The 56,475-nt window shown below is 65.1% G+C and carries 54 protein-coding genes (2 of these 54 only partly in view); 24 read left to right on the top strand and 30 right to left on the bottom strand.

Features of this window, described 5'->3' with window-relative positions; genetic code table 11:
- Positions 1-259, bottom strand: the beginning of a protein-coding gene (locus QGV54_RS05095; protein WP_281017924.1) for a DMT family transporter. 656 nt of this gene lie to the left of the window's left edge; 259 of the gene's 915 nt are visible here — the first part of the coding sequence; its start codon is at positions 257-259; its stop codon lies off the left edge, out of view.
- Between the two features lie 187 nt (positions 260-446).
- Here QGV54_RS05095 and QGV54_RS05090 point away from each other — a divergent pair, with 187 nt between their 5' ends.
- The 4 genes from QGV54_RS05090 to QGV54_RS05075 all read left to right on the top strand — a co-directional run bounded on the left by QGV54_RS05090 (position 447) and on the right by QGV54_RS05075 (position 5,714).
- Entirely contained in the window at positions 447-1,475 is a 1,029-nt protein-coding gene (locus QGV54_RS05090; RefSeq protein ID WP_281017925.1) for an extracellular solute-binding protein, read from the top strand.
- Positions 1,476-1,499: 24 nt separating this feature from the next.
- Positions 1,500-3,182 carry an iron ABC transporter permease gene (locus QGV54_RS05085; protein WP_281017926.1) on the top strand — a complete coding sequence of 561 codons (1,683 nt, stop codon included), beginning with the start codon at positions 1,500-1,502 and terminating at the stop codon, positions 3,180-3,182.
- An 81-nt stretch (positions 3,183-3,263) separates the two neighbouring features.
- Entirely contained in the window at positions 3,264-4,511 is a 1,248-nt protein-coding gene (locus QGV54_RS05080; protein ID WP_281019845.1) for an ATP-binding protein, read from the top strand.
- A gap of 63 nt (positions 4,512-4,574) precedes the next feature.
- Complete coding sequence (locus tag QGV54_RS05075) at positions 4,575-5,714, top strand: acyl-CoA dehydrogenase family protein (RefSeq protein WP_281017927.1); 1,140 nt, start codon at positions 4,575-4,577, stop codon at positions 5,712-5,714.
- A gap of 6 nt (positions 5,715-5,720) precedes the next feature.
- Here the strand turns inward: QGV54_RS05075 and QGV54_RS05070 are convergent, their stop codons facing one another.
- On the bottom strand, positions 5,721-6,632 hold the full coding sequence (locus tag QGV54_RS05070; RefSeq protein WP_281017928.1) for a LysR family transcriptional regulator: 912 nt from the start codon (positions 6,630-6,632) through the stop codon (positions 5,721-5,723).
- Positions 6,633-6,731: 99 nt separating this feature from the next.
- Here QGV54_RS05070 and QGV54_RS05065 point away from each other — a divergent pair, with 99 nt between their 5' ends.
- A complete protein-coding gene (locus QGV54_RS05065; protein WP_281017929.1) occupies positions 6,732-6,902 on the top strand; it encodes a hypothetical protein in 171 nt (56 codons plus the stop codon).
- Between the two features lie 7 nt (positions 6,903-6,909).
- Here the strand turns inward: QGV54_RS05065 and QGV54_RS05060 are convergent, their stop codons facing one another.
- From QGV54_RS05060 to QGV54_RS05050, 3 genes are all read right to left on the bottom strand, one after another.
- Positions 6,910-8,145 (bottom strand): acyl-CoA dehydrogenase family protein, encoded by a 1,236-nt coding sequence (locus QGV54_RS05060; protein WP_281017930.1) that lies wholly within the window; start codon positions 8,143-8,145, stop codon positions 6,910-6,912.
- Between the two features lie 63 nt (positions 8,146-8,208).
- A complete protein-coding gene (locus tag QGV54_RS05055; protein WP_281017931.1) occupies positions 8,209-8,604 on the bottom strand; it encodes an MliC family protein in 396 nt (131 codons plus the stop codon).
- 11 nt (positions 8,605-8,615) lie between these two features.
- Entirely contained in the window at positions 8,616-9,167 is a 552-nt protein-coding gene (locus QGV54_RS05050) for a DUF924 family protein (RefSeq protein ID WP_281017932.1), read from the bottom strand.
- A 78-nt stretch (positions 9,168-9,245) separates the two neighbouring features.
- Here QGV54_RS05050 and QGV54_RS05045 point away from each other — a divergent pair, with 78 nt between their 5' ends.
- The 3 genes from QGV54_RS05045 to QGV54_RS05035 are packed head-to-tail and all read left to right on the top strand — an operon-like array spanning position 9,246 to position 12,234.
- Positions 9,246-10,262 carry an LLM class flavin-dependent oxidoreductase gene (locus tag QGV54_RS05045; RefSeq protein ID WP_281017933.1) on the top strand — a complete coding sequence of 339 codons (1,017 nt, stop codon included), beginning with the start codon at positions 9,246-9,248 and terminating at the stop codon, positions 10,260-10,262.
- The gene (locus QGV54_RS05040) at positions 10,259-11,557 is read left to right on the top strand and encodes an MFS transporter (RefSeq protein WP_281017934.1); all 1,299 of its coding nucleotides are present in this window, start codon (positions 10,259-10,261) and stop codon (positions 11,555-11,557) included. Before QGV54_RS05045 ends, QGV54_RS05040 begins: the two co-directional genes overlap by 4 nt.
- Positions 11,554-12,234 carry a gamma-glutamylcyclotransferase gene (locus QGV54_RS05035; RefSeq protein WP_281017935.1) on the top strand — a complete coding sequence of 227 codons (681 nt, stop codon included), beginning with the start codon at positions 11,554-11,556 and terminating at the stop codon, positions 12,232-12,234. The genes QGV54_RS05040 and QGV54_RS05035 overlap by 4 nt, the downstream gene beginning before the upstream one ends.
- On the opposite strand, the gene QGV54_RS05030 is transcribed toward QGV54_RS05035, so the two are convergent.
- The 4 genes from QGV54_RS05030 to QGV54_RS05015 form a co-directional block, all read right to left on the bottom strand.
- Complete coding sequence (locus QGV54_RS05030; protein ID WP_281017936.1) at positions 12,219-13,835, bottom strand: tetratricopeptide repeat protein; 1,617 nt, start codon at positions 13,833-13,835, stop codon at positions 12,219-12,221. The genes QGV54_RS05035 and QGV54_RS05030 overlap by 16 nt on opposite strands.
- A 76-nt stretch (positions 13,836-13,911) precedes the next feature.
- Positions 13,912-15,129 (bottom strand): CoA transferase, encoded by a 1,218-nt coding sequence (locus QGV54_RS05025; RefSeq protein WP_281017937.1) that lies wholly within the window; start codon positions 15,127-15,129, stop codon positions 13,912-13,914.
- Positions 15,130-15,331: 202 nt separating this feature from the next.
- Positions 15,332-15,865: a peroxiredoxin gene (locus QGV54_RS05020; protein ID WP_281017938.1), complete on the bottom strand. Its 534-nt coding sequence runs from the start codon at positions 15,863-15,865 to the stop codon at positions 15,332-15,334.
- A gap of 168 nt (positions 15,866-16,033) precedes the next feature.
- Entirely contained in the window at positions 16,034-17,251 is a 1,218-nt protein-coding gene (locus tag QGV54_RS05015; protein ID WP_281017939.1) for an MFS transporter, read from the bottom strand.
- A gap of 14 nt (positions 17,252-17,265) precedes the next feature.
- On the opposite strand from QGV54_RS05015, the gene QGV54_RS05010 reads away from it, so the two are divergent.
- Positions 17,266-17,622, top strand: coding sequence for a type II toxin-antitoxin system ParD family antitoxin (locus QGV54_RS05010; RefSeq protein ID WP_281020074.1), 357 nt, complete (start codon positions 17,266-17,268; stop codon positions 17,620-17,622).
- Between the two features lie 302 nt (positions 17,623-17,924).
- Here QGV54_RS05010 and aspS read toward each other — a convergent pair whose 3' ends face one another.
- Complete coding sequence (aspS, locus tag QGV54_RS05005; RefSeq protein ID WP_281017941.1) at positions 17,925-19,718, bottom strand: aspartate--tRNA ligase; 1,794 nt, start codon at positions 19,716-19,718, stop codon at positions 17,925-17,927.
- A gap of 150 nt (positions 19,719-19,868) precedes the next feature.
- On the opposite strand from aspS, the gene rnd reads away from it, so the two are divergent.
- Positions 19,869-21,032, top strand: coding sequence for a ribonuclease D (gene rnd / locus QGV54_RS05000; RefSeq protein ID WP_281017942.1), 1,164 nt, complete (start codon positions 19,869-19,871; stop codon positions 21,030-21,032).
- Positions 21,029-21,784, top strand: coding sequence for a sulfite exporter TauE/SafE family protein (locus QGV54_RS04995; protein WP_281017943.1), 756 nt, complete (start codon positions 21,029-21,031; stop codon positions 21,782-21,784). Before rnd ends, QGV54_RS04995 begins: the two co-directional genes overlap by 4 nt.
- A gap of 12 nt (positions 21,785-21,796) precedes the next feature.
- Here the strand turns inward: QGV54_RS04995 and QGV54_RS04990 are convergent, their stop codons facing one another.
- The gene (locus tag QGV54_RS04990) at positions 21,797-23,290 is read right to left on the bottom strand and encodes a Ppx/GppA phosphatase family protein (protein ID WP_281017944.1); all 1,494 of its coding nucleotides are present in this window, start codon (positions 23,288-23,290) and stop codon (positions 21,797-21,799) included.
- 2 nt (positions 23,291-23,292) lie between these two features.
- Complete coding sequence (locus QGV54_RS04985) at positions 23,293-25,467, bottom strand: RNA degradosome polyphosphate kinase (RefSeq protein WP_281017945.1); 2,175 nt, start codon at positions 25,465-25,467, stop codon at positions 23,293-23,295.
- A 100-nt stretch (positions 25,468-25,567) separates the two neighbouring features.
- Here QGV54_RS04985 and QGV54_RS04980 point away from each other — a divergent pair, with 100 nt between their 5' ends.
- Positions 25,568-26,089: a histidine phosphatase family protein gene (locus tag QGV54_RS04980; RefSeq protein ID WP_281017946.1), complete on the top strand. Its 522-nt coding sequence runs from the start codon at positions 25,568-25,570 to the stop codon at positions 26,087-26,089.
- Between the two features lie 113 nt (positions 26,090-26,202).
- On the opposite strand, the gene QGV54_RS04975 is transcribed toward QGV54_RS04980, so the two are convergent.
- The 5 genes from QGV54_RS04975 to QGV54_RS04955 all read right to left on the bottom strand — a co-directional run bounded on the left by QGV54_RS04975 (position 26,203) and on the right by QGV54_RS04955 (position 30,557).
- Positions 26,203-26,973, bottom strand: a complete 771-nt coding sequence (locus tag QGV54_RS04975) for a hypothetical protein (RefSeq protein WP_281017947.1) — start codon at positions 26,971-26,973, stop codon at positions 26,203-26,205.
- Positions 26,970-27,659 carry a hypothetical protein gene (locus QGV54_RS04970; protein ID WP_281017948.1) on the bottom strand — a complete coding sequence of 230 codons (690 nt, stop codon included), beginning with the start codon at positions 27,657-27,659 and terminating at the stop codon, positions 26,970-26,972. Before QGV54_RS04970 ends, QGV54_RS04975 begins: the two co-directional genes overlap by 4 nt.
- On the bottom strand, positions 27,656-28,396 hold the full coding sequence (locus tag QGV54_RS04965; RefSeq protein WP_281017950.1) for a hypothetical protein: 741 nt from the start codon (positions 28,394-28,396) through the stop codon (positions 27,656-27,658). The genes QGV54_RS04970 and QGV54_RS04965 overlap by 4 nt, the downstream gene beginning before the upstream one ends.
- A gap of 76 nt (positions 28,397-28,472) precedes the next feature.
- Positions 28,473-29,258, bottom strand: a complete 786-nt coding sequence (locus QGV54_RS04960) for a glucose 1-dehydrogenase (RefSeq protein ID WP_348637648.1) — start codon at positions 29,256-29,258, stop codon at positions 28,473-28,475.
- 21 nt (positions 29,259-29,279) lie between these two features.
- A complete protein-coding gene (locus QGV54_RS04955) occupies positions 29,280-30,557 on the bottom strand; it encodes an MFS transporter (protein WP_281017952.1) in 1,278 nt (425 codons plus the stop codon).
- Positions 30,558-30,694: 137 nt separating this feature from the next.
- On the opposite strand from QGV54_RS04955, the gene QGV54_RS04950 reads away from it, so the two are divergent.
- On the top strand, positions 30,695-31,162 hold the full coding sequence (locus QGV54_RS04950; RefSeq protein ID WP_281017953.1) for a hypothetical protein: 468 nt from the start codon (positions 30,695-30,697) through the stop codon (positions 31,160-31,162).
- Positions 31,163-31,177: 15 nt separating this feature from the next.
- Here QGV54_RS04950 and QGV54_RS04945 read toward each other — a convergent pair whose 3' ends face one another.
- Entirely contained in the window at positions 31,178-32,614 is a 1,437-nt protein-coding gene (locus QGV54_RS04945; protein ID WP_281017954.1) for a PP2C family protein-serine/threonine phosphatase, read from the bottom strand.
- The gene (locus QGV54_RS04940) at positions 32,614-34,434 is read right to left on the bottom strand and encodes an ATP-binding cassette domain-containing protein (protein WP_281017955.1); all 1,821 of its coding nucleotides are present in this window, start codon (positions 34,432-34,434) and stop codon (positions 32,614-32,616) included. Before QGV54_RS04940 ends, QGV54_RS04945 begins: the two co-directional genes overlap by 1 nt.
- A gap of 124 nt (positions 34,435-34,558) precedes the next feature.
- On the opposite strand from QGV54_RS04940, the gene QGV54_RS04935 reads away from it, so the two are divergent.
- Complete coding sequence (locus QGV54_RS04935) at positions 34,559-36,424, top strand: ABC transporter ATP-binding protein (RefSeq protein ID WP_281017956.1); 1,866 nt, start codon at positions 34,559-34,561, stop codon at positions 36,422-36,424.
- A 2-nt stretch (positions 36,425-36,426) separates the two neighbouring features.
- Here the strand turns inward: QGV54_RS04935 and QGV54_RS04930 are convergent, their stop codons facing one another.
- Entirely contained in the window at positions 36,427-36,924 is a 498-nt protein-coding gene (locus QGV54_RS04930) for an anthrone oxygenase family protein (RefSeq protein ID WP_281017957.1), read from the bottom strand.
- Positions 36,925-36,948: 24 nt separating this feature from the next.
- On the bottom strand, positions 36,949-37,578 hold the full coding sequence (locus tag QGV54_RS04925) for an NAD(P)-binding oxidoreductase (RefSeq protein WP_281017958.1): 630 nt from the start codon (positions 37,576-37,578) through the stop codon (positions 36,949-36,951).
- A gap of 80 nt (positions 37,579-37,658) precedes the next feature.
- Between QGV54_RS04925 and QGV54_RS04920 the strand changes: the two genes are divergently transcribed.
- A complete protein-coding gene (locus QGV54_RS04920) occupies positions 37,659-38,258 on the top strand; it encodes a TetR/AcrR family transcriptional regulator (protein ID WP_281017959.1) in 600 nt (199 codons plus the stop codon).
- 62 nt (positions 38,259-38,320) lie between these two features.
- On the opposite strand, the gene katG is transcribed toward QGV54_RS04920, so the two are convergent.
- Positions 38,321-40,489 (bottom strand): catalase/peroxidase HPI, encoded by a 2,169-nt coding sequence (gene katG, locus QGV54_RS04915; RefSeq protein WP_348637649.1) that lies wholly within the window; start codon positions 40,487-40,489, stop codon positions 38,321-38,323.
- 179 nt (positions 40,490-40,668) lie between these two features.
- On the opposite strand from katG, the gene QGV54_RS04910 reads away from it, so the two are divergent.
- Complete coding sequence (locus QGV54_RS04910; RefSeq protein WP_281017961.1) at positions 40,669-41,577, top strand: hydrogen peroxide-inducible genes activator; 909 nt, start codon at positions 40,669-40,671, stop codon at positions 41,575-41,577.
- Here QGV54_RS04910 and QGV54_RS04905 read toward each other — a convergent pair.
- Both QGV54_RS04905 and QGV54_RS04900 read right to left on the bottom strand, forming a co-directional pair.
- Entirely contained in the window at positions 41,557-42,708 is a 1,152-nt protein-coding gene (locus tag QGV54_RS04905) for an acyl-CoA dehydrogenase family protein (protein ID WP_281017962.1), read from the bottom strand. The two genes, QGV54_RS04910 and QGV54_RS04905, sit on opposite strands and share 21 nt — an antisense overlap.
- Positions 42,709-42,713: 5 nt before the next feature.
- Positions 42,714-43,916 (bottom strand): acyl-CoA dehydrogenase family protein, encoded by a 1,203-nt coding sequence (locus tag QGV54_RS04900; RefSeq protein WP_281017963.1) that lies wholly within the window; start codon positions 43,914-43,916, stop codon positions 42,714-42,716.
- A 159-nt stretch (positions 43,917-44,075) separates the two neighbouring features.
- Here QGV54_RS04900 and QGV54_RS04895 point away from each other — a divergent pair, with 159 nt between their 5' ends.
- Positions 44,076-44,657, top strand: coding sequence for a VTT domain-containing protein (locus tag QGV54_RS04895; RefSeq protein WP_281017964.1), 582 nt, complete (start codon positions 44,076-44,078; stop codon positions 44,655-44,657).
- Between the two features lie 30 nt (positions 44,658-44,687).
- Here the strand turns inward: QGV54_RS04895 and QGV54_RS04890 are convergent, their stop codons facing one another.
- Complete coding sequence (locus QGV54_RS04890) at positions 44,688-44,882, bottom strand: DUF1653 domain-containing protein (protein ID WP_281017965.1); 195 nt, start codon at positions 44,880-44,882, stop codon at positions 44,688-44,690.
- Positions 44,875-45,462 carry a TetR/AcrR family transcriptional regulator gene (locus QGV54_RS04885; protein WP_281017966.1) on the bottom strand — a complete coding sequence of 196 codons (588 nt, stop codon included), beginning with the start codon at positions 45,460-45,462 and terminating at the stop codon, positions 44,875-44,877. The genes QGV54_RS04890 and QGV54_RS04885 overlap by 8 nt, the downstream gene beginning before the upstream one ends.
- A gap of 128 nt (positions 45,463-45,590) precedes the next feature.
- Between QGV54_RS04885 and QGV54_RS04880 the strand changes: the two genes are divergently transcribed.
- The 4 genes from QGV54_RS04880 (at position 45,591) to QGV54_RS04865 (ending at position 51,032) form a co-directional block, all read left to right on the top strand.
- Positions 45,591-47,756: a molybdopterin cofactor-binding domain-containing protein gene (locus QGV54_RS04880; RefSeq protein ID WP_281017967.1), complete on the top strand. Its 2,166-nt coding sequence runs from the start codon at positions 45,591-45,593 to the stop codon at positions 47,754-47,756.
- A gap of 13 nt (positions 47,757-47,769) precedes the next feature.
- On the top strand, positions 47,770-48,231 hold the full coding sequence (locus QGV54_RS04875) for a (2Fe-2S)-binding protein (RefSeq protein ID WP_281017968.1): 462 nt from the start codon (positions 47,770-47,772) through the stop codon (positions 48,229-48,231).
- Between the two features lie 158 nt (positions 48,232-48,389).
- Positions 48,390-49,328, top strand: a complete 939-nt coding sequence (locus QGV54_RS04870) for a cyclase family protein (RefSeq protein ID WP_281017969.1) — start codon at positions 48,390-48,392, stop codon at positions 49,326-49,328.
- Between the two features lie 45 nt (positions 49,329-49,373).
- Positions 49,374-51,032, top strand: a complete 1,659-nt coding sequence (locus tag QGV54_RS04865) for an AMP-binding protein (RefSeq protein WP_281017970.1) — start codon at positions 49,374-49,376, stop codon at positions 51,030-51,032.
- Positions 51,033-51,076: 44 nt separating this feature from the next.
- Here the strand turns inward: QGV54_RS04865 and QGV54_RS04860 are convergent, their stop codons facing one another.
- Positions 51,077-51,694 (bottom strand): glutathione binding-like protein, encoded by a 618-nt coding sequence (locus QGV54_RS04860; protein ID WP_281017971.1) that lies wholly within the window; start codon positions 51,692-51,694, stop codon positions 51,077-51,079.
- A gap of 3 nt (positions 51,695-51,697) precedes the next feature.
- Positions 51,698-52,873 carry a PLP-dependent aspartate aminotransferase family protein gene (locus tag QGV54_RS04855; RefSeq protein WP_281017972.1) on the bottom strand — a complete coding sequence of 392 codons (1,176 nt, stop codon included), beginning with the start codon at positions 52,871-52,873 and terminating at the stop codon, positions 51,698-51,700.
- A gap of 138 nt (positions 52,874-53,011) precedes the next feature.
- On the opposite strand from QGV54_RS04855, the gene QGV54_RS04850 reads away from it, so the two are divergent.
- Together QGV54_RS04850 and QGV54_RS04845 are read left to right on the top strand one after the other, a co-directional pair.
- Positions 53,012-53,371 carry a hypothetical protein gene (locus QGV54_RS04850; protein WP_281017973.1) on the top strand — a complete coding sequence of 120 codons (360 nt, stop codon included), beginning with the start codon at positions 53,012-53,014 and terminating at the stop codon, positions 53,369-53,371.
- Positions 53,372-53,375: 4 nt separating this feature from the next.
- The gene (locus tag QGV54_RS04845) at positions 53,376-54,182 is read left to right on the top strand and encodes an alpha/beta hydrolase (RefSeq protein ID WP_281017974.1); all 807 of its coding nucleotides are present in this window, start codon (positions 53,376-53,378) and stop codon (positions 54,180-54,182) included.
- Between the two features lie 19 nt (positions 54,183-54,201).
- Here the strand turns inward: QGV54_RS04845 and QGV54_RS04840 are convergent, their stop codons facing one another.
- Complete coding sequence (locus tag QGV54_RS04840) at positions 54,202-55,035, bottom strand: phytanoyl-CoA dioxygenase family protein (RefSeq protein WP_281017975.1); 834 nt, start codon at positions 55,033-55,035, stop codon at positions 54,202-54,204.
- A 161-nt stretch (positions 55,036-55,196) separates the two neighbouring features.
- Here QGV54_RS04840 and QGV54_RS04835 point away from each other — a divergent pair, with 161 nt between their 5' ends.
- On the top strand, positions 55,197-56,345 hold the full coding sequence (locus tag QGV54_RS04835; RefSeq protein WP_281017976.1) for an acyl-CoA dehydrogenase family protein: 1,149 nt from the start codon (positions 55,197-55,199) through the stop codon (positions 56,343-56,345).
- Between the two features lie 6 nt (positions 56,346-56,351).
- On the opposite strand, the gene QGV54_RS04830 is transcribed toward QGV54_RS04835, so the two are convergent.
- A protein-coding gene (locus QGV54_RS04830) for a DUF2155 domain-containing protein (RefSeq protein ID WP_281017977.1) crosses the window boundary here: on the bottom strand, positions 56,352-56,475 show its end. 386 nt of this gene lie beyond the right edge of the window; the window shows 124 of its 510 coding nt (coding positions 387-510); its start codon lies off the right edge, out of view; the stop codon is at positions 56,352-56,354.

The raw sequence follows: 56,475 nt of genomic DNA, 5'->3' as shown, positions 1-56,475 counted from the left end.
ACAATCCGGCAACGATCAGGGGAACCCAGTGGTCACGGGGGACGCGCAGGCTGTGCCCGGCGATCCGTGTCACGATCAGCATGGTGATCGCGGCCAGCACCGAGCTGATGGCACGGAAGCTGAGAACCGACATCTCCGCCACGGCGATCTTCATGAAGGGCCAGAGCAGGCCCCAGACCAGAATCAGCAGCACGAAGATCATCAGACTGAAGGAACGCGACGCCGCGTTCTCTTCAACGGGAGGTAAGGCAGTTGTCATGCGCGGGAGCTTACGCAGTCCTGCCCCTGCGGCAATCCAAAACAGACGCATGGCCATCCGCGCGGACTGCGGGTCAGCGGCAGGGACGCGAATTGCCGTGCTGCAAATGATTATCAATGATGTTGCAGCGGTGATCCTGCGCTGTTATTGATCTTGCAACTCATTCTGAAAAAGGGACTCGCCTGCCATGTCAGTCTTTGGATCCATCACGCGCCTCGCAACCGGTGCCGCCCTGCTTTGCGGCCTGACCGCGGGTGCCGCGCAGGCTGCGGAGGAGGTCAACCTCTACTCCTACCGCCAGCCTCACCTCATGCAGCCGCTGATCGACGCCTTCACCGCCGATACCGGCATCAAGGTGAACATGGTCTACGCGAACAAGGGTCTGCTGGAGCGCCTGGTTGCCGAAGGCCGCAACACGCCGGCCGACGTGGTGATCACCGCCAACGCCGGTCGTCTGGCCGACCTCGTCGAGGCTGATGTGCTGCGTTCGGTGACCTCCCCGAAGCTGGAGGCTGCCGTTCCGGCGAACTTCCGGGATCCCCAGAACCGCTGGTTCGCGATCACCAAGCGCAGCCGCGTGCTCTATGCCAGCCGTGAGCGTGTGGCGGCGGATCGCGCGCTGACCTACGAAGGTCTGGCCGACGTGGAATGGAAGGGCAAGATCTGCGCCCGCCAGTTCACGCATCCCTACATGATCGACCTGATCTCCTCCATGATCGCGTCCCATGGTGAAGCCTGGACGGAAACGTGGCTGCAGGGTGTGAAGGCCAACCTGGCGCGCAAGCCGCAGGGCAATGACCGCGCGCAGATCAAGGCCGTTGCCCAGGGCGAGTGCGATATCGCCATCGGCAATACCTACTACTACGGCATCATGCTCTCCGACCCGGAACAGCGCCCCGCCGCCGAGGCCGTGCGTCCCGTGTTCCCGAACCAGGAAGGGCGCGGCGCACACATGAACATCACCGGTGCCGGTGTCACCAAGCACGCCAGGCACCCGGAGAACGGCGTCAAGCTGATCGAGTATCTGACCAGCCCGCACGCGCAGGAAATCTACGCCGCCCAGAACTTCGAGTTCCCGATCTTGGGCGGGGTATCGATCGCTCCGGTCATCGCCGTCTTCGGTGAATTCAAGGAAGATCCGGTCAGCCTGGCCGATGTCGCGGCCCAGCGTCGTGCCGCCGCCCAGATGGTGGACCGCGCCGGTCTTTCCAGTTGATGCGTGATCTGACATCGTGACCGCATGACACTTGCGGTTGCGCCGCCGACGGCCGTCCGTCGCGGACATGACAGAAGCTATCTCGTAATTGGCCTCGTCGCGATACTCGCGACGGGGCTTGTTGCGTTACCGGTCGGTGCGCTTGTCTGGTTCGCGCTGTCGGTGGAGCCGGGGATCTGGCCGCATCTGACCCGAACGGTCCTGGGCAACTACACCATCACCACCAGCCTGCTGGCGCTGGGCGTCGGAACGGGCGTGACCCTGATCGGTGTCGGCGCGGCCTGGCTGGTCGCGGCATACGACTTCCCGCTGCGCCGGACGCTGGAATGGGCGCTGATGATGCCGCTGGCAGCACCATCCTACATCGTCGCCTTTGTCTACACGGACCTGCTGGACTATGCCGGGCCGGTGCAGAGCACGCTGCGCGACCTGTTCGGCTGGCGCAATGCCGCCGACTACAGCTTCCCGGAGATCAGAAGCCTGCCCGGCGCCATCATCATCATCACGCTGGTGCTCTATCCGTACGTCTATCTGCTGACCCGCACCGCGTTCCTGGCCCAGTCCCGCGCTGCCGTGGAGGCCGCGCGCATGCAGGGACTGTCGGCCAGCGCGGCCTTCTGGCGCGTTGCCCTGCCCATGGCACGCCCCGCCATCGTCGTCGGTGTCGCGCTGGCGCTGATGGAGACACTGAACGAATACGGCACTGTCGACTTCTTCGCCGTGCCCGTCTTCTCGACCGGCATCTTCCACGTCTGGATCAACATGGGCAGCCTGGAGGGCGCGTCCGGCCTTGCCCTGATGCTGGTGGCGGCGGTCGCGATCCTGCTGCTGGCGGAACGCCGGGCACGGGCCGATCGCCGCTTCACCGACGCCCGCTCAACCCGCCCCGCGCAGGCCCGCGCGCAACTGCATGGTGCCCTGGCCCTGGCCGCGACCCTGCTCTGCACCCTGCCCGTCGTGCTGGGTTTCCTGCTGCCCTTCAGCCTGCTGGTAGGCTCCTCGTGGCACCGCATAGATGCCCTGTTCACCGGGGACCTGGCGTCCGCACTGCTCAACTCGCTGGAGCTTGCCGCCCTCGCCGCCCTGGTCGTGACCGTGCTTTCGCTCTGGCTGGCCTATGCCGGACGCATGAGCGGCGCGCCGCTGCTCCGCCTGGGTACGCGCCTGGCCAGCATGGGGTACGCGATCCCCGGCTCCGTGCTGGCAATAGGTATCCTTGCCCCCTTCGCCGCCTTCGACAACGCCCTGGATGCCTGGCTGTTCGAGTCATTCGGACTGTCGAGTGGCCTGCTGCTCTCCGGCACCCTGATCGCATTGCTGTTCGGCTGCACCGTGCGGTTCCTGGCTTTGGGTTTCGGCGCGACCGAGGCGGGGTTCGAGCGGGTGCCCCGCTCCCTCGACGATGCTGCCCGGCTGCTTGGATCAGGTCCTGTTGACCTGGTACGGCGCGTTCACTGGCCGCTCCTGCGCGCCAGCAGCCTGACCGCCGCCCTGCTGGTCTTCGTCGATACGCTGAAGGAGCTGCCGATGACCCTGGCACTGCGCCCCTTCAACTTCGAGACCCTGGCAACGGTGACACACCAGTATGCGGTCGATGAACGTTTCGCGGAGGCCACGCCCGGTGCCCTCGCCATCGTGCTGGCCGGTGTGGTGCCCGTGATCCTGCTGAGCCACACGATCAGGCAGGCGTCCCGGCCAAGGGCCTGATTGCTCCGGCAAGGCTTCGTTAACGCCGATCCGACAAAATGTTCCGGTTGCAATGGACCGGAGCAAACCATCGTGAATGACATGTCGGCGCACAACCCGAGTCTTGCCCGTCCTGATCTGCTGGCGGCCGTCAGTCACGAGATGCGCAACAGCCTGAACGGGCTGCTCGGCGTGACCGAACTGCTGCTGACTAGCCAGCTGGACAGGGAACAGCGCAGGCAGGTGGACACCATCCGTGCCTGCGCCGACAGCCTGCGCAACCTCTCTGTCGACATGCTCGACCTGTCACGCATGGAAGCTGGCCGATTCCGGATGGTGGAGGCACCGTTCTCGCCGGTCGAACTGCTGGAACATGTCGGTCGGGTCATGGGACCGCAGGCCGCCGACAAGTGCCTGCGCTTCGAAGCCCGCTTCGGGGAACGGTGCAACCGCACCCTGAGTGGCGACCGGACGCGCATCTGCCAGATACTGCTCAACCTGATCGGCAACGCGATCAAGTTCACCTCCGGCGGTCAGGTCAGCGTCCGGATGTCGGCACATGACCAGGGCGATCTCGTCGGCCTTCGGTTTGTCGTCGCAGACACCGGCTGCGGCATGGAACCCGCTATGATCGACGACCTGTTCCAGCCCTGGAAGCGACGCCGTCTGCACGCGGAATCCGGCGCGGGGCTGGGCCTGGCGATCTCCCGGCGGCTGGCGCGGCAGATGAACGGCGACATTACCGTCACCAGTGAGCCCGGTATCGGCTCCAGCTTCAGCCTGCAGATCGCGCTGCCCGAATGTGAGGCACAGGTCGGCGAAGCCACCTCCGACCTCCCGAAAGGTGAGGAAACGGTTGCCAGTCTGCGCGTGCTCGTCGCCGACGACCATCTGATCAACCGCGCCCTGCTGGAGGCGGTGATGCGCAAGCTGGGGCATGAGGTGATCACGGTCGACAATGGCCGATCCGCCGTGGAGCGTGCACTGTCGGGCAACGTCGATCTGGTGCTGATGGATATCCAGATGCCGGAACTGGACGGTGTTGCCGCCACACAGGAAATCCGTGCCGCTGAACCAGCCGGGTCCCGGCTGCCGATCCTGGGGGTAACCGGCCACGACTCGCCGGAGCATCGCGCGGCGTTCCGCGCCGCCGGCATGGATGGCGTCGTCATGAAGCCGTATGATGTCTCCCTGCTGGTCTCCGAGATCATCCGCGTCATGGCTGCTGCCGGGCCTGAACCGGTCAGCACCGAGCCGGCCGTGAACAATTTGGATCCCGAGAGCCCGCTGGCCGACACCCTGAAGATGATCCGGCAACTCGAAAAGTCCGCGATGACCGCTGGTCACTGACGCGAGCCCCGCGCTATAACCGATCCCTGTTCAATTGACTGAAGCCGGGGAGGGCTTGGAGCCATGGGTTTGCAGCGTCAGATCTTCAGTGAAGACCACGAGATCTTCCGTCGCACTGTTCGCAAGTTTCTCGAGGACGAAATGGCCCCGCACCACGAGAAGTGGGAAGATCAGGGCTATGTCGACCGGGAAGCCTGGACCCGAGCCGGTGAACTCGGGTTCCTCTGCATGTCGATGCCGGAGGAGTTCGGTGGTTCGAATGCTGACCGGCTCTACAGCGCGATCCTGATGGAGGAGACGCAGCGGCTGAACCTGACGGGTCTCGGCTTCGGGCTGCACAACGAGATCGTGGCCCCCTACATCAACCGCTATGGCTCGGAGGAGCAGAAGCGGAAATACCTGCCGAAGATGGCCAGCGGCGAGATGGTCGGTGCCATCGCCATGTCGGAGCCGGGCACGGGCTCGGACCTGCAGGGTATCAAGACCACGGCACTGAAGGATGGCAACGAGCTCGTCGTCAATGGCCAGAAGACCTTCATCACCAATGGCTGGAACGCCGATGTGGTCATCGTTGTCGCCAAGACCGACCCGGAAAAGGGTGCCAAGGGTACCTCGCTGGTGATGGTCGAACGCGGTGACAGCGGCTTCGAGAAGGGCCGCCGCCTGAAGAAGCTGGGCATGAAGGCGCAGGACACGTCGGAGCTGTTCTTCGACAATGTGCGCATTCCCGCCGATCGCATCCTTGGCGAGGAAGGCAAGGGCTTCGTCTATCTGATGCAGGAACTGGCGTGGGAACGCATCCAGGTGGCCATCAGTGCCGCCGCCGCCATGGAAGCCGCCGTCGAGATGACGGTGGAATACTGCAAGGAACGCAAGGCCTTCGGTCAGCCGCTGCTGGAATTCCAGAACACCCGTTTCAAGCTTGCCGAGATGAAGACCATTGCCCAGGTCGCCCGGACCTTCGTCGATGAATGCCTGTCGAAGGTGCTGGTCAACGAACTGGATGCCGAAACGGCTTCCATGGCCAAGCTCTGGACCTCCGACATGCAGAACAAGGTGATCGACGAATGCCTGCAGCTGCACGGCGGCTATGGCTACATGTGGGAATATCCCATCACCCGCATGTATGCCGACGCCCGCGTCCAGCGCATCTATGCCGGCACCAACGAGATCATGAAGGAAATCATCGCCCGCGGGCTTTGATGCCGTTCAGCCGATACCCGGCCCGTCCGAGTCAGCCTTCGCCACCTGCTTCAGCCAGGTGACGAAGGCTTTCAGCGGGGCGCGCATGGGACCGGGTTGCCAGACCATGTGATAGGCAGCGGGGTTCATCTCGTCGCCTTCCTCGTCCTCGAACAGGACGGTCAGGCGACCGTCCTGGATGTCCTCCTCCACGAAGACGCGCGCGGTGCAGGCAAGGCCCTGCCCGTCACGCAGGGCTGACATGATCATGTAGCCGGGCAGGTGCGTGATGTTCTTCTTGCGGGGCACCACCACGCCGCGGCGTTCCATCCATATCTTCAGTTCATCTGTCCCCAGCTCCTGCAGCCACGGCAGGTCCGCCGCATCTGCCGGTTCCCGGATACGCCGGTTGCCGACCAGGGAAGTCGCCGCCACCACGACGAAGGAAGACGGGATCAGCGGCTCGCTTTCCAGCCTCGGCCAGCGACCATGGCCATAGCGAATGGCCAGATCATAGTTGTCACGACGCAGATCCATCAGTTCGAAGGTCGGGTTCAGCATCAGCTCGATATCCGGGTAGGAAGCCCGGAAATCCGCGATTCTCGGCATCAGCCAACTGGTCGCGAAGATCGGTGTGACCGTGACCTTCAGGGCACGCATCGTCTCATTGTCGGTGAAGGCCGCGATGGCCTGCTGCAGCGTCCCGAAGCCCTCCGAAAGCTGCCAGGCAAGCCGCGCCCCGTCGTCGGTCAGGGCAAGTCCGCGCCCCTCCCGCACCATCAGGCTGACCCCCAGACGCTCCTCCAGCCTGCGGACCTGCTGGCTGACGGCGGCGTGGGTCACGTTCATCTCCCTGCCCGCAGCGGTGAAGTTCAGATGGCGGGCCGCTGCCTCGAAGGAGCGCAGGGTTGCCAGCGGCGGCATGTCGGACCAGTCCATCTGTAACTCCACCTTACAGTCAGAAAATTTCTCTGACTGGTTTTATGCGCGTCCGTGAACCAGATAGCGCTTCACACACGAACCCAAGGAGACAGCATCATGCTCAGCATTCTCGGCAATTCCTACATGAACGCAACCCGGCAGGCTGGCTACGTTCCGAGCCACACCGACGTCCAGCAGGCGGAACGCGCCGCCGACGCGGAGCAGCCCCGCAGCCTGGCCATGATCCGCCGCTGGCGCCGCCGCGCTTCCGACCGGACTGAGGGTTAACGGATTGTTACAGGTCAATGTCGCCTTTCAGCAGCCGCTGAATGACGGTCCGACGCAGGATCTCGTTGGTTCCGTCGGCGACATTGATCACTCTCAGCGCCTGCCAGGCGTCGGTCAGACCAACCTCGTTGGTGAAGCCCATGGCACCGAAGGTCTGCATGGCGCGGTCCACGGCCCGCACCCCGATCTCCACCGCATAGGCCTTGGTCATGGACAGTTCCTTGATCGCTGCCTGCCCCTGATCCAGCAGTCGCGTCGCATTCATGCCCATCAGATGCGCGGCATGCAGTTCCATCGCTGACGACGCCAGCGGGAACGTGACCCCCTGATATTCCGAGATCGTCTTGCCGAACGCCTCCCGCGCCTTGGCGTATTCCAGTGCCAGCTCCAGCGACCAGCGCCCCAGCCCCACCGCGCGCGCCGAATTGTATATCCGACCCAGCGACACGCCGTACAGCGCCATGGCAAAGCCCTGGTGCAGATCGCCCACCAGTTGCCAGGGTTCCACCCGCAGCCCCTCGAAGCGCAGTTCCGCCTCGTCGCCGCCGATGTGGCCGAACATCTTGACGATGCGCTGCACCTCGAAGCCCGGCGCGTCGGTCGGCACCAGAAAGGCGGAGATGCCGCCCTTCTTCTGCGCCGCCCGCTCCGCGTCCGTGACGGCGAACAGGATGCAGTAGTCGGCGATGGGGGAATTGGTGGTCCAGATCTTCCGTCCCTCGATCACCCAGCCGTCGCCGTCCGGGACCGCACGCGTCCTGATCATCGTGGCATCGGAACCCGCCCCCGGCTCGGACAGGCCGAAGCACATGCCCTTCTCCCCCGACATCAGCGGCTCCAGGATCTCGTCCCGCGCCCGGTCGGTGACCTTCTCCAGCAGGCGGCTCGGCCCGAAGGCCCAGTGGCTGATGGCATAGAGCATCAGCCAGTTCTGCGGCCCGCAATGGTGGAACAGGGCCTGCCAGCCGGCGAAATAGGCTTCGTTGCCCAACCCGCCGCCGCCCAGCGCCTCGGGCACACACATCTGGTAGTAGCCCGCCTCCGAGGCCGCCATCCGCACTTCACGGATCAGGTCGACCACCGGCGGCGACATGCGCCCGTCTTCCGTGTAGATGCGCCGCCCGTCCTCGAACAGGTCCCGGTTGGCGGCATGGCGCGGCAGGATCTCCTTGTCGGCGAAGGCGATCAGGCCGTCCACCACCTGCCGCAGTTCCTCGGGATGTTCGTCTGCAATTGCACTCATCGGTCCACCTCCCCAGATGTTGAGCGGCCATGGTGGCCCAGCGGGACGGCGGGGGGAAGCAGATCAGCGTGGCAGATGGTATGCGCGGCTCTGCGTCTCCCGGCAATCATCGGCCAGAACCTGCATCGTTGCGGTGTGATCGGCCGCGAGCATCGCCACGAATCCGACAGGCCCCTTCACATGCCAGCGCAGCCCGGCCTGTTCGTCCAGCGCCGCGAACCGCACCCCGGAGCCACTGCGTACCTGCCGCATCGCCACCTGCTGTCCCCGGAACCCCATGACCGCCAGACCCGGCTGTTGGTCATGGAACAGGTACGTCAGTTCGACGACAGTCCCGTCAGCGCAGCGATAGCCTGTCTCGCTGACCCGCCAGCCGGTGCCGGATGCATCACCGCCCGCAGTTGCGGCACCCGCCGACACCAGGAGTGCGCTGACGACAATGACCGGAAGTCGCAACATGGGACGGTCCCTCAGAATGCGCTGTTCGGCTCCTTCAGGAACGCGATCTCCTCCGCCGTGCTTTCGCGTCCCAGAACGGCATTGCGGTGCGGAAAGCGGCCGAAGCGTTCGATGATCTCGTGATGGCGGCGCACTGCGGCCATGTGCGCCTCCGGCAGGTCCAGCGGCGCGAACAGGTCCATGCAGCGTTCCTGGATCGCCAGCACCTCCGAATGCTCGAACGGAAGATAGAAGAAGAACCGGCGCATCTCTGGCTGCTGCTGATCGAAACCCGCCTCAATGGCAGTGGTCGCAATGGCAAGTGCCTTCGGGTCGTTGGCCCAGGCATCGGGGCTGTCGCGAAACAGGTTGCGGCTGAACTGGTCCAGCGTGATGACCAGCGCCAGGGCACCGTCACTGCTGCCCTGCCAGCCGTCGCAGTCGCCGCGCGCGGCCTGCCCGTTCAGCTCCCCGAAACGTTCGGCAATGACAGCATCCACGGCGCTGTCACGCTTCCAGTGCTGCTCCGGTGCCAGTTCCTCGAACCAGAAGCGGAGCACCATTGCAATTCTCGGGTCTTCCATCGGTTTCTCCCGCGCGCTATCTCGTGGAACCATGAGCAAACAGCAGACCGAACGCAACCACGCTCGCAGGGGCCTGTCGTGCGCCTGAGTGTCCTTGACCAGAGTCCCATTCGGGCAGGTGCGACACCTGCGGACGCCATCCGGGAATCCATCGCGCTGGCCCAGGCCTGTGACAGGCTGGGCTATCACCGCTACTGGCTGGCGGAGCATCATGCTTCCGGCGGGCTGGCCGGTGCCGCGCCGGAAATCCTGATCGGGCACATTGCGGGCGCAACGCAGAACCTGCGTGTCGGCTCGGGCGGCGTGATGCTCAGCCACTATTCCGCGCTGAAGGTGGCTGAGACCTTCAGGATGCTGGAGACGCTCTATCCCGGTCGCATCGACCTGGGTGTCGGGCGTGCGCCGGGCAGCGATGGCCACACCGCCCGCGCCCTGCAGGCCGGACCGGGCAAGGCCTCCATCGACTATTATCCGCGGCAGGTGCTCGACCTCATCGGTTTCATGAATGACGCGCTGGAGGATGATCACCCCTTCGCCGCCATCAAGGCGCAGCCGCTGGGCCCGACGGCACCGCAGGTCTGGATGCTTGGCTCATCGGCGGACAGTGCGACCTACGCGGCCCATTTCGGCCTGCCCTTCTCCTTCGCCCATTTCATCAACACCCAGGGCGGCGACAGGATCATGCAGGCCTATCGCCAGCATTTCAGGCCCTCCGCCTACTGCCCGAAGCCGGAAGGCACGATCGGTGTCTTCGCGCTCTGCGCCGAGACCCAGGAACAGGCAGACTATCTGATCAAGTCGCGTGACCTGTGGCTGCTGCGGCTGATGAAGGGGGAGTGGGGACCGTTCCCGACGCCCGAGGAAGCGGATGCCTATCCCTACAGCCCGCACGACTACGCCATCATCGAGGCCAATCGCGACCGCTCGGTTTCCGGGTCGCCGGACAGGGTAAAGGCGGAACTGGAACGGCTGGCCGAACTCTATGGTGTCGAGGAACTGGTCGTCGTGACCATCAGCCATGATTTCACGGCGCGGGTCCGGTCCTACGAACTGCTGGCGGAAGCGTTCGCACTGGACCAGAGAGCCGCCGCATGACCGACACCATGACAAGCACCGTCACCCGCATCCATGCGATCGGGGGCCTGAGGGCCTGGATCGTCTGGTTCCTGGCCGCGAACTGCTTCTTCTACGCCTTCTTCCAGCGGGCCGCGCCTTCGGTGATGGTCGATCCGCTGATGGCCGCCTTCGATGTCGGCGCCGCAGTCACCGGCAATCTGGCCGCGCTGTACCTCTACGTCTATGCCGTGCTGCAACTGCCGGTGGGACTGCTGCTCGACCGCTGGGGGCCGCGCATCCTGATGGCGGGCGGCATGGCGCTGGTGGGCATCGGGGTCATGGCCTTCGCGCTGTCACCGAACATCTGGGTTGCCTACGCCGGCCGCTTCCTGGTCGGCGCCGGGTCCGCCGTTGGCTTCATCTCCGCCCTGACCATCGCCTCCGCCTGGCATCCGCCCAGCCGCTTCGGCCTGTTCTCCGGTCTGACCATGGGCTACGCCATGCTCGGCGGCTTTCTGGCGCAGGGACCGCTGGGTGGGCTGATCGACCAATACGGCTGGCGCGACCCCATGCTGACCAGCGGGATCTGGGGTGCCGTGCTGGCGCTGCTGATCTGGCTGGTGGTGCGCGACCGGCCGGACGGACAACGCGTCGAGCGCACCGGCACCCAGAGCCTGGGCACGTCCCTGAAACAGGCCATGACACGCCGACAGAACTGGGTGCTCGGCTTCTATGGCCTGCTGCTCTCCGGTCCCTTCCTGTCCTATGGCCTGCTGTGGGGTGTCCCGCACATCATGCTGATGCATGGCGTGGACCGCGAAGTCGCGGGCTTCTCCACATCCCTCATGACCGTGGGCTTTGCCTTCGGCGGACCGGTGGGCGGCTTCCTGTCGGACTTCTTCCGGCGACGCAAGCTGCCGCTGATGAACGCGGCATTCTTCTCGCTGCTGCTCTGGGTGGTGATGCTCTACGGGTTCGAACCGACGCTGTTGCAGCGCCAGATCATGATCTTCCTGGTCGGCCTGTTCGGCGGGTCGATGATCGTGTGCCTGGCTGCGGCGCGGGAACTGTCGCCACCGTCCATCGGTGGCGCGGTAACAGGCTTCGTCAATGGCATGTTCGTCGGCGGCGGTGCCCTGTTGCAGCCTGCCGTCGGCATCGTGCTCGACCTCTCCTGGGACGGCACTGTCTCACCGGAGACCGGCATTCCGGTCTATTCCGTCGCCGACTATCAGGTCGCGCTGCTGGTGCTGCCGGTCTGCGCCGGACTGGGCGCCCTGCTGTCGCTGTTCATCCGTGAAAGCCACTGCGTCCCGGCGGGGGAGGATGCATGAGCCACCCGACGCTGACCCGCGAGAACATCGCAGCCGGCGCGCTGGAGGAATTCATGCAGGACGCGGAGCGCCGTGGTCTGCTGACACGCCTGTCGGACGAGGATCGGGAGGCATCGCGTGACCGGACGATCGCCCGCTTCGCACCGGAGGAGGACATCTGGGTCTTCGGTTACGGCTCCCTGATCTGGAACCCGGCGTTCCATTTCGAGGAGAAACGTATCGCCCGGATTCACGGCCTGCATCGCCGGTTCTGCCTGGAAACCCCGCTGGGGCGCGGATCACCGGAACAGCCCGGTCGGGTGCTCGGCCTCGACCGCGGTGGATCATGCGCCGGCATGGCCTTTCGCGTGGCACCGGAGAAGGCGCGCGACGAACTGGGCATCCTGTGGCGGCGGGAGATGATCTCGGACGCCTATCGTGCCACCGTGGTGCGGGCACAGACCGACCAGGGGCCGGTGCGGGCCGCGACCTTCGTGATCAACCGCAAGAGTCCGCGCTATTGCGGCGAGACCGACCTCGACAAGGTGGCCTTCAGCATCGCGCGGGCGGAGGGCTGGCTGGGTCCCTGCTCCGACTATCTGTTTCAGACACTGGAACACTTGCAGGAACTTGGCCTGCGCGACCGCTACCTGGAGAAGCTGGCGCGCAAGGTGCGCGCGTATCAGGCGGCTGCGTGACTGTCTGCCAGTCCCCGGACATGGCCTGCGACATCCTGCATGCAGCGGGTCCAGTCGAGATCCGGCAGCCGGACGAAATCCTGCATGTTGGCGAAGAACGGATTGACCGCCTGCCCAAGCGCGAACTCGTAGGGCAGACGCGAGAACACCAGTGACGGCACACCAATCGAGGCCGCAAGCTGGCGCACGGTGTTGGTTGGTGCGATGACCAGATCACAGGTCGCGATCAGTGACGCAGTACCATCGAAGTCGTCCTTCAGATCCAGTCCAGCAACCTGACTGATCCTGACACCGAACTGCTGCTCCGCCGCCGCGATCTCCTCCGCGACCTCGCCGTACTGAAGGTTGACCCATTCCACACCCGCCAGCGCGAACAGTGGCCCCCAGTGCTCCAGCGGGACATAGCCGCGGTCACGCAACCGGTTGCGGTGGATGCTCGTCCAGCTGATCCCGACCCGCAGCCTGCCATCCGCCGGTCGCGGCATGGCTCGCGGCCCGAGCAGGGCGGGGTTGGCCGGAAACGCGTCGAGGTCGCGGCGGAACAGCGTCTGCAGGCTGCCCGCCTCGATCACCGCATCGAAACGCGGTGCGTCCGAGAGCCAGTAATAGCCGCGATGGAAGCCGGGCCGGTCCGACCCCTGCCAGGGCACGAAGTTTACGTCCGGGAACGACCGCGTACAGAGGTCGAGCAGGCGCGGATCGCATTCCCACCAGAGTTCCTGCACCCGCTCTGCCGTATCCCGGATGCAGTGCAGGAAGTGCAGTTCGTCGCCCACCCCCTGCTCTGCCAGCACCAGCAGACGGCCTGTCGGCACTTCCCGACCGTCCCAGCGCCTGTGTTTCAGGTCACGTCGGATGAACCCCGGATAGCTCCTGTCCAGTCGCGCCTCATAGTCGCGCCAGCCGGTTTCCAGGTCGCCCGTACCCAGCGCGAAGAGCGCGTGATTGAATCGCAGCGCGGCATCGTCGGGGCGCAACCGCATGGCCAGTTCATATGTTTCAGCCGCATCGTCTGCCCGTCCCATGGCGAACAGGAGTTCGGCCAGATTGCCTGCCGCCGCGCCATTCTTCGGGTCCAGCCGCAGCCCCTCCCGCAGGAATGTTTCAGCGTTGGCGTGATCCTCCAGATCCGCCATCACGGCACCCAGCGCGGTCCACAGCGCACTCTGGTCCGGCGACAGCCGCAGGGCCGACTGCAACAGTTCGATCGCGTCCTCCTGCCGCCCCAGATCCCGCAGCGCATGGGCCAGACCGGTCTGGGCATCGACACTGCCCGGCGTGGCCAGCGCGGCCGCACGGAAGAAGCCGACCGCCTGCTCCGCCGCCTTCAGGTCACGGGCAAGTTGTCCCAGCGCCAGCAGCGCCCTGGGGTCGCCTGGCGGTGCGTGATCCAGCGCAGTGCCGAAAGCATCAACGGCACCCGACGCGTCCCCCAGCGCCTGCCGCGCACGGGCAAGACCGAAATGGACTTCAAAGACGCCTGGCGCTGTTCGCCGTGCCTGTTCGAAGACCTGCAGGGCCTGATCGGGACGGCCACGCGCCATCAGGCCGTTCGCCCGTTGCAGGTTCTTCGACACCACCTTCGCCGCCTGATGTTTCACGCCATCGCCACCCGGATCTGAGATGGCATCCAAGGTGCAGCAACAGGGTTAACAAAGTCTCATCCCCGGCGACGGATCACTCGGCGACCAGCGTCACCCCGTCGGCGACCAGACCATCGATGTCGGCATCGCTCAGGCCGACTTCGCGCAGGTAGTGGCGGGTATCGGCACCCTTGACGGGCGGCGGGCTCGGATTGCGGATCATGGCCTCCGGATCGGCCATGCGGAATCCAGGCCCCATCACCTCGATGGGCCGCCCGATGCCCGGCACGTCGGGGATCGTGTGCAGCAGGCCCCGTTCCTGCACATGCGGATGCGCCATGATCTCCGGCACATCGCGCAGCTTTCCGGCGGGGACGGAGGCGGCTGACAGCAATGCCTCCCACTCCAGCGCGGTTCGGGTCGCGAAGGCCTCGAACAGGATCGGCTGCACCCGGTCCGAAATCTCCGGTCGCCCATGCCAGTCCAGCACATCGGGGTCGTCGATCAGATCCTCCCGACCGATCACGCGCAGCACGGAGGCGGCCTGGATCTTTGTGTTGGCCGCCGTGACCAGCATGCCGTCCGCTGTCTCGAACATGCCGGAGAAGGGACTGCCGGAGAATGCACGGCGCCCGGTCGACTGCGGAATCCGCTGGCTGGTCAGCCATTGCTGCACCACTGGCGCCATGATGATCAGCGCCGAATCGAGCATCGATACATCCACGTACTGCCCCTGCCCGCTGGCGCGCGCCTGGAACAGCGCCGTCGAGAGGGCGAAGGCGCCGAGCAGTCCGACCACATAGTCGATGACCGGGAAGCCGACACGCACCGGATCGGTGGTGCCGTTCTGCATCGACGCCATGGCCGAGATGCCCTGCACCAGATGGTCATAGGCCGGCACGTCCCGCAGCGGTCCTGTCTGGCCGAAGCCCGTCAGGGAGCAATAGACCAGCTTCGGGTTGACGGCGCGCATGTCGTCGTAGCCAAGCCCGAGTCCGGCCATGGTGCCGGGCTGGAAGTTCTCCACCATCGCGTCCGAGGTCGCGGCAAGCTTCTTGAACAGGTCCTGACCGCGCGGGTCCTTCAGGTTCAGCACCACGGACTTCTTGTTGGCGTTCTGGGCCAGGAAGCTCTCCGACAGTCCGGCCGCCGCAAGCTCCGCGTCGGGACTGGCGTAGCGGATGAAGTCGCGCGGCTCCACCGCCTCGATCTTGATGACCTCCGCCCCGAACCACGCCATCTGGTAGCAGCAGAACGGTCCGGCCAGTACATGCGTCGGATCAATGATCCGGATGCCTTCATAGGGTTTCATCGACACGGTCCCTCCCCAGGAATTCTCAGGCCGTACACCGAAAGGCTTCAGCGCGTTCCGGCTTCTGTCTGCACTGTCAGCCTGCTCCGTTTCGCCCACTGGCCAGCAGGATAGCGCATTCCTTCGGGGATGAAACGGAAAGGCCCTCCGCTGCGGTCTGCAGCGAAGGGCCTCACCTTCAGTCGGGAATGATACGGCGGTGTCAGGCCGCCTTGGAATTGCGGGCCTTGATGGCGGCCAGCATGGTCTCGGCATCGGAGACCTCGAACGGGTCGGTCTCGCAGAGGTCGCTCTTGCCGGGTTCGACGAACTGCTCGACGATCTCACCGTCCTCGACCAGCATCGAATAGCGCCACGACCGGGCACCGAAGCCGAGGTTCCCCTTGTCCACCAGCATGCCCATCTTGTCGGTGAACTCCGCATTGCCGTCGGGCAGCAGGGTGACATTCTTCGCACCCAGGTTCTTGCCCCACTGGAACATGACGAACGCATCGTTCACGGACAGGCAGATCACCTCATCCACACCCTCGGCCTTCAGCGCCTCGAAATTGGCCTCGTAGCCCGGCAGGTGGGTCGAGCTGCAGGTCGGCGTGAAGGCACCCGGCAGCGCGAAGACAACGACACGACGGCCATTGAAGATCTCGTCACTGGTGCGGTCCTGCCAGCGGAACGGATTCGGACCACCGACGGCTTCGTCACGGACACGGGTCTTGAAGGTAACACTTGGTACGCGCATCGAAATTCTCCTGCATTCGGATCTGTGTGGGGCGACATGGCCGCCCCGGTGCCATGGAGATAATGCCTTTGGCTCGGCAATCAATGCTCTTTGGAATTATTTTAAAGAAAAATTCGTGGTGCCGAATTCCCCGGGCTTCACAGCCTGGAAACTCCGGCAGAAGCGGTGTCAGGCGGCCTTGCGGGCAAGTGGCAGGATCAGCGCCGAGAGGGCGACCCCGCCGGCGGCGGCGGCGAGCACGAAGAACAGCACGTCCAGCCCGTAATTGTCGTGCAGGGACCCGATCAGCCGCGGCACCACGGCAGCCACAAGCAGGGCCAGCACGAACTTCACCGCGAACACGCGACCACGCCAGGCGGCGCGGGTATAGCGGGTGACGATGGTGTCATGGATCGGAATCTCGCCGAAGATCAGCGCCATCATCAGCACCGAGGCCAGCACGATGGGAATGCCGGAGATCGAGGCCACCAGTGCCAGCGCCGGTATCTGGAACAGGGCGATCAGGAACAGGATGCGCCGCGCCGGGAACCGGTCCAGCAGGTGCCCGACGACAATCTGCGCGAAGGAGGCGATGGCCAGCACGATGGCGGCATAGGTCCCCACCGCACCAATGTCGCTGGTGACGTCGGCCAGACGCTCCGAGAACAGTTTCGGCAGCACGACCGCGGAAGCATGGAAGATCAGGCCACCGAAGAGAATCGTCAGGGCCAGGGACAGCGCGACGCGGATCAGCACCGTGCGGGTCAGATCATGGTCGCCGGGATCGGGAACGGTCCGCTTGGCCGCGCGGACCACCCCCCGTCCCTGCCGGCAGAATGCGATGTAGGCCAGCCCGACAAGAATGGCCACGATGCCAGGCACGATGAAGGCCGCACGCCAGCTCGAGATCGCGATCAGCCAGCCGGTCAGCAGCGGTGCCCCGGCCAGCCCCATGTTGCCCCAGACACCATTGATGCCCAGGGCGCGTCCGACCTTCTCCTGCCCCTCGACCACCATGGCGATGCCGACCGGGTGATAGATGGCGGCGAAGGTCCCGATGGCGCCCAGCCCGACCATGATCTGCCAGTTCTCGTTGGCGAAGCCGGTCGCTATGGAGGAGCCGCCGATGCCAATGAAGAACACCGCGATCATGCCTTCACGCGACCAGCGGTCGGCGAGCCAGCCTGCAGGCAGGGAGCCGACACCGAACATGACCAGCGCCGGTGTCAGCAGTTCCAGCAGTTCGCGGTAGGACATGCCGTCCTGTCCGGCCAGCGCGACGGCCACCGTGGCGAAGATCAGCATGAACATGTGGTCGAAGAAGTGACCCACGTTCAGGAACAGGAATCCCACCCGGTCACGGGTGAAATATCCGGCATTCTGCGGTGATGCGGCAAAGTCAGTCATGCGCCGGAGCATACATGAAATTGCCGCACGGCACCTGCCCGGAACGCAGGCCCGACGCGCGCGAAGTGCAGACAAGGATTGTCAATGCCTGTACAATCAAGCCCGAAGCAGAGGAGCATCCCATGCACGTTTCACTGACCGACCGGCTGAATGACTATGTGCGCGAGAAGGTGGCAAGCGGACTGTATAACAATGCCTCCGAAGTGGTGCGCGAAGCCTTGCGCCGCCAGATCGAGGCGGAGATGAGCGAGGAAGCGAGGCTTGCCCGCCTACGCGAAGCCATCGACATCGGCTGGGAACAGGCCGAACGGGGCGAATTCGCAGCCTACAGCCTTGACGACACGCTTGAACGCCTTGGCGTGAAGCGTTGAAGAATGCTCGATTCATCCTCACAGCCCAGGCTCAGGATGATCTTGATTCCATAGGTGCGTACACGCTGGAGCGCTGGGGCACGGAGCAGGTCATTTCCTACCTCTCGCGCATCGACGCAACCTTCGAGAAACTGTGCCTGTCTGAAGCCAATGATCGCGACGCGAGCGAAATCAGACCCGGCCTGCTCTCGGTCCGGTCAGGTTCTCATGTCGTGTTCTTCAACCGACGTGAGAATGGTGACGCGATAGTCCTGCGGATCCTGCATCAGCGCATGGATTTCCGCAGGCACCTCTGACCGGTCTCAGCCGTCCTTCTTGTCCGTCTTCGGCAGCACGGTGCGGATGTGCAGTTCGCGCAGCTGCTTCGGATCGGCCGGGGCCGGGGCGCCCATCAGCAGGTCCTGTGCCTGCTGGTTCATCGGGAAAGCCACGATCTCGCGCAGGTTCGGCTCGTCCAGGATCAGCATGACGATACGGTCGATGCCCGGCGCGATACCACCATGGGGCGGCGCGCCATAGCGCAGCGCGTTGAGCATGCCCGCGAACTGGGTTTCCACTTCCTCCGCCGCATAGCCCGCAACCTCGAACGCCTTCAGCATGATGTCCGGGCGATGGTTCCGGATGGCACCGGATGACAGCTCGATGCCGTTGCAGACGATGTCGTACTGATAGGCCAGGATGTCGAGCGGATCCATGCTCTCCAGCGCCTCCATCCCGCCCTGGGGCATGGAGAAGGGATTGTGGGAGAAGTCGATCTTCTTCTCGTCCTCGTTCCATTCGAAGTGCGGGAAGTCGACGATCCAGCAGAACCGGTACTGGTTGCGTGTGATCAGTTCCAGCTGGTCCGCCAGCTTCACGCGGGCCTTGCCGGCCAGGTTGGCGGCACCGGCAGCCTGGTCACAGGCGAAGAACACGGCGTCGCCTGCATTCAGGCCACACGCGGCACGGATCGACTCCACCCGCGCGGCGTCCAGATTGTTGGCGATCGGTCCCTTGGGGCCTTCCTCGCCGAAGATGATGTAGCCAAGGCCTGCCGCACCTTCACGACGGGCCCAGTCGTTCATGCCGTCGAAGAAGGAGCGCGCACGCCCACCCGCACCGGGCGCCGGAATGGCCCGCACAACCGCGCCCTTCTCGATGGAACGGGCGAAGATCCCGAAACCGCCGCCACGGAAGTCTTCCGTCACGTCATGAATGTCCATGCTCTCGGCGATGCGCAGATCGGGCTTGTCGGTGCCATAGCGCAGCATCGCCTCCCGGAACGGAATGCGCGGGAACGGCTTGTCGACCACCGGCCAGTCGGAGAATTCCTCGAACGTGCCCGCCAGCACCGGTTCGATGGCCTGGAACACATCCTCCTGCGTGACGAAGCTCATCTCCACGTCCAGCTGATAGAACTCGCCCGGGCTACGGTCAGCGCGCGCATCCTCGTCGCGGAAGCAGGGGGCGATCTGGAAATAGCGGTCGAAACCGGAGATCATCAGCAACTGCTTGAACTGCTGCGGCGCCTGCGGCAGGGCATAGAACTGCCCCGGATGCACGCGGCTGGGTACCAGGAAGTCCCGCGCGCCTTCGGGGCTGGAGGCGGTCAGGATCGGCGTCTGGAACTCCATGAAACCGGCCTCGTTCATCCGCCGGCGAATGGCCGAGATGATCTTCGAACGCATGGTGATGTTGCGGTGCATGCGCTCCCTGCGCAGGTCGAGGAAGCGGTACTTGAGGCGGATGTCTTCCGGGTACTCCTGATCGCCGAACACCGGCATCGGCAGGTCACCGGTGCTGCTCTGCACCTCGACGCTCTCGATACGGACCTCGACCTCGCCCGTGGGCAGGTCCGGGTTCACCGCCTCCGCATCGCGCGGCACGACGCGGCCCGTCACCGTGATCACGCTTTCCGCACGCGCCTGATCGACCTCCGCGAAGCCCGGCTCATCCGCCTCGACCACGCACTGCGTCAGGCCGTAATGGTCGCGCAGATCGACGAACAGCAGATTGCCATGGTCACGCTTGCGGTGAATCCAGCCCGACAGGCGGACAGGTGTGTTCACGTCGGCGCGGCGCAGGGCACCACAGGTATGGGATCGAAAGGCGTGCATCAGCGGAAAACCATCTGTTGGAACGGATCGGAGAAGGCGCGCCGGAACGAAGCCCCTATGGCCCCGCTTGTCAAGGTTGATCCGCCAGTTCATGCGCCCGCGCGCGCGTTCCTGCTGGCGAGCGCGGCTGATCTGCTATAAGCCACCGCCATGCAGATCATTACCGACACAGAATCACTTCAGCGCTATGTCGACGGGCTCTCCGGGCAGTCGTATGTCGCCATCGATACCGAGTTCCTTCGGGAAAACACCTACTATCCGAAGCTCTGCCTGGTCCAGCTGGCCGGACCGGCCGACGAGGGCGCGATCATCGATCCGCTGGCGAAGGATCTCGACCTTCAGCCGCTGCTGGCACTGCTGGCCGATGAGACCATCGTCAAGGTCTTCCATGCCGCGCGCCAGGATATCGAGATATTCGTCAACCTGACCGGCACGGTACCGACCCCGCTGTTCGACACCCAGGTTGCGGCGATGGTCATGGGCTTCGGGGAGCAGATCGCCTACGACGCGCTGGTGCGCAAGCTGGCGGGCCAGAGCATCGACAAGACCAGCCGCTTCACCGACTGGTCGCGCCGCCCGCTGAGCGAGAAGCAACTGTCCTACGCGCTGTCCGATGTCACCCATCTGCGCACCGTCTACGACCGCATGCTGGAGGATCTGGAACGTACTGGCCGCGCCTCCTGGGTCAGCGGCGAGATGGCGACACTGGCGGATCTCGCCATCTATTCGGTCGAGCCGGAAGACGCCTGGAAGCGGTTAAAGGCCCGCACCAACAAGCCCAGGTTCCTGGCAGTGCTGCGGGAACTCGCGGCCTGGCGGGAACGGGAGGCACAGCGCCGTGACCTGCCCCGCAACCGCGTTATCCGGGACGAGGCACTGCTGGAGATCGCGTCCGACCCGCCGGAGAACCGGGAGAAGCTGGCTGCGATCCGCAGCCTGAACCGCAAGATTGCCGACGGGCCATTCGGTGCCGGACTGATGGAGGCGGTGAAGACCGCGCTGGACCAGCCAAAGGACTCCTGGCCGAGGGTCGAGCGCCCGGAGCCCCCGGCACCTGCGCTGCTGCCGGTGATCGAGCTGCTGAAGGTACTGCTGAAACGCAAGTGTGCCGCCCATGGGGTCGCACAGAAACTGGTCTGTCCGGGACCGGATATCGAGAAACTGGCAGCGGATGACGCGGCGGACATTCCTGCCCTGAAAGGCTGGCGGCGGGAAGTCTTCGGCAATGATGCGCTGCGGCTGAAGGCCGGAAGTCTCGGCCTTGCCATCCGGGGGCAGGAAGTCGTGGAGATTCCGCTCGACACCACGCAATGAACGTCATCGGCGACGGCATCGTCGCCCTGATGACATTCGAGACCCTGCTGCTGGCGCTTGCCATGGCGCTGGCCGGGATGACCCGCGGCTTCAGCGGCTTTGGCGCTGCGCTGGTCTTCGTACCCCTGTCCAGTGCACTGCTGGATCCGAAGATCGCCGTCGTGGTGCTGTGGATGATCAACGCCACCTTCGGCTTCCCCCTTACCCTGCAGGGCGTCCGAAGCTGCAACTGGCGGGAGATGGTGCCCATCATCATCGGCATCGCCATCGCCACCCCCTGTGGCACCTGGATTCTGGCGCATGCCCCCATAGACCTGCTGCGCTGGATCATTGCGCTGATGGTGCTGGTTGCCGTGCTGGCCATGGCCGCCGGATGGCGGCGGACAAAGCCGGTTCCGACCACCGGGGTGGTAGGTGTCGGCCTGATGTCCGGCCTCGCCGGGGGGATAGCCGGCTTCTACGGGCCGCCGGTGATCCTGTTCTGGGTGGGTGGCGAAGGCGACGCCCGTGCCGTGAGGCACAATGTCACCGCCCTGTTCGCGGTGACGATGGTGGTCGGCGGCCTGACGTTCCTCGCCTACGGACTCATCGGCATGGAGCAACTGCTGCTGGTGCTGGTGCTCGGTCCCGCCTATGGCCTCGGCCTGATCATCGGCTCGCGCCTGTTCCCGCTTGCGTCGGAGAGCCTTTTCCGGCGCGCGGCACTTGGGCTGTGCGCGGTCTCCGCCATTGCGGCCATGCCGATCTGGTAGGTGCCTGCCCCCTCAGACGCTGACGATCCGGCTTGAACACTCGAAACTGTCTGCCAGCCGCTTCAGGCGGCTCTCCACGGTCTCACCGATCAGGTCGCGCAGCTTCTCCGGCACCGACAGGCTTATCATGTCTCCATCCCGCGCGATCGTGGCGCCCGTCAGGGCGGACGGCGCGCCACAGCCAAGTGTCTGCGCCAGTCGCATCGCAGCTCCGATCCGGCTCGCCTGCCGGATCATGTCGTTCGACAGCAGCGCCTGCATCTCCATCACCGCGTCGCCACTGGCCTTGTGGGAATAGCGCCGCAGGACGGTGGTGGCGATGAATGCCCGCTGTGTATGGTCAACGCCCAGCAGCGGTGCCCGCAGCACGCGCCTGAACGCATGGGTCGCGCGGTAGTCCGGATGCATGCGCCAGCCGATGTCGGACAGGACGCAGGCCACCCTCCGCAGACGGACCTCGACTTCCGATTCACCCTCGAACAGCGGATTGCACCAGGCGAAGATCTCATGCCCGATCGAGGCGCCGAAACGCGTCTCCTGCGCTGCCATGGCCTCCGCTGCGGCCAGCAGGGGATCAATGCGCCGGTCCGCATCCGAGAGCGTTTCGAGATAGGCGCCTTCCCTGACCCCATGTGCGGAGAAGACGAGACGCCTTGGCTGCAGGCGTTCCAGCACGGCACCCAGCACGGAACAGGCCAGCGGCAGGACCTGCAAGCGCCGCTTCGAGACCGTCTCGGTATCCGTCAGGGACGCGGGCGACTGCTGGCTGATCAGATCGACCAGGGACTGGGCGCGATCCAGCGGCATCTCGTACCCCTGCACGATATGCAGCGGATAATCGCGCCGCTGGATATCCAGCTTCGCCAGCGCGCGCCAGGTGCCCCCGACGACATAGAAGTCACGCCCCGTCATGCTGTCCAGCCACTCGACCTTGCGCAGTTCCTGTCGCACGGCCTTTCGGATCGCGCCGGATTCCGCATCGCCGTCATCGAACCGCAGGGGACCGACGGGCAAGGTCAAGCCGGCCTCTGCGCCGCCATTGCCGACGGGGGCCAGTTCGAGACTGCTGCCGCCCAGATCGCCTACGATCCCCTCGGCTTCCGGCAGGCCGAACAGGACGCCGAACGCCGCCAGGCGGGACTCCCCCTGCCCTGACAGCACCTCCAGCGAGATGCCGCATTCGGTGCGCACCCGTTCCACGAATTCCGGCCCGTCCACGGCATCGCGGACCGCGGAGGTGGCGAAGGCAACGGTGCGGTCCACACCGGTGACCCGCATCATCCAGGCAAAGCGTTTCAGGGTCGCGATGGCATTCCGCACCCCTTCCGGGCTGAGATGCCCGGTCTCCGGCAACCCCTTGCCCAGGGCGCAGAAGGCCTTTTCGTTCAGCATGTTCAGCGGTGCGCGGGCGCTGTCGCCAAAGATCACCAGCCGGACCGAGTTGGAGCCGACATCAATCACAGCAACACGTTCTGCCGTTCCGACAGCGGCAACCGAATCAGGCATTGTCAGTCGTCATCATCCAGGGTGAGAGAGATCGGACGGACTCCTTCTTCCAGCGCCTTTCCCCGACCGGAAAGACTTGGATTGGTCATGAAATACTCATGTGCGCTGAACCCGTCACCGACCACCTTGTCGCGGACATAGGTGCCATCCGGCTGCATGATCCAGCTCTGCAGGTCATCCTTCAGGTTGGCCAGCATGATCTGGTCCAGTACCTGGGCATGCACGGTATCGTTCTTCAGCGGCACCAGACTCTCGATCCGCCGGTCCAGATTGCGCGGCATCCAGTCGGCGGAGCTGATGTAGACCTGCGCGTTGCGACCGGGCAGCGGCTCCCCATTGCCGAAGACAACGATACGGCTGTGTTCCAGGAAGCGACCGATGATGCTGCGCACACGGATATTCTCCGACAGGCCGGGCACACCGGGGCGCAGACAGCAGATGCCCCGGATGATCAGTTCGATCTCTACCCCCGCCTGGCTGGCGCGGTACAGCCCGTCGATGACGTCCGGGTCCACAACCGAGTTCATCTTGGCCCAGATCGTCGCGGGGCGGCCCGCCTCCGCGTGGGCGATCTCCGCCTCGATCCCCTGCATCACGCGCTGGCGCAGGGTGTGCGGGGAATAGGCCAGTTCCTCCAGCCGCTCCGGTTTCGCATAGCCGGTCAGGTAGTTGAAGATCGCTGAGATGTCTCGGCCCAGCGCCGGTTCATCGGTGAAGTAGGACAGGTCCGTATAGACCTTCGCTGTGATCGGGTGATAGTTGCCGGTGCCGAAATGGGAATAGGTGCGCAGGCCCTCCTTCTCCTTCCGCACCACCATCGACAGCTTGGCGTGGGTCTTCAGCTCCATGAAGCCATAGACCACCTGCACACCCGCCCGCTCCATGTCGCGCGCCCAGCGGATATTGGCAGCCTCGTCAAAGCGGGCCTTCAGTTCGATCAGCGCGGTCACGGACTTGCCCGCCTCCGCCGCCGCGATCAGCGCCTCCACGATGGGAGAATTGTCCGAGGTGCGATAGAGCGTCTGCTTGATCGCCACGACGTTGGGATCTTCCGCGGCCTGGCGCAGGAACTGCACCACCACATCGAAGCTCTCGAACGGATGGTGGACAATCAGGTCCTTGCCGCGGATCGAGGCAAAGCAGTCGCCGCCATGTTCGCGGATACGCTCCGGGAACCGCGCATTGTAGGGCTTGAACAACAGCTCCGGCTTGTCATCGACGATGACGCGGCGGATATCCGCCAGGGCCAGCATGCCGTCGATGTTGATCACGTCATCAGGCCGGGCATCCGTTTCCGTCACCACGAGACGGCGCAGCCGGTCGTTCAGGTCCGCGGAGACCTGCAGGCGCACGATGTGTCCGCGACGGCGGCGGCGCAGCGCGGACTCGAACGTGCGTACCAGATCCTCGGATTCCTCCTGCAGCTCGATATCCGAGTCCCTGATGCAGCGGAACTGCCCCCGACTGACGATGCTGTACCCCGGAAACAGGCGCGCCATGTAGAGCGCGATGACCTGGCTGACCTGGATGAAGCGGAGTTCGTTGCCCGGCAGACGCACGAAGCGCGAAACATGGTGCGGGATCGGCACCACCGCATTCAGCAGTTCCTTGTCCCCGTCGCGCACCAGTTGCGCGATCATCGCGAGGCCAAGATTGGGGATGAAGGGGAACGGATGTGCCGGGTCGATCGCCAGGGGTGTCAGCACGGGCAGGATCTGTTCCAGAAAGTGGGTGTCGAGCCATCCCCTCTCCTCCGGCGTCAGTTCGTCTGCCACGACGATGGCGATGCCGGCTTCCCGAAGCTCGAGTTGCAGCGCACGCCAGCAATTCTGCTGTTCCACCACCAGCCAGTTGGCAAGTTCGTCGATCTTCTCCAGCTGCTGCGCGACCGTCAGTCCGTCGGGGGTCACCGTCTTCACATCGGCCTGGGTCATGCCCCACAGCGCCGCGACGCGTACCATGAAGAACTCGTCCAGATTGGAGGCGGAGATCGACAGGAACCGCACACGTTCCAGCAGCGGATAGCGCGGATTCTGACATTCGCGCATCACCCGGGAATTGAACTGCAGCCAGGACAGTTCCCGGTTGATGAAGCGGTCAGGCGAGTCCATGCCGATGGCAGAAGTTTCCGGCACTCCCTGTTCCGGTTCGATCAGTTCAGCATTGGCCGCGTTCATCATGGCTTCCTTCAGTTACGTGACAGACGATGCAACAAGATCGCGCGGATTTACAGCATTTCCCTTGCAGTGATTTGACGCCCCCTGCAACACTCGCCGCATGCACCGCCTCCTGCTGCTCCGACACGCCAAGGCCGCCGCTCCCGCCCCGGGGCAGGTCGACCACGCACGGAACCTGAACCCGCGTGGTCAGGCCGCCAGCCGGGCCATGGGCGCATACATGGCGCAGAACGACCTCAAACCAGATCTCGTGCTCTGCTCCGACGCCCGACGCACGCGGGAGACATGGGACGGCATCTCTGCCGCGAATGGCTGGCAGGAGATCGAGATCCGCTACCTCAAGGCCCTCTATCTGGCCGAATCCAGCCGTATCAGCCAGATCATCGGGCGGGAGGCCGGGTCGGCAGGCACCCTGCTGCTCATCGGGCACAATCCGGGGATCGAGGAACTGGCCGCAGGTCTGGCGGACCGCTCGGACAGGGAGGCCCGTCGGGAACTGGCCGGCGGGATGGCCACCGCGACGCTGGTGGCATTCAACCTCCCCGACGGCTTCGGCGAGCTTCGCCCCGGGACCTGCGCGGTCGACCGTGTCGTCCATCCGCGTGCCCTGATGCAGGAATGAGCGTTCTGCATGAGGAGGGCCATTCCCCTGAACCTTGACCTTTGCAGCGTTGCCAGAGGATTGACCGGTCGTGAACCTCCACAGAACCGGCAAGGCCGACGCAATTCAGGTAATCAGTTCCTTACCTGGCGCAAGGTGTCGAAGAGCGTCTCGCTGTCCTGGTCTGTCGCGGGCGGTGTCGGGTTCAGGTCAACGTTGACAAGACCTATTCCAAACAACCTGTCGCCCACCGGCCCCACCAGGAAATCGGCGAAGAACCAGACTTTCCGATCGGCGCCATCGACGGGAACCTCCGCCAGCAATCCGAGCCGGATCCTGTTGTCCTGGCTGCGTATGTCCAGGTGACCAACGCTGACGCCACCGGTCTCGATCCTGTCCATCATTGATTTCAGGAACAGTTCCCGGGCCAGAAGATGGATCCTGTCGTCGTCGTGGCGGTCCAGAATCCGGACCATGCGCGCGTAGTCCGCGCCGAATTCCTCATCCATGACCAGCGGCAGGCCTTCCCGCCGCATCAGTCCGGCAATGACCATGGGGATCGGGAACCCCATCGGAGCGTTCCCCTCCACCATCGCGCAGGAGGTCGCGAGCACCTTCATCTCCAGCACACTGACGTCGAAGTCAGCCAGTGCGCTCTGCAGGTGTGCAGGGGTTCTCTCGCTGGCAACACAGAAACCGTCCGGCAGCCGGACGGACAGTTCGTGATCGGACAGCGCAAAACGGACGTGGTCGCGGGTCATCTCGGCCGGGGTCATGGTCCCGATGCCCGCAAGCGGCTGAACCGCAAGCTGCCTGGTCGTGGGCTCGACGGGCGCGGTGGACTGACACCCGGCGGTGACGCCGAGCAGCAGGACAAGAATTCCTCCGACAACTGACCGCTTCAATCGACTTCCCTCAGTTCCGCGCGCAACTCATGTGCTGCCGTCAGGCTCGCGGTATCGCCGGATACAGTAGCGAACTCCACAACCGAGGTAACAAGGAAAACACCTGCAATCGGTTCCGCGAGCGCCGCCGCCCGGAAAGGGTCCTGGCGGCCCGAACGATCCAATTCGCCCGCCGCCGCAACCCCAATCCGGTCCCGGTCCGTCGCCAGTTCGATTGCCGCGATCCTTGCCGGAACGTTCCTTTGGTCCAGCAACTCCCGCACCACATCCAGAATGGCGTCAGGTGACGCAAAGGCCTTGAGGTAGCGCGCGCTGTTGCGAATGGCCTGCCAGAACACGTCGCCACTGCCATCGGCGGGGATCGCGCCCCCGTCCCGCGTCAGGATGCCAAAGGCAAGAACGCGCAGGGTCTGCCCATGCCGGATATTCGACCGCAGCCCGCTGAGCTGATCGCAGGGCATGGCCATCGCCTTCACCTCGACCCCACGCTGACGCACCAGGTCCAGATCGCGCTGCAGCCCCTCCGCTGCGGTCGGGCCCGGAGACAGCCCGTCGCAATAGCCCGCAGGCAGGTCGAACGCGAAATTCGCCGACCCCGCACGAAACCGGACCTCTGCCCCCGACGCCGTGCCCGTGCCGGCCAGCACCGAAAGCGTCAATGCGACGGTGGCCAGTGTTCGGATCAAACCGATGCCTCTTCGCCGAGCAGGCCGTAGATCAGGCGCTTCATGACATCCATTGCACGGATCTCGGCCTGAACGCTGCGGTCTGTCGTGAACGCAACCTGGACCTGCAGGCCATCAACCACGGTCTTGCCGAAGATCTGGACCAGATCACGGGAGCTGCCCGACAGCACGTGACGGTAGGGCAGGCGAAAGTAGGCGGCATAGGAGTCACTCTCGATCAGTTCCAGCCGCGCTTTGCCTTCGATGCGGCGGGACTTGTGGCTCCCCCTGCGCGCAAAGAATTCCTCCAGCTTCTGCTGGGACTCATTGCCCTCCTCAAGGACATCGCGATCATCCCATGCGCGGATGATCGCTTCGATGTAGGTCGCCCGGCTGCCCGCAAACCGCTTCGGCACGCCATTGGGCATGAAGACGGAGACTTCCCCTTCGGCAGCAAGAGACTGGATGAAGCTCGACTGGATCGCCTGATAGTCGTGGCAGGTGATGAAGTAGGCGACCTTGCGCCAGTTGCCCTCCACCGCATCGAAGGCCGCCCAGATACGCCCCTCGAAATCGTCGGCATAGCCCCCGCGCGGCACAAGACAGTAATTGCCGTCAAGTTCAACGCGCAGGGGGGTCGCGCCGGCAATGGCCGTGGTCACCCGGACTTCCCGCGCCTCGGGGACGCCGGTGGTGGTCTGGCAGCTTGCCAGCCCCACCAGCATCAACGTGGCGACGGTCAGCAGGATCTGTCTCATGGTCTCGTGTCACTCCGGATCAGCCTGCAACCCAGAGTGACACCAACCTCGATCTTCGTCGAGTAACGGCTGCGCGCTATCGCGCCATCGCCAGCGAGAACCCCAGGTGGGCGCCGCCATCAACCATCACGAATTCGCCCGTCACCAGTTCGGAGCCCTTGATCAGCCAGAGGATGATCTCGGCATTGTCCTCCGGCGTCGAGACCCGCTGCAACGGCAGGGTGCGCTGCTGGTTGGCGAGCAGCTGATCATATTTCTCCTTGCCCATGCCGTTCTCGAGCCAGCGGGACTGGATCATGCCGGGGCAGATCGTGTTGACCCGGATCTCCGGCCCCAGTGAACGGGCGAGCGACATGGTCATGGTGTTCAGCGCGCCCTTGGACGCCGCATAGGCCATGCAGGAACCGATGCCGGTCACCCCCGCGATGGAGGAGACATTGGTGATGGAGGCCTTGCCAGCGGACCGCAGGTGCGGCTCCGCCCACTTCGCCATCTGGTACGGGCCGATGACGTTGACGGCATAGATGTCCTGGAAGTCCTGCGCGGTCAGGGCCGACAGGTCGGACTGGTCGGCGAACTTGGTCGTGCCCGCATTGTTGACCACGTGATTGAGCTTGCCCCACTTGTCGATCGCGGCATCGACGAGCTTCTTGCAGTCCGCGTCCTCCGCCACGTTGGCCTGAACCGTGATGGCCTCCACCCCCAGATCGCGACAGGCCTGCGCGGTCTCCTGCGCCTCCTTCTCGCTGCGGGTATAGTTGACGACGACATTGCAGCCGTCTGCTGCCAGCGCCCGAGCAACGGCAGCACCAACGCCGGTGGCCGAACCTGTAACGATGGCCGCCTGGCCCTTGAGATCAATCATGATGTCCTCCCTCTCACGTCACTTGCCCCTGTCAGGGACCATGAACCAGATGAATGCAAGTAATTCCGCAGCGATGATGGCCAGCAGACCGACCTGATACCCTTCGCTGGCATAGCCGCCCAGCGCCGTGCGCGGATACTGGTCGATGACCCAGCCGATGCCGGACGCAGTGGCGAAGACCCCGATGAAGACGAACACATTCAGCGCGGTATTGACCCGTCCGGCCAGCTTCAGATCGAAGCGCCCACACAACAGCGGGAACGCCAGGGCGGAAATGTTGGAACTCAGGCCCAGCAGGACCCAGGGCCAGTGCGCCTGAGGATCGACCTCCATGGCGATGGAGCCCTGGGCCAGCAGCAGCCCGATGACGCCCCCTCCCATGACCATGCTCAGTGGCACGCCCCGACGGGTAAGGACATCGGCCACCACACCACCGGCCACGAAGCCGACAGTCAGCGCGATGGAGAGAGTCTGCAGGTAGACCGCAACGCCGGCCTGTTCGAACCCCGCCACATCCTTCAGCCACAGGCCGGCCCACTGGGCATGGATCGCCATGCCGGTGGACATGGTCAGGACCGCGATCGGCGCGATGCGCCAGAAATAGCGCCTGCCATAGATCTGGCGCAGGCTGCCCAGCAGTTCCCGGAAGGGAATGGCGGCGGTGCTGCCCGGCTTCTCCGGCACGACAAGGAAGATCAGCAGGGCCGACGCGACTGTCGCGGCGGCGATGTAGAAGAACAGCTCCTGCCAGCCCAGACCGACATCCCCCAGCAGGAATTCGACCGGTGTCGTGGCCGTCAGCGCCCCCAGTCCGCCCAGGCCCAGCAGGCAGCCGTTCACCAATGGCCAGCGCGACTGCGGGAACCAGAGCGTGATCGCCTTAAGGGAGGCCATCAGCCCGCCGGCGCAGCCGAGGCCGATCATGGCGCGTCCGATGACCAGCGTTTCGGCGTTCTCGCCCAGCCCGAAGACCACGGCACCGGACGCCGCGATCAGCAGCAGGACGGCCTGACAACGGCGCGGTCCGAAACGGTCGAGCATCATGCCCAGCGGCAGTTGCGCCAGTCCGAAGGCCAGGAAATAGGCCGCCCCGACCAGTCCCAGCACATCCGCGTCCAGCGCCAGATCATGACGTACCCGGTCGCCGATCAGTGATGGCAGGGCACGGTAGAGATAGGAAAGGAAATAGCCTGACGCAAAGGGCAGGAAGACGACCACGACAATGCGAATCCATTGCGCGCGTGTCTGCTCCACCCCGTCTGCCGCAACGGGTGCTGCTGTATCTGACCGACTCACTGACGTCTCCTCGACCCGCCGCCGGTTGTTCCGGCGATCACCTGCGAGTCGTTATAGCGCGCTGCGGCGTTCCGGACCATGCCACTGGACACAGCCCCCCATTGCCAAACGCGGCACGCAGCAGGCAAGCTTTGCGGATGAACCGCCTGCATGCCTGGATCGGAATTCCCCTGCTCGCCCTCTTCGCGGGTCAGGCGCTGCCGTCTGTCGCGCTGGCGCAGCAGGGCACCGGCTACAGTCCGCACGTGCAGGTCCTGACCGAAGGCGCCGCGCCCTGCGCGCTGGATCGCCGCTATCTCGCCGAGGCGATCTCCCGCGCCCTGGCGCTGCGCCATGGCACGACGCCGGTCCGGACCAAGATCTTCGTCCGCGTCCGCTCCGTCTGGAAACTTGATGGCTGCCACGACAGGCTCGACGTCTACTACAGCACCCGCCGCGATCTGGGCAGCAATGCACGTGAGACATTCTTCACGCCGCACTCCAGCCATCACCAGCGCGTCGAACCCCTCGACGCCCGCCCCGCCCGCTATCGCAACGCCACCGACGAGGCCCTTCGCCTGTTCGACCGCACCAACCGCGACCTGAACCTGATCCCGATGAACTGAGGGTCGGTGACGGGCTCAGGCGGAGGGGCCGTTCCAGCGCAGCGCGAGCATGGTCAGGTCATCTGACTGGTCCTGATCGCCCACGAATTCTGCGACCCGGCCACTGATGCCTGTCAGCATCGCCTCCACGCCGACATCGTGCGCGGTTGCGGCGATGGCCAGGTCCAGTCGTTCTCCGCCGAACTCGTCACGCTGCATGTTCAGTGCCTCGGTCACCCCGTCAGTGACGATCAGCAGGGTCGCGCCCGGTGAGAGGCGGATCTGGCCGCTCTCGTAGTCAACCTCCTCAAAGGCGCAGAGGGGTGGCCCGCCGACGCGCGGGCTGTGGGTCGGTGCCGCACTGTCCGTCGTGATGATACGGGCCGGTTCGTGGCCCGCATTGCAGTAGTCGATGGTGCCCGTCGCGGTATCGAGAATACCGGCGAAGCAGGTCACGAACTGGTTGTCATGATCCTCCCGCAGCAGCTCCCGGCTGACTTCACCGGCCACATCACCGATCGCGCGGTCATGGCGCAGCACGGCGCTCTTCATCATCACCTTGGTCATGGCCATGAGCAGGCTGGAGGTAACGCCCTTGCCGCAGACATCGCCGACCATGAAGAACAGCCGGTGACCGTCGATCATGAAGAAGTCATAGAGGTCGCCGGTCATTTCCTCCGCCGAGCGGTGGGCGACGGCAAGGTCGAACCGCGCGTCCCCTGCGGACAGGTCTGTCGGCTCCGGCAACAGGCGGCGCTGGATACGGCTTGCCGCCGCCATCTCCGACCGGCGCTGGACGACCTCGAGCCGATGCACCTCGCGCTCCACCATGGCTGCCACACCCGAGCGGAAGATCAGCCAGTTCATCCTGATGGCGACCCCGGCGGTGCCGGTGAAGCCCAGTGCCATCAGAACCTTCTGGAGGGGCGACACGTTCTGATCGCTGACCAGGGAGCCAAACAGCATCGCGGCGATCATCGGCAGCAGAAAGGCAATGGTCAGTCGCGGGATCATGTAGGTGGAGGCCAGTGTCATGCCGCCCAGACCAAAGGCCATCACCGCAAAGGTCGTGCGTCCGACGTTGTCGTCGTTGGGCATGGCGAACGTGATGGCCCAGGCAAAATGACACCCGATCGCGAACGCCCAGATCAGGGACGCCCGACCGATGGCCGTGCCCCTGAACAGCAGCGCGCGACCTGTCCGCTGCCGCCAGAGCCGGTAGAGCGGAAGCGACAGCAGGACCAGCAGGATGGAACCCCAGACCACGCCGCCGACCAGAGGAATGTGGACCCAGTACTTGCCGATTCCCAGACCCGCGAAGACGAGCAGCACGACAACGATGCCCGGCGTCAGACGGTTGGCTGCCAATTCCTGCTGCAAGCGCAGTTCGCTTTCCAGCGTGGGAAAATCAGGTTGATCGTCAGTCTGAATCAGGCTGCCGGGATTTCCCTGCCCCTGATCCGGCGCGACCATCAGCCCGCCTGCCGCTCGGCTGCGATTTCCTCCCGCAGCATTTCCAGTTCCAGCCAGGATTCCTCGGCCTGTTCCTTCTCGCTCTCGGCCGCACCCAGCCGGTCCGTTGCGGCCTGGAATCGGTCGGGGTCGCGTCGGAAGAGACCGGCATCCGCCAGTTCCTTCGTCAGGGTCTGGATCTCCTTCTCCAGGTCGGCGATGCGGCCCGGCAGGGTATCCAGCGCATGCTGCTGCTTGAACGAGAGCTTGCGCCGCTGCGGCGGTGCCTTGGGCGCCGCCTTCTGGCGCTGGGTGGCCCGCTGACCGGTGGGCACCGCCTTGCCGGGCCGGGAGCCACGCTGGGTCAGCATGTCGGAATAGCCGCCCGGATAGCGCTGCCAGACGCCATCGCCTTCCGCCACCAGCACGGCGTCGGCAACGCGGTCGATGAAATCGCGGTCATGGCTGACCAGCAGCACGGTGCCGCCATAGTCCCCCAGCAGTTCCTGCAGCAGGTCCAGGGTCTCGATATCCAGATCGTTCGTCGGCTCGTCCAGGATCAGCAGGTTGGACGGCCGCGCCAGCGCCCGCGCCAGCATCAGCCGCCCCCGCTCCCCACCCGACAGGGCATGGATGGGGGTACGCATCTGCTTCGGGTCGAACAGGAAATCCTTCATGTAACTGACCACGTGACGCGACTGGCCATTGACCATCACTGCGTCCCCGCCGCCGCCCGTCAGCGCGTCCATCAGGCTCCAGTCCGGCGACAGGCTCTCCCGGCGCTGGTCCAGGCTGGCGGTCTCCAGCGCCGTTCCCAGCCGCACCGTGCCGCTGTCGGGCTCGATCTCCCCGGTCAGCAGCCGCAGCAGGGTGGTCTTGCCCGCCCCGTTCGGCCCGACGATCGCCAGCGTCTCGCCCCGCAGCAGCCGCAGGTCCAGGTCGCGCACCACCGGCGGCTGATCGCCCCAGGCGCGGGTCACCCCCTTCGCCTCCGCCACCAGCTTGCCGGAACGCTCCGCCTCCGCCGCCGCCATGCGGACATTGCCCTGCGCGCGCTCGAAGTTGCGCCGTTCGGAACGCAGTGCGTGCAGGTTCCTGAGCCGCCCCATGTTGCGCTTGCGCCGGGCCGTGACGCCCTTGTGGAGCCATTCGGTCTCGGAGACGATCTTGCGGTCCAGGCGGTGCAGTTCCTGCTCCTCCGCCTCCAGCACCTCGTCACGCCAGGCCTCGAAGGCGGCAAAGCCCCGGTCCAGCCGCCGCGTCCGCCCCCGGTCCAGCCAGATCGTGGTGCCGGACAGGTTCTCCAGGAAGCGCCGGTCATGGCTGATCAGCACCAGGGCGGAGCGCATCGACTTCAGCTCCGCCTCCAGCCACTCGATGGCCGGCAGGTCCAGATGGTTGGTCGGTTCGTCCAGCAGCAGGATGTCCGGTGACGGGGCCAGCACCCGCGCCAGCGCCGCCCGCCGCGCCTCCCCGCCCGACAGGTGTGTCGGATCGGCGGTCTCGCTGAGGCCAAGCTGCTCCAGCAGGGATGTCGCGCGATAGGGATCATCGCCAGGGGCCAGCCCCTCGGTGACGAAATCCAGCACCGTCGCGTGGCCGGAAAGATCCGGTTCCTGAGGCAGATAGCGCAGGGTGGTGCCGGGCTGCAGGAACGAATCCGCACTGTCGGCCTGCACGATCCCGGCCACGATCTTCAGCAGGGTCGACTTGCCGGAGCCATTGCGCCCGACCAGTGACACACGCTCCCCGGCCGAGACAACGATCTCCGCGCCGTCCAGCAGCGGTTTGCCGCCGAAGGTCAGGTGCACGTCGCGCAGATGCAGAAGGGGTGGAGCCATGGCGCGCAGTCTTAAGGCCAGTGACCGTCCGATGGAAGAGCGCCGCGCTTGAGAAATTCGTCCGGATGGCTAGATAGTCCGGACCACCCCGATCCGAGACCGGTAACGCTGGAGCCCATCCGCAATGATTTCGCGATTCTATGACTGGCTGGAATCGCGGGTGGACTCCTTTCCCGACACGGTGCCGACGAAGCCACCCTCCCGCTTCCTGGGCTTCATCATTCACTTCTCCCGCCCCTTCCTGCCGCTGATCGTGATCAGTGCGCTGTTCTCCGTCGCGATCGCCATCGTCGAGGTGCTCATGTTCGCCTTCCTGGGCGACATCGTGGACTGGCTGTCCGCGACACAGCCCGACCAGCTCTGGAACGAGCACGGCATTGATCTGGTGCTGATCGCCCTGATGGTCGTGGTGCTCTATCCGCTGCTCTACTTCGTCGGCGAATCGATCAGTCATCAGGGGCTGCTGGGCAACTTCGCCATGCGGACGCGCTGGGAATCGCACCGCTACCTGCTGCGTCAGAGCATGGCCTTCTATCAGGACGACTTCGCGGGCCGGGTGGCCGCGCGGATGATGCAGACCGCGCTGGCGGTGCGGGAAGTCGTGCTGAAGACCTCCGAGATCCTGCTGTTCGTCGCGGTCTATTTCGCCAGCGCACTGGTCCTGTTCGCCAGCGCCGACTGGCGACTGGTCCTGCCGATGCTGGCCTGGCTGGTCGGCTATCTGGTGATCCTGCGGCTGTTCATTCCCCGGCTGGCGGAGGTGTCCCGCGCCCAGGCCGATGCCCGCGCCGATGTCACCGGACGCGTGGTCGACAGCTACACCCACATCGGTACGGTGAAGATGTTCGCCGACGCCAACTACGAGGATGATTATGCCCGAAGTGGCATGAAACGCTTCCTCGGCACGGTCTACGGCCAGATGCGGCTGTCCACGGCGCTCTCGGCTTCCCTGGCGACGCTCAATGCCTTCCTGATCTTCGGGATCGGCGCGGTCGCCATCGCGCTCTGGTCGCACGAGATCATCACCACCGGCGCGATAGCATTTGCCGTCGGGCTGGTGCTGCGCCTGATCGGCATGTCCAACTGGATCCTCTGGGAAGTCGCCAACCTGTTCGAGAATGTCGGCGTCGTGATGGATGGCATCGATACCATCGCCCGCGACCGCAGCGTCGTTGACCGCCCTGACGCCAGGCCGCTGAGCGTACAGGAGGGCGAGATCGCCTGGCAGGACATCCACTTCAACTATGGCAAGGTCCTGCCGGAGCAGACCGCCAACGTCATCGACGGCCTGTCCCTGACAATCAAACCGGGGGAGAAGGTCGGGCTGGTGGGACGGTCCGGCGCGGGCAAGTCCACGCTGGTCAGCCTGCTGCTGCGGTTTCACGACCTTGAAGGCGGTCGCATCCTGATCGACGGCCAGGACATTGCCGCCGTGCAGCAGGACAGCCTGCGGGCCGCCATCGGCATGGTGACGCAGGATACGTCCCTGCTGCACCGGACAGTCGCGGAGAACATCGCCTACGGGCGCGCCGAGGCCACGCGGGAACAGGTCATCGCCGCCGCGCGGAAAGCGGAAGCACATGACTTCATCTCCGATCTGGAGGACCTGAAGGGCAACCGGGGCTATGACGCCCACGTGGGCGAGCGCGGTGTGAAGCTGTCCGGCGGCCAGCGCCAGCGCATCGCCATTGCCCGTGTCCTGCTGAAGGATGCGCCGATCCTGATCCTCGACGAGGCAACCAGTGCGCTGGACTCGGAGGTCGAGGCCGCAATCCAGCAGAGCCTCTACAGCCTGATGGAGGGCAAGACCGTGCTCGCCATCGCCCACCGCCTGTCAACGATCGCGGCCATGGACCGTCTGGTGGTGATGGATCAGGGCCGCATCGTCGAGCAGGGGACGCATGCGGAACTGATCCACCGGGATGGTCTCTATGCCGAACTCTGGGCCAGGCAGTCCGGCGGCTTCCTGGCCCGGGAAGAGGTCGCCTGAACTCACCCTGCCTGAGCCAGCAGCACCGCCGCGACCATGTAGCAGACGGCGGTGCCTGCCGCGGCAAGGGTGCGCAGATGGTTCCAGGGCAGCCAGCCACCGACATAGTCCGGCCAGTAGGCCTGTGCCTCGCCTCCGGCCAATGACATTCCGTCCAGGCGGATGTTCATGGGCACGTTGGCAACCACGGTGACGCCGAAGACGCCGAACAGGTAGAGACTGGCCGCCGCCACCAGCCAGGGCAAGGCCACCGGCTGAGCCAGCATCGCCGCAGCAATCGCTGCCGCAGCAGACACCGGCACCAGCCCGACCAGCAGGACAAGGAAGACCGATCGATAGACCTTCCGGTTGATCATCTGCATCGCTGCGCTGCCCGTCGCCGCGTCGCCACGGCCGAGGGACGGCATCACCAGATCGGAAAAGGTCATGAAGACACCGGCGACCACCGCACTTGGCATGGCCAGGGCGAGCATGGACCAGGAGACGAGTTCGTTTGACATGGTGCTGTTCCCTGTTGTCGTTGTTCAGTGAGAGATCGCGACGGCAGACCGGACACGGCTGCGGTCGGTGAGCTGGCGCGCCAGAAATGCGGCGATGTCGGCCCGTGAGATCTTCAGCTTCAGGCGCCGTTCCTCCGGTCCGAAACCCTCCATGTAGTCATCGGTCTCGGGTCCGTCGGTGAAGGCGCTGGGCCGCACGATGGTCCAGTCCAGACCACTCGCCCGCACCAGGTTTTCCTGCAGCTCGTGATCCAGGAACACCGGGCGCAGCAGCAATCCGAACATGATCCGTTTCCAGAAGAAATTCAGGTTGCTCCAGCTCTCATGCGCCCCGAGCGTCGACTGGCAGATCAGCCGCGACACGCCGTGGGCCTGCATGCCGCGAATGACGTTCATGGTGCCGGTCGAGCGGACGACGCTCTTGCGCGAGGTGCCGGCACCCAGCGTCACCACGACCGCATCATGGCCGGCAATGGCCTCCGCCACGGCCCCTTCGTCCCCCGCATCCCCGGCCACCAGCCGCAGGGCCGGGTCGCTGATTTCCAGTCGCTCCGGGTGCCGCGCGAAGGCGGTTACCTGATGCCCGTCGGCGAGCATCCGACGCACGGCAAGTGCGCCAACGGTTCCGGTCGCTCCAAAGATGATGACGTTCATTTCGCTCTCCTGTTTGCGTGTTGACGTCGCTTGACATAGTGTCAAGTTGACACCGTGTCAAGCGACGTCATACTGCCGCCATGACAGAAAAGACCCCATCAACCCGTGACCGCATCCTGCAGGCCACGCTGGACCTGCTTCAGGCCGGTGGCGGCAGCGGCGTGCGCATGTCGGACATCTCCAGGGCTGTCGGCATCAGCCGCCAGGCGCTGTACCTGCATTTCCCCAACCGCGCCGACCTGCTGGTCGCAGCCAGCCGTCATATCGATGAGCAGAACGAGGTGGAGCGGCGGCTGGTGCCGAGCCGCACCGCAGCAACGGGCCGGAAACGGCTGGACGCCTGGATCGATGCTCTCGGCAACTACATTCCCGTCGTCCATGGGGTGGCGAAGGCGCTGCAGGCAATGAAGGACACGGACGAGGCCGCGATGACGGCCTGGAACGACCGGATGCAGGCGATCCGGCACGGGTGCGCTGCCGCGATCGCCGCGCTGGACCGGGACGGCGAACTGACCGGGGATCTGACGCAGGAAGAGGCAACGGACTGGCTCTGGATGCTGCTCGCGTTCCGGAACTGGGAGCATCTTTGCCGCGAATGCGGCTGGCCGCAGGAACGCTATGTCCGTGTCATGCAGCAGACGGCGGCGCTGGCGCTGACCGGCAGGTCCGACGCCGCCTGAAACGCAGAAGGCCCGACCGTTTCACCGGCCGGGCCTTCCATCATTCCGGTGCTGAAGCCGGATCAGGCGAGATCGAAGCGATCCGCGTTCATCACCTTGTTCCATGCGGCGACGAAATCGCTGACGAAGCGGTCCTGCGCGTCGTCGGAGGCATAGACCTCCGACAGGGCCCGAAGCTGCGAGTTCGATCCGAAGACCAGATCGACGCGGGTACCGGTCCATTTCACGGCACCGGTGCCGCGGTCGCGACCTTCGAAGACCCCCTCGCCTTCCGAGACTTCCGTCCATTCCGTGCCCATGTCGAGCAGATTGACGAAGAAGTCGTTGGTCAGCGTTCCGGGGCGGTCGGTCAGCACACCATGCGACGACTGTCCGGTGTTCGCGCCCAGCACCCGCAGGCCACCGACCAGCACCGTCATCTCCGGCGCACTCAGGGTCAGCAACTGGGCCCGGTCGATCAGCAGTTCCTCCGCCGATACCGTGAACTTCCGCTCCAGGTAATTGCGGAAGCCATCGGCGCGCGGCTCCAGAACACTGAAGGAGTCGGCATCGGTCTGTTCCGCCGACGCATCGGTGCGGCCCGGCGTGAACGGCACCTGCACGTCATGCCCGGCATCCTTCGCTGCCTTCTCGATGGCCGCACAGCCTCCCAGCACGATCAGGTCGGCCAGCGAAACCTGCTTGCCGCCGGTCTGGGCCTCGTTGAACGACTGCTGCAGACGCTCGAGCACCGCCAGCACCTTCGCCAGTTGCTCCGGCTGGTTGACCGCCCAGTCCTTCTGCGGTGCCAGGCGGATACGTGCGCCATTGGCGCCGCCCCGCATGTCGGAACCACGGAACGTGGAGGCCGAGGCCCAGGCCGTGGAGACAAGCTCCGCGACCGACAGGCCGGACGCCAGCACCTGCGCCTTCAGGTCGGCGATGTCGGCGGCATCGATCAGCGGATGCGTGACCTCCGGCACCGGGTCCTGCCAGAGCAGTGCCTCCGCCGGGACATCCGCGCCGAGGTAGCGCGAGCGCGGACCCATGTCGCGATGGGTCAGCTTGTACCAGGCGCGGGCAAAGGCGTCGGCAAAGGCCTCCGGGTCCCTGTGGAAGCGGCGCGAGATCTTCTCGTAGGCCGGGTCCATGCGCATCGCCATGTCGGCGGTGGACATCATGGTCGGCACCCGCTTCGACGGATCATCGGCGGCTGCCGCCATGTCCTTCTCCGCCACGTCCTTCGGCTGCCACTGCCAGGCACCGGCGGGGCTCTTCACCAGTTCCCATTCGTAGCCGAACAGCATGTCGAAGTAGCCCATGTCCCACTGCGTCGGGTTGGGCGTCCAGGCCCCTTCCAGACCGCTGGTGATGGCATCGCCCCCCTTGCCGGAACCGAAGCTGTTCTTCCAGCCGAGGCCCATCTGCTCGATGGCTGCCCCTTCCGGTTCGGCGCCGACATTCCCGTCGGGACCGGCACCATGGCACTTGCCGAAGGTGTGGCCACCGGCCACCAGGGCCACCGTTTCCTCATCGTCCATCGCCATGCGGGCGAAGGTCTCGCGGATATCGACACCGGACGCCACCGGGTCCGGCTTGCCGTTCGGCCCCTCCGGATTGACGTAGATCAGGCCCATCTGGACCGCCGCCAGCGGTTCCTCCAGATCACGTTCACCGCTGTAGCGCCTGTCGCCCAGCCACTCGGCCTCCCTGCCCCAGTAGATGTCCTCCTCCGGCTCCCAGACATCGACCCGGCCACCGCCGAAGCCGAAGGTCCTGAAGCCCATGGATTCCAGCGCGCAATTGCCCGCCAGGATCATCAGGTCGGCCCAGGAGATGCTGTTGCCGTACTTCCGCTTGATCGGCCAGAGCAGACGCCGCGCCTTGTCCAGATTGCCATTGTCGGGCCAGCTGTTCAGCGGGGAGAACCGCTGCGAGCCGGAACCCGCGCCTCCCCGGCCGTCGGCGATGCGATAGGTACCGGCGCTGTGCCATGCCATGCGGATGAAAAGCCCGCCATAGTGGCCGTAGTCCGCCGGCCACCAATCCTGGGAGTCGGTCATCAGCGCGTGCAGGTCCTGCTTCAGGGCCTCCAGATCCAGTTCCGAGAACGCCCTAGCATAGTCGAAATCCCTGCCGAGCGGGTCGGAGCGTTCCGAATGCTGGTGCAGGATGCGGAGATTGAGCTGGTTCGGCCACCAGTCGCGGTTCGTCGTCCCGCCCGTGGATCCACTTGTGTTCGCACCATGCATCACGGGGCAGCCACCGGATTGCGGTTTCGCTGTCTCAGCCATTGATCGCTCCCATTCTCGTTCCTGATCACGCGACAGCCGATGCCGGCTGGCGGGAATTTGTTTTCTCCATCGAAAGATATCAGCGTGCATTCATTAGAGGAAATTGCATGTTTTGATCGTTGTGATAACTCTTGCTGATGATCAATCTGACCCTGAAGCAATTGCGCTACTTCGATGCCCTGGCCCGGCATGGGCATTTCGGCCGCGCGGCGGAGGCCTGCGCCATCTCCCAACCGGCACTGTCGATGCAGATCAAGGAGATGGAGGAAACCCTCGGCACCGCGCTGGTCGAACGCGGCGCCCGGCAGATCCGGCTGACCCGATTCGGGGAGGAGACCGCGCAGCGGGTCACGGGCATCCTTCGCGCGGTCGATGAGCTTGGCGACATGGCGCGCGCGTCCAGGGACCGGCTGGTCGGGCGGTTGCGGATCGGCATCATTCCGACGATTGCCCCCTATCTGCTGCCGGCCATCGTGGACGTTCTCGCCGATGTCCACCCGGGGCTGGATCTGATGATCCGCGAGACCCTGACGCCAACCCTGATCCAGGAACTGCGAGAAGGGCAGCTCGACACGGCCATCGTCGCCCTGCCCGTCTCCGAGCCAACACTGACGGAGGCTGCGCTCTTCACAGAGAAGTTCCTGCTCGTCAGACCGGAAGCTGATGCGCACGCTCCCGTTCCGGACAGCGAGATGCTGCGGCAGATGCGCCTGCTGTTGCTGGAGGAAGGGCACTGTTTCAGGGATCAGGCCCTGTCGTTCTGCAAGCTCGCCGCCTCCGCCCCGCGCGAAACGCTGGACGCCAGTTCCCTGTCGACGCTGGTCCAGATGGTCAGTGCGGGCTTCGGGGTTACGCTGATCCCGGAGATGGCGATGCCCGTCGAGACCCGCTCCGCCCCCGTCTCCGTCGCCCGCTTCCCCGAGCCACAGCCTGCGCGGACCGTCGGCATGGTCTGGCGGCGTACAAGTCCGCTGGCCAACCAACTGATGGGAATCGCGGAGATCATCCGGAACAGGCCGGGTATCTCAGGTGTCCTGCCCGGCTGAGTCGATCAGCGCGGCGTAGCGGTCCAGGTGATAGTCGGTGTCGCCGAACAGGACCTCCAGCGCCAGCAGGCGCTTGACGTAGTGGCCGATGTGCAGCTCGTCCGTTGTGCCCATGCCACCATGGATCTGGATGGCCTGCTCCCCGATCAGCCTGGCTGAGCGGCTGACATGCACCTTGATGGCGGAGGCTGCCTTGCGCGCTTCCGTGCCCCCCGCCTGGAATTCCCCGATCACCTGGAGCAGCAGGGCACGGGACTGTTCCTGGGCAACGAACATGTCCACCATCCTGTGCTGCAGGGCCTGGAACTTGCCGATCGGTGTGCCGAACTGCTTGCGCGTGCGGGCATATTCGACCGTGTCGCGGACCAGCACTTCCATGACGCCGACAGCCTCCGCGCAGCAGGCGATGATTGCCTCATCGATCACGGCTTCGATGGCGTCGATGGCGGAGCCGGCCTCCCCCAGTCGGGCAGCGCCTTCGACCCGCACAGTGTCGAACGTGATGTCGGCTGCGCGCAGCCCGTCGATGGTGGGATAATCGCGACGGTGAATGCCGTCGGCATGCCCATCGACCACGAACAGATCGACACCCTGCCGGTCCCGCTCCGCACCGCCTGACCGGGCGGAGACCAGCAGCAGGTCGGCGCTCGGCCCATTCAGCACCAGATGCTTCTCGCCGCTGATCCGGAAGCCGTCCCCGTCCGCCTGAACCGTGCAGCCGACGCAGGCCGGATTGCCGGCGGCGCGGCGCTCCGTGTGCGCAAGGGCAAGCTGAGTCTCGCCCGCGATGACGGGGGACAGGATGGCTTGTCGCTGTTCCGCCGATCCCAGCATCTCAACCAGCCTTCCGCCAAGGACCAGACAGGGCACGAAGGGTTCCGTCACCAGTCCCCTGCCGAGTGCTTCCGTCATCGTTGCCACATCGCGCAGGCTGCCGCCGAAGCCGCCGTTCTCCTCCGCGAACGGCACCGACAGCCAGCCCAGATCGGCGAAGGTCCGCCAGTTGTCCGCGCTGTATCCCAGGTCGGACTCCGCCAGTGCACGACGCACATCGAAGCCATAGTCCTGGGCCACGAACCGGTCCACGCTGTCCTTCAGCATCTGCTGCTCTTCGGAGAGGGCAAAGGTCATGGCGGTCACAGCCCCAGCACGGCCTTGGCGACGATGCTGCGCTGCACCTCCGCACTGCCGCCTGCAATGGTGGTGGAGCGATCATCCAGCCAGGTCGCCATGGCCGTCAGCGCATGGTCCGGCACCAGGGAGCCGACGTTGTTCCCCGGCACCAGCGCCTCCGGCTGCAGCGGCACGCCATTCAGCCCCACGGTCTGCAGCCACAGCTTGTCCAGCGCCTGACGCGCATCCGCCCCGGCAATCTTGAGCACGGAAGCCGCGGGACCGGGGGAACCACCCGCCGCCGTTTCCTCGTTCACCCGCATCTCCGTGGCGATGAAGGCGCGGGCATTGATCTCCGCCTCCGCCAGCTTGCGCCGGAACACGCGGTCGTCGATCAGGGGGGTGCCGTCGGCAGCAACCTCCTCCGAGGCGGAACGGCGGATCTGTCGCAGCCGCTTCTTCAGCGGCGCGGCGTAGCTCATGCTCCGTTCGAACTCCAGCAGGTACTTGGCAACGGTCCAGCCGTCATTCTCCGCGCCGACGCGATTGGCCTGCGGCACCCGCACATCGTCGAAGAAGACCTGATTCTGCTCCTGCACCCCGTTCAGGTTGATGATCGGCTCCACGGTGATCCCGGGCGTGTCCATCTCCAGCAGCAGGAAGGTGATGCCCTGCTGCGGTCGCCCCTCGGTCGAGGTTCGGACCAGCAGGAACATGTGGCTCGCCTCGTGCGCGTTCGACGTCCAGATCTTGCTGCCGTTCAGGATGTAGTCATCGCCGTCCGGCACCGCCGACATCTTCAGGCTGGCCAGGTCCGACCCCGATGCAGGCTCCGAATAGCCCTGACACCAGATGTGCTCGGCCGACAGCAGCCGCGGCAGGTAGTAGTCCTGCTGCGCCTTCGTGCCATGGCCCATCAGCACGGGTCCGCACATGAACAGCCCCTGCATGATGGTCGCCGGGGCACCGGCCAGATCCTGTTCCTCGCGGAAGATCATCTGCTGGCGCAGGTCCCAGCCCGGTCCCCCGTACTCGACCGGCCAGTGCGGCGCGGCCCAACCCTGCCGGTGCAGGATCTTCTGCCAGGCAATGGCGGTGGGCATGTGCGGGAACATGCTGGCGGTCAGACGGGTCGCCTCCCGGATGTCATCGGGCAGGTTCGCGGCCAGGAAGGCACGGACCTCAGCACGAAAGGCCTCGTAGTTGATCATGGCAGATTCGGTCATTGGGTGTCCTTGAACCAGCTCGTCTGAAGCTCTCGAAGCCTAGTCGACGTCAGCTCCGTTTGTCATGGCCTGGTGAACGCGCGATTGCCACGGGTGATCCCTGACAAGGGCTGGATCGTAAGAGCGTCGAAACTCCAAGCGCCACAACAGGAAGCCTCCATGGACGCCATCTTCGACTTGCTGAGGCAGTATGGCCCCTGGGTCTATGGTCTTCTGTTTCTCTATTGCAGCCTGAAGAGCGGTGCACTGCCCCTGTTCGCGGGGTATGCCGCGTATGCTGGAGCACTCGATCCGGTCGCAGTTGCAATCGTCACCTTCTGTGGCGGCTATCTCGGTGATGAGTTGCGGTTTCACCTGGCAAGGCGTCACGGAGCCGGGTTGATGGGACGCCGCGCTTTCACACGAAAGGCGCTGAGCAATGCAACGGCACTGATGAAACGCTACGGCAAACTCTACATCTTTCTCTATCGCTATCCGAAGGGCATGCGCACGGTCGGCGCCCTGCCGGTCGGTCTGGGCACAATGCCTTGGCGGGAGTTCTCTGTGCTCAACGCCTTGTCGGGCGCTCTCTGGACAGGGCTGCTGGTCGGCGGCGGTTATGTCTTCGGGGACATGGTGATGGCATCAGTGGAGAGCAACTGGGGGGTCGCCAGTGTGCTGCTTCTGGTCGGCTTCATCGCGGTCAGCTTCCTTGCCTGGCGCCGCATCAACCAATTTGCAAAGCCTGCCACGGAAGCCTGATCCGTTCGGAGCCAACCGTTCCGCTGGCCCTCAGATTTCCTGGAATCTCTTCCCCTCCCCGCTCGGGTCCGGGCTGTGAAACATGTCGTAGGGCCGGGCCCAGATACGACCGTCGGCGCTCTGGTAGATCACCAGCTTCTCCTCCGTCTCGCTGTGCAGCGCCGTGTGCAGCACGCGATAGAGCCCGCCCTTGTAGTGACGGTGCGTCGGGGTCCAGTCATTCATGCGTTGAGTCCTCCCGTGTACTCGGTTCACCGGACGGCCCCAGCAGCAGGACCGCCTGTACCGCCCGTCGCATCCCGGCCTCGAAGGTCCCAACGTCCTGACTCTCGAGCAACAGACCTTTCGACGCCATGATCAGCAGAAAGGCGCGGCCCTCCGCGTCCGAAGCGTTCCGGCAGATACCGCGATCCAGCATGAACTCCGCCAGATGCGCCGACATCCGGGCCACGCGGTCCACGTTCTCGCGGCGTTGGGTGTCCACCCCCATGTCCAGGATCTCCGCCCCGTGCGGCGCGGACCGCAGCAGGGGCAGCACGTCGCTGATCCATGCCATGAAGCAACCTGTCATCGCTGTCTCGGCATCCGTTTCAGGTTCCGCCAGCCGTGCCAGCGCGCGCGCCATGCAGACCTCGGTAAAGCCTGCCGCCGCCCAGCTCAGCACGGCCTTCTTGGTCCGGAACCGATTGTAGAGCGTCTGCCGTGAAACATTCGCCGCCGAGGCAATCTCCGCCATCGATGCCTTGCCGAACCCGTACCCGGCAAAGACCCTGAGGACATTCTCGTATGTTTCCACGTCATCCATGGCCTGGGATTTTACATATTTGACGAATATTGTAAATATTGCCCAAATTGATTTGACGAAGGCTGGTTCCTGCGAACAGGCTTGCGACGCGCGGACTTCGGTCGCCCCCAATACCCGGAAGGACAATCGTGAGCGTATCCGAACTGAGCAGACGCCGTTTCCTGCAACTGGGCCTCGGCGCATCCGCCGGATTGCTGATCGGCTGCGGCAGTCGCGAACTGGACCCCATCGCATCCTTCGCCACGACGCGGGAGGAGCAGCGGTTCCGCAATGCCTGGCTGCATATCGACACCGACGGCGGCATCAACTTCATCGTCCCCTCCACCGAAATGGGCCAGGGCGTTCAGACCGCTCTGACCATGCTGGTGGCGGAGGAGATGGACGCGGACTGGATCAGAATCCGGACGACCTTCGCCCCCTACGACCCGGCCTTCGACAATCCGACCTACTTCATCCAGGTCACGGGTGGCAGCAATTCGGTCAGTTCCTACTGGCTCAAGCTGCGCAAGCTGGGTGCTGCGGCACGTGCGATGCTCGTGGAGGCTGCCGCCCAGAGATGGGACGTGAAACCCGGGGACTGCAGCGTCGCCGGGTCCGTCGTCAGCCATCCGTCCGGCAGGTCGCTGGGTTTCGGGGAACTGGCGGAGGCCGCCGCGCAACTGACGCCCCCCGACGATCCGGTCCTGAAGACGCCGGACCGGTTCAGACTGATCGGCAGGCCGGTTCCCCGGCTGGACACACCCGCGAAGATCAGCGGCGGCGCGATCTACGGCATCGACGTGAAACTGCCCGGCATGCTCTACGCGACCGTGGCGCAGTCCCCGGTGTTCGGCGGCAAGGTGGCGTCCTTTGACGAGGCCGCGGCGATGGCCATGCCGGGCGTGCGCAAGGTCGTGGCCCTGGATGACGGCTTGGCCGTCGTTGCCGACAGTCACTGGCGGGCGCTGAAGGGGCTGGAGGCACTGGCCATCCGGTTCGACGACGGCCCCAACGCGGACAGGAGCTCGGAAGATTTCACCCTGATGCTCGAAGCCTCCATGCAGAAGATGGACAGGGAACCCTTTCCTGACGCTGCCCAGCGCCTCGACGTCGAATACCAGGCACCGTTCCTGGCGCATCAGCCGCTGGAACCGATGAACTGCACTGCGCATGTGACGCCGACTTCGTGCCGTCTCTGGGTCCCGACACAGAACCTGCATGGCGCAGCGGCGGCGGCAGCGGTGGTCACGGGCCTGCCGCGGCAGGAGATCGAGGTCAATGTCACGCATCTGGGCGGCGGTTTCGGACGGCGGCTGGAGAGTGACTTCGTGCAACAGGCGGTCATCATCGCGAAGGACGTCGGGCAACCCGTGCGCCTTCTATGGACGCGCGAAGAGGACATGCAGCATGACTTCTACCGCCCGGTCACCCGCGCCCGGTTCCAGATCGCGCTCGGGGCCGACGGCACCCCGGAGGAATGGTATACCCGGATCGCCTCCCCGTCCTCCTTCCAGAAGGTGCTTGCCGACAACTTCCCGGAGTTCTCCTGGCTGCCGGTCCAGGCCCTGCTGGGGGATGTGAACATGCTGGCGGGGCTTGGCAAATCCTTCGTGCAGAGCAATCCGTTCCCCTATGCGGTCGGCAAGCTGAAGACCGAAGACGAGATCATGGACATCCCCGTTCCGAACGGCTCCCACCGGTCGGTGCAGCATTCCTTCTCCGGCTTCTGCAAGGAGGCGGCGATCGACGAATGCGCCCATGCAGCGGGTCAGGACCCCCTCGCCTACCGGCGCAGGCTGCTGGCGGAGGAACCGCGCTATCTCGGCGTGATGGATCTGGTGGCGGAGAAGGCGGACTGGGGCAGACCACCGCCGGGCCGGTTCCAGGGCCTGGCCGTACACCGGTCATTCGAGACCTATGTTGCCGAGGTGGCGGAAATCTCCTTCACCGAAGACGGCACACTGCGGATCCACCGCATCGTCTGCGCCGTCGATTGCGGCGTCGTGGTCAATCCTGCAATTGCCGAATCACAGGTACATGGCGCGGTGATCTGGGGTCTGGAGAACACGCTGCGCTGCGAGATCACCATCAGGGGCGGACGGGTGGAACAGAGCAATTTCCACGACTACGAGGTGCTGCACCTGCACGAGGCCCCGGACGTCGAAGTACATTTCGTACCCAGTGCGGAGCCGCCGACCGGCCTCGGCGAGCCTGGCGCGCCACCGGTTGCCGCTGCCCTGACCAACGCGATCTTCGCCGCCACGGGGCGCCGTATCCGCACCCTGCCCCTGAGCCGCCACGGCCTGAGTATCTGATCGGAGTTCCACCATGCTGACACTCAAGGTGAATGGACAGACGATGGACGTGGATGTCGAACCGGACACGCCCCTGCTCTGGGTCCTGCGCGAGACCATCGGTCTGGTCGGTACCCGCTTCGGCTGCGGACAGGGTCTGTGCGGTGCCTGCACGGTGCATCTGGACGGGGTCGCGACACGCACCTGCGTCCTGCCGGTCAGTGATGTCGGCACGGCGGAGATCACGACGATCGAAGGCCTCTCGACGGACAATTCCCACCCGGTGCAGCAGGCTTGGACCGAGCTGGATGTGCCGCAGTGCGGCTATTGCCAGTCCGGCCAGATCATGGCCGCCGCCGCACTGCTGGCCGAGAACCCGCTACCGAGCGACAGCGACATCGACGCGGCGATGACCAATATCTGTCGCTGCGGCACCTACAGCCGCATCCGCAAGGGCATCCACCGCGCTGCCGGGCTGGCCGCGCGCACGCAGTAGGCCGGAAACCCCAAGCGATCACACCTGTGGAAGGCGGCGACGGCGCAGCGGTCACCCTCGTTTGTGCTGGACCCGCTTGACCGCACATTCCCCGGCTTGCGAAAGTCCCCGCCGACGGCGCTGCTCTGCAATGCCGTGATCCTGGGGAGGACAAGGCAATGGGCGATCTGCCCGACTACGATGAATTGCCGATCGTTGAAGGCCTGGACATGCGCCATGCGTGGGATGTGCATGGACGCGACGATGATCTCGGCTCGATCAACCTGCTGACGCCGGACCGCGTGAGGGCCGCTGCGGCGCTGGTGAAGTCGGGTCAGATGGTGAACCTTTCGCTGCCGCTGGATGAACCGGCTCCGCCCCTGTTCGGGCGCAAGGCACTGCATCACGACATCTATGCGCTGGACCGCAACACGCTGGATGACAGCGTCGATTCGCTGTTCATGCAGGCATCCAGCCAGTGGGACGGGCTGCGCCACGTCCGGGCGCGGGAACACGGCTATTACACCGGCATCGCCGACGGGTTCGACCCGGGTCGCGGACGGCTGGGGATCGAACACTGGGTGGAGCACGGCATGGCCGGCTGCGGCGTGCTGCTGGACGTTGCGGGCTGGATGCAGGAAACGGGACAGGACTACGACCCGCTGTCGCCGCACCCCGTCTCGGCCGATGACCTGCGCGCCACCGCCGCGCATCAGGGCACGACGATCCGGACCGGCGACATGCTCTGCATCCGCTTTGGCTGGGTGGAGGCCTATCGCGCGCTCGATCCGGCCGGACGACAGGCCTATGCGAACGCGGTGCGCCACGCCGGGCTGGACGGGTCGGAGGACATGGCACGCCAGCTCTGGAACTGGCATGTGGCCTCCATCACCTGTGACAACCCCGCCGTCGAGGTCGTGCCGGGCGATCCGAAGATCGGATCCCTGCACCGGCGGATGATCCCGCTGCTGGGGATGGCCTTTGGCGAGATGTTCGACTTCTCTGCCCTCGCCCCGGCGCTGAAGGCGCGCGGCGACTGGCACTTCATGATGACCGCGATACCTCTGAATCTGCCCGGAGCCATCGGGTCGCCTGCAAACGCACTGGCGATCCTTTAGGAACCGGGGCAGACAAGAACACCGAACGCCGGGGAGGCACCTGAATTGGAAATTGAGATCGACGTCGAGAACTTTCGCAACCGCCGCAACAACCAGCGCTGGAATCGCATGTCGGTGGGCGACATCTTCGAGCGCGTGACGTGGAGCACCCCGGACAAGGAATGCCTGGTCGCCACACCGGATGCGACCGTCAACCCGAAGCACGCCCGCGTCACCTACCGACAGGCGCATGAACTGGTGAACCGGGTCGCCAACGGGCTGCTGGCTCTGGGTCTGCCGGATGCAGCGCGGGTGGCCATGCTCTGCGACAACTCCATTGAGGCCTGGCTGTCGAAGATCGCCATCGCCAAGGCCGGGCTGGTTGCCACACCGATGAACGTGATGATGGCTCCCGACATCATCACTGACGGGTTGCAACGGATGGAGGCCAGTTGCGCCATTGTCGATGCCGACCTGTGGAAGCGCATGGGCCATGCGTTCGAGGCGGCAGGCGTAAAGCCGGTCATGTCGATCGGCGCGGGGCCGGACGACGGCTACCCGTCCTTTGACGACTTCATCGCGGACCAGAGCATCGAGGATCCGGATGTCACGATCCATGCAGATGACGTCTGGGAAGTCCTGTTCACTTCCGGAACGACGGCGAAGCCGAAGGCGGTGATGATCTCCCACACCTATGCCTACATGACCGGGTACAATCACGCCCTGTCGATGACGCGGGGGCTGGACCACGAGAATGAATTGCGCGCAGGCACCTTCACCCCGATGACATTCCATATCGGTGACCTGCTGATGATGATTGCCCCGCTGCTGGCAGGCGGCACCGTGATCATGGGTCGAAAGCCCGAAGGACACGCCATGGCCCAGGCTTGCACAAAAGAAGCCGTCACCAGCCTCTTTGGCGGATCCCCGCAGTTCGTTGAGTCCCTCATCAAGGCTGTCGAGGATTCACCAACCGCCTATGACCTTTCCAACATGAAGGTGATGTTCTACGGCTGGGCACCGCTGGCTCCCGGTTCGCTGGCCAAGTTGCGCCGCATGACCGCTCCGAAACTGAGTGTCTACGGGATCATCGGCCAGACCGAGTGCGTCGTCTGTCACTGCTTCCACATCAACCAGCACCGGGACACCTACCTGCGCAATGCACCGGCAGTGAACCATGTCGGACTGCCCGTGCCGATGCTGGCCTCCACCGTGATGGACGCTGACGGCAACGACCTGCGTGGGCAGCCAGGAGTCCAGGGTGAGGCCGTATATCGTTCGCCCGCCATGTTCTCCGGCTACTACCGTGATCCGGAAGCGACGAAGGAGGCATTGAAGGACGGCTGGCTGCATTCGGGCGACAGCTTCGTCTATGACGAACAGGGCCTGCGCATCATGGTCGACCGCTACAAGGACATCGTGAAGTCCGGTGGCGAGAACGTCTCTTCCATCCGGGTGGAAGCCGTGCTGCAGCAGCATCCGTCAATTGCCCGTGCCGCAGTCGTCGGTGTTCCCGACGACCGGTGGGGCGAGATGGTCACGGCCTGCGTCGTGCCCAAGCCGGGTGCCACGCTGGATGAGGATGCGATCATCGCCTTCGCGCGTGAACAGCTCGCCGGTTTCGAGACGCCGAAGCGCATTGTGCCGATGGAATCCTTCCCCGAAACGGTCGGCGGCAAGATCCTGAAGTACAAGCTGCGGGCAATACTGGCGGAGGGGGCCTGAGCCCCTCACGTTGGCGACGGTGACGGCGGCGCGCGTGTGCCCGGTCAGGGAACCTCGAAACCCTTCCTGACCGGCTCACGCGCCCAGATGCGGTCGTACCAGTCCTTCAGGTTGGGGAAATCCTCCAGCTTCTGGCCGTGCCATTCGTGGCGCGCGATCCAGGGGAAGGAGGCGATGTCGGCAATGGTGTACTCGCCCGCCGCCAGCCAGCCTGTGGCGGCGACCTGGCGGTCCAGCACGCCGTAGAGCCGCGCGGTCTCGTTGGTGTAGCGATCAACCGCGTAGGGAATGGTTTCGGGGGCGAAACGGCGGAAATGATGCGCCTGCCCCAGCATCGGCCCCAGTCCCCCCATCTGCCACATCAGCCACTGCATCGTGTCGGTGAACTTCCGCGGATCCGTGGGCAGGAACTTTCCCGTCTTCTGCGCCAGGTAGATCAGGATCGCCCCGGTCTCGAAGACGCTGATCGGTTTGCCGTCCGGGCCATCTGAATCGACAATCGCCGGGATCTTGTTGTTCGGCGAGATCTTCAGGAAATCAGGCGCGAACTGCTCGTCCTTGGAGATGTTCACGGCGAACGCCTGATAGGGCAGTCCGCATTCCTCCAGCATTACCGAGACCTTGCGTCCGTTCGGCGTGCCCCATGTGTAGAGATCGATCATCACTCACTCCCCGTCCTTTTCCGTTGTTTCATTCCAGGCCGTTGCGGACAGGGCCTGCGCCAGGTCCGCTCTCAGGTCTTCCAGAGCCTCGATCCCGACGGACAGCCGCAGCAGGTCGTCCGGTGCCTGACTGGTGGGTCCCTCGACCGTGCGGCGGTGCTCCACCAGGCTCTCCACGCCGCCCAGCGACGTGGCGCGGCGGAACAGCGTCAACTGTCCCTTCACCGCCCGCGCCCGCGCCTCCCCGCCGCCTGTCCGGACCGAGAGCATGGTGCCGAAGCCACCGACCATCTGCCGCGCGGCGACGGCATGTCCCGGATGGCCCGGCAGCCCCGGATAGAGGACAGCGGCCACGTCTTCACGGGCATCCAGCCATTCGGCAAGGGCAGCGGCGTTCTGCATCGCCCGCTCCATGCGCACGAACAGGGTCCGCATGCCACGGGCCAGCAGCCAGGCCTCGAACGGCCCGATGACCGCCCCGGCCAGCCGCCGTTCCTCCTTCGCGCCCTGCCACAGGGGATCATCCACATTGCCCGTCACCAGCGCCCCGGCCAGCACGTCCGAATGGCCGTTCAGCGCCTTCGTGGCCGAATGCATGACAATGTCCGCCCCCAGTTCCAGCGGACGGGTCAGCACCGGGGTCGGCACCGTGTTGTCCACCGCCAGGGTCGCCCCGCAGGCCCTGCAGGCCTGTGCCACGGCAGCGATGTCGGTCACGGTCCAGAGCGGGTTCGAAGGCGTCTCGACCCAGACCAGCCGGGCGGGTTCTCTCGACAGGGCGGCGACATAGTCAGCCGCGTCATTGCCGACCAGTTCCACCCGCAGGCCGAAGCGTTCCGCGAAGCCCTGCACCCAGACCTGCAGCGCGAAATACATCACCCGGGGCAGGATCACCCGGTCCCCGTGGCGCAGGGCCTTGAACAGGGATGCCGCCGCCGCCATGCCGGAGGCGAACAGCATGGCCTCCGCCCCCCGCTCCAGCGTGCAGAGCATTTCCTCCGCCACGTCGAAGCCCGGATTGTCGTCGCGGCTGTAGACCGCGCCGCCGGGCAGGGACATGTCCGGGTCGCGTTCATAGGTGGTGGCTGGAAAGATTCCGGGGGCCAGGCCACGGGAGGCGGCTTCCACATGGCCCGCGGCCTGGGCGACCACGGTTTCCGGTGACTGCTGCTTTTTCATCTCTTCCCCGTCGCCGCCATTGCGGGCCGCTTGGGTCCGGCCTCGCATTCGTGATATGGCGCAGGGTAGACGAGATTCCAGCGCCCTGTCAGAGACCATTTCTGGCGCCGCGCGCACCCCGGATGGAGACTGTTGAGAATGAGCATTGATCGTGACGCCCTGCTTGCCGCACTGGACGCGCTGGGTGGAGTGGACGACCAGACCGTACTGAGCGCGGCCCGCGCCGCCGCTGCCATGCTGGATCAGGCTGCGCTGGAGTGGGAGGAAGTGCTGGTGGAACGCCTGCCCGGCACCGCCGTCAGCAGCGCCCCGGCCATCGAGGTCGGAGAGGACGACGACTCCATCCGCAGCGCGATCGAGGCCATGCTGGCCCGACCGTCCCTGCATGACGGCACGCGGGAGGATCTGGAGGACTTCCTGCGTGAACTGGAGGCCGGTGAGCTGGCTCAGGAAGACCGCACCTATATCGCCGCACTGTACCAGCGCTTGCAGGACTGACCGGATGCCTTTCGCGAATGTCCGGGGGATCGAGATCTATCACGAGGTCCATGGCAATGGCCCGCGTGTCCTGTACATCAGCGGAACCGGCAGCGACCTGCGCCGTCAACCGAATGTCTTTGCTGTTCCGGGTATCGACCGCCTGACCGTCTGTGCCTACGACCATTGCCTGATGGGGCGGTCGACGATTACCGAACAAGACCCGACGATGGATGACTTCGCGGACGATGCTCTCGCCCTGCTGGATCACCTGGGCTGGGACGACTGCGCGGTGGCTGGTGTCTCCTTTGGCGGCATGGTCGCGCAGCATCTGGCGGCGCGGCTGGGTTCACGGCTGAACCGGCTGGTGCTGTGCTGCACCAGTCCGGGCGGCGCAGGCGGCGCGTCCTTTCCGCTGCACGAACTCGGTGAGCTGGACGCGGACGCATTCGCCGAACGGATGCTGACGCTGGCCGACAATCGCCGGGACGCCGCCTGCCGCGCCGCGAACCCCGAAAAGGCCCGCCAGATGGTCGAGTTCTACCAGACCAGCGCCCGTGCGAACCGGGAGGACCCGGTGAGACGCGCGGCGCAGAACCGTCAGCTCGCTGCCCGCGCCGGCCACGACGCCTGGGACATCCTGCCCACGATCACCGCCCCGACGCTGATCTGCGGCGGCAGGTACGATGACATCGCGCCGACCGCACGGGCGGAGGCGATGCTGAACCGGCTGCCCGACGCGGAGATGAAGGAATTCGAGGGCGGTCACCTGTTCATGATGGAAGACCGCGCGGCATGGCCAGCGATGATGGATTTCCTGCTGGCTGGCTGAACAGCCCGCGTCTCGGCGCTCAGTCGCGTGCGGTTTCGACGTCCGTGCCGGAGTAGAGCGCCTCGAGCTGACCCTTCATCGCATGCTCATGGGCGGCCAGGGCGTTCCTGTCCAGGTCCAGCACCGGCGCCTGTTCCAGGTCGAAGTGGCCGAACTGGTCGATGCCCCGCACCAGGGTGGCGCTGCGGGCCGCCTTCACCGGTTTCACATGGGCGCCGATATAGCGGATGGCGAAGCCGATGCGCCGGTTGGCGGTCCTGTTCGGCTCTGACCCATGCGCCAGCCGGATGTGGTGCAGTGAGAACTCACCGGCCTGGAGCGGCACGGAAACCGCATCCGACAGGTCCAGATCCCCGTCGATCACCTGCCCCCGGGTCAGCAGGTTCTTCGGGTGAAACGTGTCGCTGTGGGCGATCTGCCCACCCAGATGGCTGCCGGGCTTGAACTTCATCGCACCGGACTCGACGGGCGCGTCGGACAGGGCGACCCAGGCGGTGACCACGTCCGGCGGCTCGAGCCCCCAGTAGGTCGAATCCTGATGCCAGGAGACGAAGCTCTCGTCGCCCGGTTCCTTGATGAAGAAATTGGTGCTCCAGCAGAGGATGTCCGGACCCAGCACATCCTCCACCGCATCGAGGATGCGCGGATGCCGGATCAGTTCGCTGGCCCAGGTGAACAGCAGATGCACCTTGTGGCGCATGTTGGACTGGATCGGCCCGCCCGTCTCCGCCTCGTAGCTTTCAAGGCGATGGCGGTAGGCGTCAGCGGTTTCCGGCGCGAAGGCGCGCAGGGGAAAGACGAACCCGTCACGCTGGTAGTCCGCGACCTGCTGTTCGCTCAGAAACCGCGTCATTGCTCTCGCGCTCCTCACATCCGCAGTGCCGAACCTTATGCCCTCGTCCCGACGCAGGACAATGGTATTCGGACATGCCCGCCATCTGTCGTGTTTCATTCCCATCGCGGCAACGGGATCGTAGGGTGCGAAAAAACATTGTCGCTCAGGGGAGGCTGCTCGTGGCATTCGAGGTCGAACTGTCGAAGTCGGAACGTGAACTGGTTGATGTGGCGCAGAAGTTCACTGCGGAACATGTGACACCGAACGCGGGGGACTGGGAACGCGACCGTATCTATCCGCGCGATGCCCAACTGGAAGCCGCCGCCCGCGGCCTTGGCGGTGTGCTGGTGCCACAGGCTGACGGCGGCAAGGGCGCAAGCTTCAGCGCGGCCTGCCGTGTCTTCGAGGAACTGGCCTCCGGCTGCATGGCCTTCACCTTCAGCATGGTCGTGCACAACAATTTCGCACTCAGCCTGGCCAGCAATGGCTCCGACGCGCTGAAGCAGAAGTTCCTGCCGGATCTGATTGCCTGCCGGAAGATCGGTGCCTTCCTGCTGACGGAGCCGGGCATGGGCTCCGACGCCCAGGCTGTCGCCTGCATGGCCCGCCCCGACGGTGACGGCTGGGTACTGGATGGCGAGAAGGCCTGGATCTCAAGCGCCAGCCAAGCCGGTGTCCTGTCGATCTACGCACAGACCGATCCCGCAAAGGGCTGGCGCGGCATCATGTGCTTCATGATCGAGGCGGAGCGCGCGGGCGTGCATCGCGTCGGTCCCTATGCCATGGCGGGCGGGCACGCGCTCGGAACCGGCGGCTTCCGGTTCGAGGGTGTGCGCCTGACGCAGGATGACGTGCTGATCCCGCAGGAAGCGGCGTTCAAGGCCGCCATGGGGGGCATCGATTCCGCCCGCTTCTTCGTGGCTGCCATGTGCACAGGGATGCTGCGTGCGGCACTGGCACGAAGCCTGGACTATGTCGCGGAGCGTCCTGCCTTCGGCAAGACGGTGGGCGACTTTCAGGGCATCCAGTGGATGCTGGCCGATGTGGCCACGGACCTGGAGGCAACGCGGCTGCTGACCTACAGCGCCGCAGCCCGCTGGGACGCAGGCGTGAACGCGAGCATGGAGGCGGCGCACGCCAAGAAGTTCGCCACCCGCGCGGCCCTGACCCGGCTGGCCGACTGCATGCAGGTCATGGGCGCCAACGGTTTCATGGTGAACGAGGTCGCGGCCCGCCACTTCGCCTGCGCCAAGATGGCCCAGTACATGGATGGCACGACCGAGATCCAGAACGTGGTCATCGCGCGCGGCCTGCAGAAGTCGCGCTGACGCGGGTCAGTCCGCTTCCGTCTCGGTCTCCGATGACGCTTCGTCGCCTTCGCCGGCCTCCGGTTCGGGCTCTGGCGGTTCCGGATGACGGCAGCCGACGACCCAGACGTCATAGACCGGATGCTCGAGC

The sequence above is a fragment of the Minwuia sp. IMCC3060 genome (assembly GCF_029909435.1).
Lineage (GTDB): Bacteria > Pseudomonadota > Alphaproteobacteria > Minwuiales > Minwuiaceae > Minwuia.
The sequence above is the reverse complement of the archived record's forward strand: the minus strand, read 5'-3'. Positions and strand labels throughout refer to the sequence as shown.

Bases quoted from the DNA above. Each gene is read 5' to 3' on its own strand.
- QGV54_RS05090 (WP_281017925.1), top strand. From the start codon at position 447: ATGTCAGTCTTTGGATCCATCACGCGCCTCGCAACCGGTGCCGCCCTG.
- QGV54_RS05085 (WP_281017926.1), top strand. From the start codon at position 1,500: ATGACACTTGCGGTTGCGCCGCCGACGGCCGTCCGTCGCGGACATGAC.
- QGV54_RS05080 (WP_281019845.1), top strand. From the start codon at position 3,264: ATGTCGGCGCACAACCCGAGTCTTGCCCGTCCTGATCTGCTGGCGGCC.
- QGV54_RS05075 (WP_281017927.1), top strand. From the start codon at position 4,575: ATGGGTTTGCAGCGTCAGATCTTCAGTGAAGACCACGAGATCTTCCGT.
- QGV54_RS05070 (WP_281017928.1), bottom strand. From the start codon at position 6,632: ATGGACTGGTCCGACATGCCGCCGCTGGCAACCCTGCGCTCCTTCGAG.
- QGV54_RS05065 (WP_281017929.1), top strand. From the start codon at position 6,732: ATGCTCAGCATTCTCGGCAATTCCTACATGAACGCAACCCGGCAGGCT.
- QGV54_RS05060 (WP_281017930.1), bottom strand. From the start codon at position 8,145: ATGAGTGCAATTGCAGACGAACATCCCGAGGAACTGCGGCAGGTGGTG.
- QGV54_RS05055 (WP_281017931.1), bottom strand. From the start codon at position 8,604: ATGTTGCGACTTCCGGTCATTGTCGTCAGCGCACTCCTGGTGTCGGCG.
- QGV54_RS05050 (WP_281017932.1), bottom strand. From the start codon at position 9,167: ATGGAAGACCCGAGAATTGCAATGGTGCTCCGCTTCTGGTTCGAGGAA.
- QGV54_RS05040 (WP_281017934.1), top strand. From the start codon at position 10,259: ATGACCGACACCATGACAAGCACCGTCACCCGCATCCATGCGATCGGG.
- QGV54_RS05035 (WP_281017935.1), top strand. From the start codon at position 11,554: ATGAGCCACCCGACGCTGACCCGCGAGAACATCGCAGCCGGCGCGCTG.
- QGV54_RS05025 (WP_281017937.1), bottom strand. From the start codon at position 15,129: ATGAAACCCTATGAAGGCATCCGGATCATTGATCCGACGCATGTACTG.
- QGV54_RS05020 (WP_281017938.1), bottom strand. From the start codon at position 15,865: ATGCGCGTACCAAGTGTTACCTTCAAGACCCGTGTCCGTGACGAAGCC.
- QGV54_RS05015 (WP_281017939.1), bottom strand. From the start codon at position 17,251: ATGACTGACTTTGCCGCATCACCGCAGAATGCCGGATATTTCACCCGT.
- QGV54_RS05010 (WP_281020074.1), top strand. From the start codon at position 17,266: ATGAAATTGCCGCACGGCACCTGCCCGGAACGCAGGCCCGACGCGCGC.
- aspS (WP_281017941.1), bottom strand. From the start codon at position 19,718: ATGCACGCCTTTCGATCCCATACCTGTGGTGCCCTGCGCCGCGCCGAC.
- rnd (WP_281017942.1), top strand. From the start codon at position 19,869: ATGCAGATCATTACCGACACAGAATCACTTCAGCGCTATGTCGACGGG.
- QGV54_RS04995 (WP_281017943.1), top strand. From the start codon at position 21,029: ATGAACGTCATCGGCGACGGCATCGTCGCCCTGATGACATTCGAGACC.
- QGV54_RS04990 (WP_281017944.1), bottom strand. From the start codon at position 23,290: ATGCCTGATTCGGTTGCCGCTGTCGGAACGGCAGAACGTGTTGCTGTG.
- QGV54_RS04985 (WP_281017945.1), bottom strand. From the start codon at position 25,467: ATGAACGCGGCCAATGCTGAACTGATCGAACCGGAACAGGGAGTGCCG.
- QGV54_RS04980 (WP_281017946.1), top strand. From the start codon at position 25,568: ATGCACCGCCTCCTGCTGCTCCGACACGCCAAGGCCGCCGCTCCCGCC.
- QGV54_RS04965 (WP_281017950.1), bottom strand. From the start codon at position 28,396: ATGAGACAGATCCTGCTGACCGTCGCCACGTTGATGCTGGTGGGGCTG.
- QGV54_RS04950 (WP_281017953.1), top strand. From the start codon at position 30,695: ATGAACCGCCTGCATGCCTGGATCGGAATTCCCCTGCTCGCCCTCTTC.
- QGV54_RS04945 (WP_281017954.1), bottom strand. From the start codon at position 32,614: ATGGTCGCGCCGGATCAGGGGCAGGGAAATCCCGGCAGCCTGATTCAG.
- QGV54_RS04940 (WP_281017955.1), bottom strand. From the start codon at position 34,434: ATGGCTCCACCCCTTCTGCATCTGCGCGACGTGCACCTGACCTTCGGC.
- QGV54_RS04935 (WP_281017956.1), top strand. From the start codon at position 34,559: ATGATTTCGCGATTCTATGACTGGCTGGAATCGCGGGTGGACTCCTTT.
- QGV54_RS04930 (WP_281017957.1), bottom strand. From the start codon at position 36,924: ATGTCAAACGAACTCGTCTCCTGGTCCATGCTCGCCCTGGCCATGCCA.
- QGV54_RS04925 (WP_281017958.1), bottom strand. From the start codon at position 37,578: ATGAACGTCATCATCTTTGGAGCGACCGGAACCGTTGGCGCACTTGCC.
- QGV54_RS04920 (WP_281017959.1), top strand. From the start codon at position 37,659: ATGACAGAAAAGACCCCATCAACCCGTGACCGCATCCTGCAGGCCACG.
- katG (WP_348637649.1), bottom strand. From the start codon at position 40,489: ATGCATGGTGCGAACACAAGTGGATCCACGGGCGGGACGACGAACCGC.
- QGV54_RS04910 (WP_281017961.1), top strand. From the start codon at position 40,669: ATGATCAATCTGACCCTGAAGCAATTGCGCTACTTCGATGCCCTGGCC.
- QGV54_RS04905 (WP_281017962.1), bottom strand. From the start codon at position 42,708: ATGACCTTTGCCCTCTCCGAAGAGCAGCAGATGCTGAAGGACAGCGTG.
- QGV54_RS04900 (WP_281017963.1), bottom strand. From the start codon at position 43,916: ATGACCGAATCTGCCATGATCAACTACGAGGCCTTTCGTGCTGAGGTC.
- QGV54_RS04895 (WP_281017964.1), top strand. From the start codon at position 44,076: ATGGACGCCATCTTCGACTTGCTGAGGCAGTATGGCCCCTGGGTCTAT.
- QGV54_RS04890 (WP_281017965.1), bottom strand. From the start codon at position 44,882: ATGAATGACTGGACCCCGACGCACCGTCACTACAAGGGCGGGCTCTAT.
- QGV54_RS04885 (WP_281017966.1), bottom strand. From the start codon at position 45,462: ATGGATGACGTGGAAACATACGAGAATGTCCTCAGGGTCTTTGCCGGG.
- QGV54_RS04875 (WP_281017968.1), top strand. From the start codon at position 47,770: ATGCTGACACTCAAGGTGAATGGACAGACGATGGACGTGGATGTCGAA.
- QGV54_RS04870 (WP_281017969.1), top strand. From the start codon at position 48,390: ATGGGCGATCTGCCCGACTACGATGAATTGCCGATCGTTGAAGGCCTG.
- QGV54_RS04860 (WP_281017971.1), bottom strand. From the start codon at position 51,694: ATGATCGATCTCTACACATGGGGCACGCCGAACGGACGCAAGGTCTCG.
- QGV54_RS04855 (WP_281017972.1), bottom strand. From the start codon at position 52,873: ATGAAAAAGCAGCAGTCACCGGAAACCGTGGTCGCCCAGGCCGCGGGC.
- QGV54_RS04850 (WP_281017973.1), top strand. From the start codon at position 53,012: ATGAGCATTGATCGTGACGCCCTGCTTGCCGCACTGGACGCGCTGGGT.
- QGV54_RS04845 (WP_281017974.1), top strand. From the start codon at position 53,376: ATGCCTTTCGCGAATGTCCGGGGGATCGAGATCTATCACGAGGTCCAT.
- QGV54_RS04840 (WP_281017975.1), bottom strand. From the start codon at position 55,035: ATGACGCGGTTTCTGAGCGAACAGCAGGTCGCGGACTACCAGCGTGAC.